The sequence below is a fragment of the Curvibacter lanceolatus ATCC 14669 genome, from assembly GCF_000381265.1.
In the GTDB taxonomy this organism is placed as follows: domain Bacteria; phylum Pseudomonadota; class Gammaproteobacteria; order Burkholderiales; family Burkholderiaceae_C; genus Curvibacter; species Curvibacter lanceolatus.
This window is the reverse complement of sequence record NZ_KB906259.1, coordinates 1-56,810: the sequence shown is the minus strand read 5'-3', so window position 1 is coordinate 56,810 and position 56,810 is coordinate 1. Positions and strand designations below refer to the sequence as shown.

The 56,810-nt window shown below is 67.1% G+C and carries 48 protein-coding genes (1 of these 48 running past the window's edge); 26 read left to right on the top strand and 22 right to left on the bottom strand.

Annotation, left to right across the window (positions count from 1 at the left end; all coding sequences use genetic code 11):
• From F624_RS0113900 to F624_RS0113880, 5 genes are all read right to left on the bottom strand, one after another.
• On the bottom strand, positions 1-672 hold the start of the coding sequence (locus F624_RS0113900; protein ID WP_019574921.1) for an acyl-CoA dehydrogenase family protein. Its footprint begins 1,074 nt before the window's first position; the window shows 672 of its 1,746 coding nt (coding positions 1-672); the start codon lies at positions 670-672; the stop codon falls past the left edge of the window.
• Between the two features lie 73 nt (positions 673-745).
• Entirely contained in the window at positions 746-1,741 is a 996-nt protein-coding gene (locus F624_RS0113895) for a Bug family tripartite tricarboxylate transporter substrate binding protein (RefSeq protein ID WP_019574920.1), read from the bottom strand.
• A 46-nt stretch (positions 1,742-1,787) separates the two neighbouring features.
• Positions 1,788-2,552, bottom strand: a complete 765-nt coding sequence (locus F624_RS0113890; protein ID WP_019574919.1) for an SDR family NAD(P)-dependent oxidoreductase — start codon at positions 2,550-2,552, stop codon at positions 1,788-1,790.
• A 2-nt stretch (positions 2,553-2,554) separates the two neighbouring features.
• Positions 2,555-4,441, bottom strand: a complete 1,887-nt coding sequence (locus F624_RS0113885) for a feruloyl-CoA synthase (RefSeq protein WP_031255004.1) — start codon at positions 4,439-4,441, stop codon at positions 2,555-2,557.
• Positions 4,442-4,479: 38 nt separating this feature from the next.
• The gene (locus F624_RS0113880; protein ID WP_019574917.1) at positions 4,480-5,274 is read right to left on the bottom strand and encodes a crotonase/enoyl-CoA hydratase family protein; all 795 of its coding nucleotides are present in this window, start codon (positions 5,272-5,274) and stop codon (positions 4,480-4,482) included.
• Between the two features lie 115 nt (positions 5,275-5,389).
• Here F624_RS0113880 and F624_RS0113875 point away from each other — a divergent pair, with 115 nt between their 5' ends.
• The gene (locus F624_RS0113875) at positions 5,390-6,265 is read left to right on the top strand and encodes a 4-hydroxyphenyl-beta-ketoacyl-CoA hydrolase (RefSeq protein ID WP_019574916.1); all 876 of its coding nucleotides are present in this window, start codon (positions 5,390-5,392) and stop codon (positions 6,263-6,265) included.
• Between the two features lie 119 nt (positions 6,266-6,384).
• Positions 6,385-6,669 carry a late competence development ComFB family protein gene (locus F624_RS0113870; protein ID WP_019574915.1) on the top strand — a complete coding sequence of 95 codons (285 nt, stop codon included), beginning with the start codon at positions 6,385-6,387 and terminating at the stop codon, positions 6,667-6,669.
• 16 nt (positions 6,670-6,685) lie between these two features.
• Here the strand turns inward: F624_RS0113870 and F624_RS0113865 are convergent, their stop codons facing one another.
• The gene (locus F624_RS0113865; protein ID WP_019574914.1) at positions 6,686-7,693 is read right to left on the bottom strand and encodes a glucokinase; all 1,008 of its coding nucleotides are present in this window, start codon (positions 7,691-7,693) and stop codon (positions 6,686-6,688) included.
• A 265-nt stretch (positions 7,694-7,958) separates the two neighbouring features.
• Between F624_RS0113865 and F624_RS0113860 the strand changes: the two genes are divergently transcribed.
• From F624_RS0113860 to F624_RS0113835, 6 genes are all read left to right on the top strand, one after another.
• Positions 7,959-9,143 carry an ABC transporter substrate-binding protein gene (locus F624_RS0113860; RefSeq protein ID WP_019574913.1) on the top strand — a complete coding sequence of 395 codons (1,185 nt, stop codon included), beginning with the start codon at positions 7,959-7,961 and terminating at the stop codon, positions 9,141-9,143.
• A gap of 97 nt (positions 9,144-9,240) precedes the next feature.
• The gene (locus F624_RS0113855; RefSeq protein ID WP_019574912.1) at positions 9,241-10,113 is read left to right on the top strand and encodes a branched-chain amino acid ABC transporter permease; all 873 of its coding nucleotides are present in this window, start codon (positions 9,241-9,243) and stop codon (positions 10,111-10,113) included.
• Between the two features lie 38 nt (positions 10,114-10,151).
• A complete protein-coding gene (locus tag F624_RS0113850) occupies positions 10,152-11,123 on the top strand; it encodes a branched-chain amino acid ABC transporter permease (protein WP_019574911.1) in 972 nt (323 codons plus the stop codon).
• A complete protein-coding gene (locus tag F624_RS0113845) occupies positions 11,120-11,923 on the top strand; it encodes an ABC transporter ATP-binding protein (protein ID WP_019574910.1) in 804 nt (267 codons plus the stop codon). The genes F624_RS0113850 and F624_RS0113845 overlap by 4 nt, the downstream gene beginning before the upstream one ends.
• Complete coding sequence (locus F624_RS0113840) at positions 11,916-12,623, top strand: ABC transporter ATP-binding protein (protein ID WP_019574909.1); 708 nt, start codon at positions 11,916-11,918, stop codon at positions 12,621-12,623. The genes F624_RS0113845 and F624_RS0113840 overlap by 8 nt, the downstream gene beginning before the upstream one ends.
• A 110-nt stretch (positions 12,624-12,733) precedes the next feature.
• The gene (locus F624_RS0113835) at positions 12,734-13,735 is read left to right on the top strand and encodes a TRAP transporter substrate-binding protein (RefSeq protein WP_019574908.1); all 1,002 of its coding nucleotides are present in this window, start codon (positions 12,734-12,736) and stop codon (positions 13,733-13,735) included.
• A 24-nt stretch (positions 13,736-13,759) separates the two neighbouring features.
• Here F624_RS0113835 and F624_RS0113830 read toward each other — a convergent pair whose 3' ends face one another.
• Positions 13,760-14,758, bottom strand: a complete 999-nt coding sequence (locus tag F624_RS0113830) for a Bug family tripartite tricarboxylate transporter substrate binding protein (protein ID WP_019574907.1) — start codon at positions 14,756-14,758, stop codon at positions 13,760-13,762.
• A 180-nt stretch (positions 14,759-14,938) separates the two neighbouring features.
• Positions 14,939-15,910 (bottom strand): LysR family transcriptional regulator, encoded by a 972-nt coding sequence (locus F624_RS0113825; protein ID WP_019574906.1) that lies wholly within the window; start codon positions 15,908-15,910, stop codon positions 14,939-14,941.
• Between the two features lie 111 nt (positions 15,911-16,021).
• On the opposite strand from F624_RS0113825, the gene aptA reads away from it, so the two are divergent.
• From aptA to F624_RS0113805, 4 genes are all read left to right on the top strand, one after another.
• Positions 16,022-17,395 carry an omega-aminotransferase AptA gene (gene aptA, locus F624_RS0113820; RefSeq protein WP_031255000.1) on the top strand — a complete coding sequence of 458 codons (1,374 nt, stop codon included), beginning with the start codon at positions 16,022-16,024 and terminating at the stop codon, positions 17,393-17,395.
• Positions 17,396-17,609: 214 nt separating this feature from the next.
• Positions 17,610-17,927 carry a type II toxin-antitoxin system HigB family toxin gene (locus F624_RS0113815; RefSeq protein ID WP_019574904.1) on the top strand — a complete coding sequence of 106 codons (318 nt, stop codon included), beginning with the start codon at positions 17,610-17,612 and terminating at the stop codon, positions 17,925-17,927.
• Between the two features lie 2 nt (positions 17,928-17,929).
• On the top strand, positions 17,930-18,307 hold the full coding sequence (locus F624_RS0113810) for a transcriptional regulator (protein WP_019574903.1): 378 nt from the start codon (positions 17,930-17,932) through the stop codon (positions 18,305-18,307).
• 42 nt (positions 18,308-18,349) lie between these two features.
• The gene (locus F624_RS0113805; RefSeq protein WP_051107403.1) at positions 18,350-19,840 is read left to right on the top strand and encodes an amidase; all 1,491 of its coding nucleotides are present in this window, start codon (positions 18,350-18,352) and stop codon (positions 19,838-19,840) included.
• Positions 19,841-19,856: 16 nt separating this feature from the next.
• On the opposite strand, the gene F624_RS0113800 is transcribed toward F624_RS0113805, so the two are convergent.
• The gene (locus F624_RS0113800; RefSeq protein ID WP_019574901.1) at positions 19,857-20,657 is read right to left on the bottom strand and encodes an IclR family transcriptional regulator; all 801 of its coding nucleotides are present in this window, start codon (positions 20,655-20,657) and stop codon (positions 19,857-19,859) included.
• Positions 20,658-20,816: 159 nt separating this feature from the next.
• Here F624_RS0113800 and F624_RS0113795 point away from each other — a divergent pair, with 159 nt between their 5' ends.
• From F624_RS0113795 to F624_RS0113780, 4 genes are all read left to right on the top strand, one after another.
• The gene (locus F624_RS0113795; RefSeq protein ID WP_031254998.1) at positions 20,817-21,773 is read left to right on the top strand and encodes an MBL fold metallo-hydrolase; all 957 of its coding nucleotides are present in this window, start codon (positions 20,817-20,819) and stop codon (positions 21,771-21,773) included.
• Positions 21,774-21,815: 42 nt separating this feature from the next.
• A complete protein-coding gene (locus F624_RS0113790; RefSeq protein WP_019574899.1) occupies positions 21,816-23,486 on the top strand; it encodes an FAD-dependent oxidoreductase in 1,671 nt (556 codons plus the stop codon).
• Between the two features lie 18 nt (positions 23,487-23,504).
• Positions 23,505-23,762: a DUF2783 domain-containing protein gene (locus F624_RS0113785; protein WP_019574898.1), complete on the top strand. Its 258-nt coding sequence runs from the start codon at positions 23,505-23,507 to the stop codon at positions 23,760-23,762.
• Positions 23,763-23,905: 143 nt separating this feature from the next.
• Complete coding sequence (locus tag F624_RS0113780; RefSeq protein WP_019574897.1) at positions 23,906-24,880, top strand: Bug family tripartite tricarboxylate transporter substrate binding protein; 975 nt, start codon at positions 23,906-23,908, stop codon at positions 24,878-24,880.
• Between the two features lie 140 nt (positions 24,881-25,020).
• Here F624_RS0113780 and F624_RS34090 read toward each other — a convergent pair whose 3' ends face one another.
• From F624_RS34090 to F624_RS0113760, 4 genes are read right to left on the bottom strand one after another with little or no spacing between them, the layout of a single operon-like run.
• On the bottom strand, positions 25,021-25,302 hold the full coding sequence (locus F624_RS34090; protein WP_019574896.1) for a type II toxin-antitoxin system TacA family antitoxin: 282 nt from the start codon (positions 25,300-25,302) through the stop codon (positions 25,021-25,023).
• A 33-nt stretch (positions 25,303-25,335) separates the two neighbouring features.
• Positions 25,336-27,954, bottom strand: coding sequence for a bifunctional diguanylate cyclase/phosphodiesterase (locus tag F624_RS33435; protein WP_169426597.1), 2,619 nt, complete (start codon positions 27,952-27,954; stop codon positions 25,336-25,338).
• Positions 27,955-28,004: 50 nt separating this feature from the next.
• Complete coding sequence (locus F624_RS0113765; RefSeq protein ID WP_019574894.1) at positions 28,005-28,754, bottom strand: NUDIX domain-containing protein; 750 nt, start codon at positions 28,752-28,754, stop codon at positions 28,005-28,007.
• Positions 28,751-31,234 carry a beta strand repeat-containing protein gene (locus tag F624_RS0113760; RefSeq protein WP_019574893.1) on the bottom strand — a complete coding sequence of 828 codons (2,484 nt, stop codon included), beginning with the start codon at positions 31,232-31,234 and terminating at the stop codon, positions 28,751-28,753. The genes F624_RS0113765 and F624_RS0113760 overlap by 4 nt, the downstream gene beginning before the upstream one ends.
• A gap of 219 nt (positions 31,235-31,453) precedes the next feature.
• Between F624_RS0113760 and imuA the strand changes: the two genes are divergently transcribed.
• The 3 genes from imuA to F624_RS0113745 are packed head-to-tail and all read left to right on the top strand — an operon-like array spanning position 31,454 to position 36,694.
• Complete coding sequence (imuA, locus tag F624_RS0113755) at positions 31,454-32,236, top strand: translesion DNA synthesis-associated protein ImuA (RefSeq protein WP_019574892.1); 783 nt, start codon at positions 31,454-31,456, stop codon at positions 32,234-32,236.
• Positions 32,217-33,515, top strand: coding sequence for a Y-family DNA polymerase (locus F624_RS0113750; RefSeq protein WP_245573636.1), 1,299 nt, complete (start codon positions 32,217-32,219; stop codon positions 33,513-33,515). The genes imuA and F624_RS0113750 overlap by 20 nt, the downstream gene beginning before the upstream one ends.
• Positions 33,512-36,694 (top strand): error-prone DNA polymerase, encoded by a 3,183-nt coding sequence (locus tag F624_RS0113745; RefSeq protein WP_019574890.1) that lies wholly within the window; start codon positions 33,512-33,514, stop codon positions 36,692-36,694. Before F624_RS0113750 ends, F624_RS0113745 begins: the two co-directional genes overlap by 4 nt.
• On the opposite strand, the gene F624_RS0113740 is transcribed toward F624_RS0113745, so the two are convergent.
• From F624_RS0113740 to dnaG, 3 genes are all read right to left on the bottom strand, one after another.
• On the bottom strand, positions 36,633-38,699 hold the full coding sequence (locus F624_RS0113740; protein ID WP_084679514.1) for a choice-of-anchor A family protein: 2,067 nt from the start codon (positions 38,697-38,699) through the stop codon (positions 36,633-36,635). The genes F624_RS0113745 and F624_RS0113740 overlap by 62 nt on opposite strands.
• Before the next feature lie 220 nt (positions 38,700-38,919).
• Complete coding sequence (gene rpoD / locus F624_RS0113735; protein ID WP_019574889.1) at positions 38,920-41,277, bottom strand: RNA polymerase sigma factor RpoD; 2,358 nt, start codon at positions 41,275-41,277, stop codon at positions 38,920-38,922.
• Positions 41,278-41,620: 343 nt separating this feature from the next.
• Positions 41,621-43,624, bottom strand: coding sequence for a DNA primase (gene dnaG / locus F624_RS0113730; protein ID WP_031254984.1), 2,004 nt, complete (start codon positions 43,622-43,624; stop codon positions 41,621-41,623).
• A 57-nt stretch (positions 43,625-43,681) separates the two neighbouring features.
• Between dnaG and F624_RS0113725 the strand changes: the two genes are divergently transcribed.
• From F624_RS0113725 to F624_RS0113715, 3 genes are all read left to right on the top strand, one after another.
• Complete coding sequence (locus F624_RS0113725) at positions 43,682-44,779, top strand: ABC transporter substrate-binding protein (protein ID WP_084679513.1); 1,098 nt, start codon at positions 43,682-43,684, stop codon at positions 44,777-44,779.
• A complete protein-coding gene (locus tag F624_RS0113720) occupies positions 44,776-46,488 on the top strand; it encodes a GGDEF domain-containing protein (RefSeq protein WP_019574886.1) in 1,713 nt (570 codons plus the stop codon). The genes F624_RS0113725 and F624_RS0113720 overlap by 4 nt, the downstream gene beginning before the upstream one ends.
• A 102-nt stretch (positions 46,489-46,590) precedes the next feature.
• The gene (locus F624_RS0113715; RefSeq protein WP_019574885.1) at positions 46,591-48,249 is read left to right on the top strand and encodes an acyl-CoA synthetase; all 1,659 of its coding nucleotides are present in this window, start codon (positions 46,591-46,593) and stop codon (positions 48,247-48,249) included.
• 16 nt (positions 48,250-48,265) lie between these two features.
• On the opposite strand, the gene F624_RS0113710 is transcribed toward F624_RS0113715, so the two are convergent.
• From F624_RS0113710 to mnmH, 3 genes are all read right to left on the bottom strand, one after another.
• On the bottom strand, positions 48,266-49,891 hold the full coding sequence (locus tag F624_RS0113710) for an alkaline phosphatase D family protein (protein ID WP_019574884.1): 1,626 nt from the start codon (positions 49,889-49,891) through the stop codon (positions 48,266-48,268).
• A complete protein-coding gene (locus F624_RS0113705; protein ID WP_019574883.1) occupies positions 49,881-51,404 on the bottom strand; it encodes a GGDEF domain-containing protein in 1,524 nt (507 codons plus the stop codon). The genes F624_RS0113710 and F624_RS0113705 overlap by 11 nt, the downstream gene beginning before the upstream one ends.
• An 84-nt stretch (positions 51,405-51,488) precedes the next feature.
• Positions 51,489-52,583, bottom strand: coding sequence for a tRNA 2-selenouridine(34) synthase MnmH (mnmH, locus tag F624_RS0113700; RefSeq protein ID WP_019574882.1), 1,095 nt, complete (start codon positions 52,581-52,583; stop codon positions 51,489-51,491).
• A 36-nt stretch (positions 52,584-52,619) separates the two neighbouring features.
• Between mnmH and selD the strand changes: the two genes are divergently transcribed.
• Positions 52,620-53,678, top strand: coding sequence for a selenide, water dikinase SelD (selD, locus tag F624_RS0113695; protein WP_051107402.1), 1,059 nt, complete (start codon positions 52,620-52,622; stop codon positions 53,676-53,678).
• Entirely contained in the window at positions 53,675-53,833 is a 159-nt protein-coding gene (locus F624_RS34880; RefSeq protein ID WP_019574880.1) for a hypothetical protein, read from the top strand. The genes selD and F624_RS34880 overlap by 4 nt, the downstream gene beginning before the upstream one ends.
• A 28-nt stretch (positions 53,834-53,861) precedes the next feature.
• Here F624_RS34880 and F624_RS0113685 read toward each other — a convergent pair whose 3' ends face one another.
• On the bottom strand, positions 53,862-54,425 hold the full coding sequence (locus tag F624_RS0113685; protein WP_019574879.1) for a sugar transferase: 564 nt from the start codon (positions 54,423-54,425) through the stop codon (positions 53,862-53,864).
• Positions 54,426-54,601: 176 nt separating this feature from the next.
• Complete coding sequence (locus tag F624_RS0113680) at positions 54,602-55,252, bottom strand: LysE family translocator (protein WP_031254981.1); 651 nt, start codon at positions 55,250-55,252, stop codon at positions 54,602-54,604.
• Positions 55,253-55,294: 42 nt separating this feature from the next.
• Between F624_RS0113680 and F624_RS34085 the strand changes: the two genes are divergently transcribed.
• On the top strand, positions 55,295-55,585 hold the full coding sequence (locus F624_RS34085; protein WP_342663582.1) for an ATP-binding protein: 291 nt from the start codon (positions 55,295-55,297) through the stop codon (positions 55,583-55,585).
• Between the two features lie 16 nt (positions 55,586-55,601).
• Here the strand turns inward: F624_RS34085 and F624_RS0113675 are convergent, their stop codons facing one another.
• Positions 55,602-55,847 (bottom strand): hypothetical protein, encoded by a 246-nt coding sequence (locus tag F624_RS0113675; protein ID WP_157443465.1) that lies wholly within the window; start codon positions 55,845-55,847, stop codon positions 55,602-55,604.
• A gap of 644 nt (positions 55,848-56,491) precedes the next feature.
• Between F624_RS0113675 and F624_RS0113670 the strand changes: the two genes are divergently transcribed.
• Complete coding sequence (locus F624_RS0113670; protein ID WP_019574876.1) at positions 56,492-56,689, top strand: hypothetical protein; 198 nt, start codon at positions 56,492-56,494, stop codon at positions 56,687-56,689.
• Positions 56,690-56,810 lie beyond the last annotated feature (121 nt).

Below are 56,810 nucleotides of genomic sequence, written 5' to 3'. Positions count from 1 at the left end.
GCCGGGCAGGCGGGCCAGCACCAGGTGCACGATGTTGTCGGTCAGGTCGTGTTCGCCGCCCGAGATGAAGATCTTGCTGCCGTTGATGAGGTGTTCACCGGGCAGGGCACCGCCTTCCACGGGCGTGGACTGGGTGCGCACCAGGCCCAGATCGCTGCCGGCGTGGGGTTCGGTCAGGCACATGGTGGCCAGCCACTCGCCGCTGGCCACCTTGGCCAGGTAGCGTGCCTTGAGTTCGTCCGAGGCGTGGTGCTTGATGCATTCGTAGGCGCCGTGCAGCAGGCCGGGCGCCATGGTCCAGCCGTGGTTGGCGGCGCTCAGCCATTCGTACAGCACGCCCTCCAGCACCCAGGGCAGGCCTTGGCCGCCGTCTTCGGCGGCACCGGCCAGTGCAGGCCAGCCGGCCTGCCAAAAGGCCTGGTAGGCCTCGCGAAAGCCCGGCGGCGTGGTGACGCTCCCGGCCTCCCAGCGGCAGCCGATCTCGTCGCCTTCGCGCGACAGCGGGGCCACCACCTCGCCGACAAACTTGCCGGCTTCGTCCAGCACCTGTTCCATCAAGGCCTGGTCGGCTTCGGTCAGGGCCGACAAGGGGGCCAGTTGCTGCGGCGCCTGCAGCACGTTGAACAGCAAGAAGGCGTTGTCGGCAGGGCGGGGCTGGTAGGAGGAAGACATGGTGCAGAAAAAGAGGGTGGCAGAGACAACAAGGGGCCCGAAGGCCCCGGGTTGGGATCGGTGGATCCGCGGATCAGGATTCGGCGCTGAACCCGATGCGCTTGACCAGGGGGCCCCAGCGCTCGAACTCGTGCTTTTGCGAGCGGCCCATTTCTTCGGCGGTGGAGCCCTGGGCAATCAGGCCGACCAGGGCCAGGCTGTCGATCACGGTCTTGTCCTTGAGCGCGGCGTTGATGGCGGCGTTGGCGGCTGCAATCACCGGGGCCGGGGTCTTGGCCGGGGCGTAGAAGCCGAACCACTCTTCGGTGGTCAGGTCGGCAAAGCCCTGCTCGGCGAAGGTGGCCACATCGGGCAGGAAGGGCGAGCGTTTTTCACCCGAGGTGGCCAGGATGCGCAGCTTGCCGGCCTTGGCGTTGGCGATGAAGTCGCCGCTGGGCGTCAGCATGGCGGCGATCTGACCACCCACCAGGTCGGTCACGCCGGGGATGGAGCCTCGGTAGGGCACGTGGCGCATCTCCACGCCGCTGTTCAGGCCCAGCAGGGCACCCAGGAAGTGGGGCGTGGAGCCGGCGCCCGGCGAGCCATAGCTGGCGTCCTTGGGGTTGGCCTTGGCCCAGGCCAGGAAGTCTTTCAGCGTCTTCACGCTGGCCGGCACCAGCGGGCCCACGGCCAGGCCGTGGTGCATCACGGCGCCGATCGAGACGGGCACGAAGTCCTTCATCTCGTAGTTCATCTTGCTGTAGATGTGCGGGTAGATGGCCAGGGCCGAGAAGGGTGACAGGGCCAGCACCGAGCCGTCGGCGGGCGCGGGCTTGAGCGACTCCAGGGCGATGCGGCCGCCGGCGCCGGGCTTGTTCTCGACCACGGCGGCGTTCTTGCTGAAAGCGCTGCCGGCCACCTTCTCGCCCACGCGGCGGGCCACGCTGTCGCCCGAGCTGCCGGCCGGAAAGCCGTAGAAGATCTTGCACTGTTCGACCAATTGGGCGAAGGCGTTGGGGGCCAGCAGGCCGGTGCTGCCCAGGGCGCCGAGGGCGCTCAGGCCCTGGATGAATTGACGGCGGTTGCTCATGGTGTGTTGTCTCCGTTTTATTTGAATCAGGCTTCAGGGGTGCGCTTCAGCGCGGCGCCATGCGCAGGGCACCGTCCAGGCGGATCACCTCGCCATTGAGGTGGCCGTTGGTGACGATGTGGCAGGCCAGTTGCGCGAACTCTTCGGGCTTGCCCAGGCGCGAGGGGAAGGGGATGGAGGCTGCCAGCGAGGCCTGCACGGGCTCGGGCAACTGCTTCATCAGCGGGGTGGCGAACAGGCCGGGCGCCACGGTGCAGACGCGGATGCCGTGCTGCGCCAGATCGCGCGCCATCGGCAGCGTCATGCCCACCAGGCCGCCCTTGGAGGCGCTGTAGGCCTGCTGGCCCACCTGGCCGTCAAACGCGGCCACCGAGGCGGTGAACATCATCACGCCGCGTTCGCCGTCTTCCAGCGGGCTCAGCTTGGCGCATTGGGCGGCAAACAGGCGGCTGATGTTGTAGGCGCCGATCAGGTTCACCGTCACCACGCGGCTGAAGTCTTCCAGCGGCGCGGCGCTGCCGTCCTTTTGCACCACACGCTTGGCGGTGCCGATGCCGGCGATGTTCATCAGGATGCGGGCCGGGCCATGGGCCTCGGTGGCCCGGTCCAGCGCGGCCTGCACGCTGTCGGTGTTGGTGATGTCGCAGACGCAGGCGATGCCGCCGATGTCGGCCGCCACCTTGGCGGCCAGTTCGGCATTCACGTCGAGCACGGCCACGCGGGCGCCCAGTCGGGCCAGTTCGCGGGCGGTGGCTTCGCCCAGGCCGGATGCGCCGCCGGTGACGAGCGCGGCTTGTCCTTGGATGTCCATGGTCAGTTTCCTTGAGGTTGGAAGATGTGGGGCAGGCTGCCCTCGTGCAGGGCTTGCACCAGGGCGTCGCGGTGCTTGAGCACGGCGCGCTGGTTGATCGAGCCCTTGTCTGTCACTTCGCCGCGGTCGATCGAGGGCGGCTCGGCCAGCAGGGCGGCACGGGCAATGCGGTTGGCGCTGCCGGTGGCGTGGCGGGCCAGCTCGTCGATGATTTGCTGGAACTTCTCCAGCACCGGGGCGCTGCTCAGCACCTCGGCCCAGGGGGCGTTGGCCGGCAGGCCGCTCAGAGCGCGGCAGGCGGGGGTCGGGAAGAGCAGGGCGCCCACCTCCTTGAGGTTGATCCCGGTCAGCACGGCATCCTGCACATAGGGAGCGCCGGCCGCGATGATCTTGGCGCGCAGCGGGCCCACGCTCACAAAGGTGCCGGTGGCCAGCTTGAAGTCTTCGGCGATGCGGCCGTCAAAGCGCAGGCCCAGGTGGATGTCGTCGTCATCGATCCACTGCACGGCGTCGCCGCTGCAGAAGAAGCCTTCGTCGTCGAAGTGGGCGGCCGTCTCTTGCGGTGCGCGCCAGTAGCCCGGCGTGATGTTGGGGCCGCGGTAGCGCACCTCGACCTTGCCGTCGCTGTCCACCAGCTTGAGCTGCAGGCCCGGGGTGGGCACGCCCAGATCGCCCGACTTGACCTGTGGGTTGGTGATGAAGATGGCAAAAGGCCCCGACTCGGTCATGCCCAGGCCCGTGCCCATGACGATGCGCTCGCCGATCTCGGCCTCTTGCACCGCGTGCAGATCGTCCCAGATCGGCTGGGCCAGGGCGGCCCCGGCGTAGAAGAACATGCGCACCCGTGACAGCAGGGTCTTGCGCAGCAGCTCATCGGTCTTCATCGCGTTGGCGATGGCCTCGAAGCCGGTGGGCACGTTGAAGTACACCGTGGGTGCGATCTCGCGCAGGTTGCGCAGGGTCTCACCGATCAGGGTCGGGGTGGGCTTGCCGTCGTCGATGTAAAGCGTGCCGCCGTTGTAGATCGTCAGGCCCACGTTGTGGTTGCCGCCGAAGGTGTGGTTCCAGGGCAGCCAATCGATCAGCACCGGGGGCTGCTCGGGGTCGGCCAGCACGGGCATGGACTGGCGCATCTGCTGCTGGTTGGCGCACCACATGCGGTGGGTGTTGATCACCGCCTTGGGCAGCTTGGTGGAGCCCGAGGTGAACAGGAACTTGGTGATGGTGTCCGGCCCCGTGGCCTGCATGGCCGCGTCCACCGCGTCGGTGGCCTCGGTGGCGATCAGATCGCTCCAGGCGGTGTGGGCCCGGCCCGGCACCTCGCCCGAGACCAGCACCACCTCCACCCGATCCGGCACGGCGGCTGCGATGGCTTTGGCGAAGCGGCTGCCTTCGGTGGCAAACACCAGGCCCGGCGTGAGCGTGTTGATCACATGGCGCAGCTTGTCGTAGTCCTGGCTGACGGTCGAGTACGCCGGGGAGGCTGGCGAGTGCGGGATGCCCGCATACACGCAGCCCAGTGCCAGCAGGGCGTGCTCGAGGCTGTTCTCGCTGAGGATCACCACCGGGTGCTCGGCACTCAGGCCCCGGTTCAGCAGGGCCTGGCCGATGCGCCTTGCCGTCTGCAGTGCCTCGGCATAGCTCACGTGGCGCCAGTCGCCGGTGCGGCCCTGGCTGTCGCGCACGCGCTGGGCCATGAAGGTGCGTTCAGGCTGGGTTTGCGCCCAGTGCAGCAGCCGGTCGGTCATGCGCTCGGCATGGGGCGCCAGCGACTGCTCGGCCTGCAGGTAGCGGGTGCCGGTCTGGCCTTGCTGCAACTGAACCCGGGTGACACCGAATTCCAGGGGGCGGTAGCGGGCCGGGGCCGCTGCTTGGTTTGTCTCGCTCATGTTCTTCTGCTCGCTGGTGGTTGGTGGGGCGGTTGGGCTCAGTCTTTGCGAACCTTGTCGGCGCGGCCTTCGAGGAAGGCGCGCACGCGGTCCTTGGCCTCGGGGGCGCTTTGCGCAATCGCGGCCATCAGCGCCTCGGTGAAGAAGCCCTGGTCGGCCGGCTGCTCGGCAATGCGGGGCAGGGCGTGCATCAGGGCGTAGTTGGTCAGCGGGGCGTTCTGGGCCACGCGCAGGGCCAGTTCCAGGGCCTTGTCGAAGGCCGTGCCTTCGGGCACCAGGTACTGGGCCATGCCGATGCGCTCGCCGTCGGCGGCGTTGTAGACGCGGCCGGTCAGCATCATGTCGGTCATGCGGGCCGCACCGATCAGGCGCGGGATGCGCACCGCACCGCCGCCGCCCACAAAGATGCCGCGCGAGCCTTCGGGCAGGGCGTAGAAGGTGGTCTCGTCGGCCACGCGGATGTGGCAGGCGCTGGCCAGCTCCAGGCCGCCGCCCACCACCGCACCATGCAGGGCCGCGATCACGGGCACGGGGCCATGCTGCACACGCTCCAGGGCGGCATGCCACATGCGCGAGTGGTGCACGCCCTGGCCGGCATCGCGCTCCTTGAGTTCGCTCAGGTCCAGGCCGGCGCAGAAGTGCGGGCCCTGGCCGTCGATGACCGCGGCGCGCACCGTCTCGGGCAGGCCGTCGAAGGCATTGCGGATGGCAATGATCAGCCCGTCATTGAGCGCATTGCGCTTGGCAGGGCGGGTCAGCCGCAACACGGCCACCTGCTGTTCTTCGCCGTGGAATTCGATTTGAAGGTCGGGGTGGGAGGATGTCTGGTTCATGATTGCGTTCCGTTGTTGAATCGATTATGGTTATAAAAAATAACCAATTCAAGCCAACAAAGCCGCTTTGATCTTGGTGAAAACCCTTGTTTCTATCCACCCCAGGAGACCGTCAATGGACTACAAGAACCTGATTGCCATCGATATCCACACCCACGCCGAAGTGAGTTGCTGGAACCCTTTTGACAACTATGGCGAGGAGTACGACCGCGCCGCCGACAAGTACTTCGGCAGCAACCGCCGCCCCACCATCGAAGAGACCGTGGCCTACTACCGCGAGCGCAAGATCGGTCTGGTGATGTTCACGGTGGACAGCGAGTCCAAGCTGGGCCGCAAGCGCATCCCCAACGAAGAGATCGCCGAGGCGGCCAAGGCCAACAGCGACATGATGATGGCCTTCGGCAGCATCGACCCGCACAAGGGCAAGATGGGCGCGCGCGAGGCCGAGAAGCTGATCACCGAACACGGCATCAAAGGCTTCAAGTTCCACCCCACGGTGCAGGGCTACCACCCCTACGACAAGATGGCCTGGCCGATCTACGAGGTGATCAACCACTACAAGCTGCCCGCCATCTTCCACACCGGCCACAGCGGCATCGGCAGCGGCATGCGCTGCGGCGGCGGTCTGCGTCTGGAGTACAGCAACCCCATGCACCTGGACGATGTGGCGATCGACTTCCCCGACATGCAGATCGTCATGGCCCACCCGAGCTTCCCCTGGCAGGATGAAGCCCTGTCGGTGGCCACGCACAAGCCCAACGTCTGGATCGACCTGTCGGGCTGGAGCCCCAAGTACTTTCCGAAGCAGCTGATCCAGTACGCCAACAGCCTGCTCAAAGACCGCATCCTGTTCGGCAGCGACTACCCGCTGATCACGCCCGAGCGCTGGATGAAGGACTTCGAGGTGGCCGGCTTCAAGCCCGAGGTGATGCCCGGCATCCTGAAGGACAACGCGGTGCGCCTGCTCGGCCTGGACCGCCAGGCCGCCTGAGGCCGCGGCCTGGGCCTGCCCTGGGGCAGGCCCTTTCTGTCTTGTGGTGGCCCGGCCTCGCTGTTAATGTCGGAGGCTGGCGTCTCAGCAGGCCCCCAACAGACTAGAAGGAGAACACCATGAGCACCGACTTTGAGCAGATCCACAATTTCTACGAGCGGCTGGTGTTCGAGGAAGTCAGCCACCGCTCCGAGAAATACCCCGAGTTCACCCACGACATGCTGGCCGACGTGGCCTGCGTGGCGCTGAACCGGCTGCCGGCGCGCTACGTGCGCCACGACGTGGACCTGATGTTCTACCTGACTGAAAAAGAGCGCCACGGCATCGAGCAGGCCATGGAAGACGCTCTGAGTTTCGGTTTCCGCTTCGTGGCCGAACGGGCGGCCAAGCGGCAGGCGGGCTGAACGGGTTTTTTGAGCTTCAGCGCAGGTTGTCCAGCGCATTGGCCGCGCCCTGCAGCGCCGGCGACACCGGGCTGGTGATCACCCAGGTGGGCACCTGGCTCATGTAGGCGCTGAAGCGGCCCTTGGCCTCGAAGCGCTGGCGGAAGTCAGAGGCCACAAAGAAATCGAGCAGGCGCGGCACGATGCCGCCGCCGATGTACACGCCGCCGCGGGCCCCCAGGGTCAGGGCCAGGTTGCCGGCCACATCGCCCAGGAAGCGGCAGAACAGGTGCAAGGTGTGCTCGGCGGCCGAGCCGGGTTCGCGCAGGCCGGCTTCGATGATCTGCGGCGCGCCGGCGCTGTCGTCGGCGGGCAGGCCCTGCACCTGGCGCACCGCCTGGTACAGCTCGGGCAGGCCTGTGCCCGACACCACCCGTTCGGCCGACACATGGCCGTGGCGCTGGCGCAGCACCTCGATCACCGCAAATTCGTGGGCGTTCATGGCGCCCACGCTCACGTGGCCCCCTTCGCCCGCCACCGGGGCCCAGGGCCCCTTCGGCCCGGCTGGGACCAGCCCCGACACCCCCAGGCCCGTGCCCGGGCCGATCAAGGCGACGGCAGCACCGGCTGCTGCAGTGCCGCCACCGACGGCGCGCAGGTCTTCAGCAGGCAGGCTGTGCAAGGACAAGGCCAGCGCCGTGAAATCGTTCAGCAACAACAGGCGCTGCAGGCCCAGACCGGCGCGCAGGGCCTCCACCGAGAAGGCCCAGTGGTGGTTGGTCATGCGCACCGCGTCGCCGTTGACCGGGTTGGCGATGCCGAAGGCGGCGCGGGCCGGTTGGGGCAACTGCTGGGTGCTCAGATAGTGCTGCACCGCGGCCAGCAGGCTGGGGTGCTCGGCACAGGGCACCACCTGCACCTGGGTGATGGGGCTGCCGGCCTGATGCTGCCAGCCGAAACGGGCGTTGGTGCCGCCGATGTCGCCCAGCAGGCGGGGAAACTCGGTGGGCAGGGCGGGGGTCTCGGGGGCGCGGGCTTCGTACATGGGGCTTGCGTCTGGGCGGGCTGCGAGGGGGTTGAAGAATATCCTCAGAGAGGGTTGGTAATTTTATTACGTCTTCGCAGGTGCTCGTGTAACTTGTTGGCGGGGTCAGCATGACGGCAGGGCATTACCGGCGATGCCCTTGAGCCTGCCGCCCGTACATTGCGCGTGATAGAGTCCGCGCAAACAACAGAGATCCGGACCCCGGCAGATCAACCCGCGGCCAAAAAGGGCTTCGCCCGGTGCCCGCCGCATTGGAGACAAAGAGATGCAAAAACGTCAATTCTTTCAGCGTGTGGCGCTGTCTGCACTGGCCCTGGCGGCCGCCCAGGCCGGCACGGCCCTGGCGCAGGACGCCGGCAAATTCAAGATCGGGCTGATCCTGCCCATGACCGGGCAATCGGCCTCCACCGGGCGCCAGATCGAGGCGGCGGCACGGCTCTACATGGCGCAGAACGGCGACACCGTGGCCGGCCGCAAGATCGAGCTGATCGTGAAGGACGACACCGGTCTGCCCGACGTGACCAAGCGCATCGCGCAAGAGCTGGTGGTCAATGAGAAGGTCAATGTGCTGGGCGGCTTCGGCCTCACGCCGCTGGCCCTGGCCACCGCGCCCATCGCCACACAGTCCAAGACCCCGATGGTGGTGATGGCGGCTGCCACCTCCAGCATCACCCAGGCCTCGCCCTTCATCGTGCGCTCCAGCTTCACGCTGCCGCAGGTGACGGTGTCCATGGCCGACTGGGCCCCCAAGAACGGCATCAAGAAGGTGGTCACCCTGGTCTCGGACTACGGCCCGGGCATCGATGCCGAGAAGTTCTTCAAGGAACGCTTCACCTTCAATGGTGGTCAGGTGGTGGATGCGCTGCGCGTGCCGCTGCGCAACCCCGACTTCGCCCCCTTCCTGCAGAAGGTGCGCGACGAGAAACCCGATGCGCTGTTTGTCTTCGTGCCCTCGGGGGCCGGCGCCGCGGTGATGAAGCAGTTTCTGGAGCGCGGCATGGACAAGGCCGGCATCCGCCTGATCGCCACCGGCGACGTGACCGATGACGACCAGCTCAACGACATGGGCGATGGCGCCTTGGGCGTGGTCACCTCGCACCATTACTCGGCCGACCACAACTCACCGGTCAACAAGAAGTTTGTCGAAGCCTTCCAGAAGGCCAACCCGGCCATGCGCCCCAACTTCATGGCCGTGGGCGGTTACGACGGCATGCGCGTGATCTACGAGGCCCTCAAGGCCACCCAGGGCAAGGGCGACGGCACGGCACTGCTGGGCGCCATGAAGGGGCAGATCTTCGAGAGCCCGCGTGGCCAGGTCTTCATCGATGCGCAGACGCGCGACATCGTGCAGAACGTGTACCTGCGCAAGGTCGAGAAAAAGAACGGCCAGCTCTACAACGTCGAGTTCGACGTGATCAAGGACGTGAAAGACCCCGGCAAGGCGCGCTGAGCGCCTGCCCATCCGCCCACCTGGGCACCGTGGCCCCGGTCTGCCGGCAGGCGGGGTTTTTGACTGACCACTGAGCACCACCGGGAGGTGAGCCGCCGTGTTGACGATTCTTTTTGACGGCGTGGCCTACGGCATGCTGTTGTTTGTGCTGGCCGTGGGCCTGGCCGTGACCCTGGGGCTGATGAACTTCATCAACCTGGCCCATGGCGCCTTTGCCATGGCGGGCGGCTACATCACCGTGATGGCGATGCAGCGCCTGGGCCTGCCATTTCTGGCCTGCCTGCCGCTGGCCTTTGTGGGCGCCGGGCTGATGGGGGCCTTGCTGGAGCGCACCTTGTACCGGCCCATGTACAGCAAGCCGCACCTGGACCAGGTGCTGTTCTCCATTGGCCTGGCCTTCATGGCGGTGGCCGGGGTGGACTACTTTGCCGGCTCCAGCCAGCAGAACGTGCAACTGCCCGAATGGCTGCGCGGCCGCACCGAGCTGGGCGAGGGCCTGCTGCAGCTGGGCATGGGCCACTACCGCCTGTTCATCATCGCGGTGTGTGCAGCGCTCACGGTGGTGCTGCAGCTGGTGCTCACACGCACCCGCTTCGGCAGCCGGCTGCGCGCCGCGGTGGACGACCCGCGTGTGGCCGCCGGCCTGGGCATCAATGTGAACCAGATCTTTCTGCTCACCTTTGCCGTGGGCTCGGGCCTGGCCGGGCTGGGTGGCGCGCTGGGGGCCGAGGTGCTGGGGCTGGACCCGACCTTCCCGCTCAAGTACATGATTTATTTCCTGATCGTGGTCTCGGTGGGGGGGACCTCGTCGATCACCGGGCCCTTGCTGGCCGCGCTGCTGCTGGGCGTGGCCGATGTGGCGGGCAAGTACTTCATCCCCAAGCTGGGCGCCTTCATCGTCTACACGCTCATGATCATGATTCTTCTGTGGCGCCCGCAGGGGCTGTTCACGCGCCGGGGGGGCCGCTGATGTCCAGCCCCAAGCCTTCTCTGACACCCGCTCTCGACATGTCATCTGCGCTGCTGCGCCGCTCGCGGCCCCGGGCCTGGGAGTTCGTGGTCTGGGCCGCAGCCCTGGCCGCGCCCGCCGTGCTGCCCTCGCACGCGCTGATGATCAACGAGATCGCCATCGTGGCCTTGTTTGCCATGTCGCTGGACCTGATCCTGGGCTACACCGGCATCGTCTCGCTGGGCCATGCGGCCTTCTTCGGCTTTGGCGCCTACTCGGCGGCCCTGTTTGCCAAACTGGTCATGCCCGACCCCACGCTGGGCCTGCTGGTGGCCACGGTACTGTGCACCGCGCTGGGGGCGCTGTGCAGCGTCACCATCCTGCGCGGCACTGATCTGACCCGGCTGATGGTGACCCTGGGCACCGCGCTGATCCTGCTGGAGCTGGCCAACAAGCTCGACTGGCTGACCGGGGGCGCCGACGGCCTGCAGGGCGTGATCATGGGCCCGGTGCTGGGTTACTTCGAGTTCGACCTGACAGGCCAGGTTGCGGCCTGGTACTCGCTGGGCGTGGCCCTGGGGCTGTTCGTGCTGATGCGGCGCCTGGTGCATTCGCCCTTGGGCGCCACCTTGATGGCGATCCGCGACAACCGCCTGCGCGCCATGGCCATCGGCATCCCGGTGGTGCAGCGCCTGGTGCTGATCTACGCCGTGGCCGCCGGGGTGGCCGGCGCGGCCGGGGCTTTGCTGGCGCAGACCACGGGCTTTGCCTCGCTCGATGTGCTGGCCTTCGACCGCTCGGCTGATGTGTTGCTGATGCTGGTGATCGGCGGGGTGGGTTGGCTGTACGGCGGCATCGTCGGGGCCATCGTCTTCAAGCTGCTGCAAGACAGCCTGTCGGCCATCACGCCGCAGTACTGGATGTTCTGGATCGGCCTGTTGCTGGTGTTGCTGGTGCTGGTGGGGCGCGAGCGCCTGCTGCGCCCCTGGACCTGGTTCGGCCGCAGCCATCCGCCAGGGGGCCCGCAATGAGCGCCGCCTACTACGAAGCCATTGCCGAGAGCACCCGGGCCGAAGCGCCGGTGGTGCTGGAGACGCGCTCGCTGGTGATGCGCTTTGGCGGCATCACCGCCACCAACCAGGTGTCGCTGCAGCTGCGCCAGGGGGCCCGCCATGCACTGATCGGCCCCAATGGCGCTGGCAAAACCACCTTGATCAACCAGCTCACCGGCGTGCTGGCCCCGTCCGAGGGCAGTGTGTGGCTGGACGGGCAGGACATCACCACGCTGGCGCCCCACCTGCGGGTGCAGCGCGGCCTGGTGCGCACCTTCCAGATCAACCAGTTGTTCGACAGCATGAGCCCCTTGCAGACGCTGAGCCTGGTGGTGTCGCAGCACCGCGGCCAGGGCGGCCGCTGGTGGCAGGCCCTGGGCCGTGACCGCGCCGTGGTCGAGCGCGCCGAGCAGTTGCTGGAGCAGTTTCACCTGAGCGATGTGGCCCACCAGCCCACGCGGGTGCTTGCCTACGGCAAGCGCCGCCTGCTGGAGATGGCGATCGCCCTGGCCTGTGAGCCCCGCGTGCTGCTGCTGGACGAGCCTGTGGCCGGCGTGCCGGCGGGGGAGCGCGACGAACTGCTGCAGACCGTGGCGGCCTTGCCGGCCGATGTCTCGGTGCTGCTGATCGAGCACGACATGGACCTGGTGTTCAGCTTTGCCCGCCGCATGACGGTGCTGGTCAATGGCACGGTGCTGACCGAGGGCGAGCCCGAAGCGATTGCGAACGATCCCCAGGTCAAGGCCGTGTACCTGGGCCACGGAGACGCCCATGGCTGAGTTGCTGAACGTCGAGAACCTGAGCGCCGGCTATGGCGAGGCGGTGGTGCTGCACGAGGTGTCGCTGCGCCTGGACGAGGGCCAGACCCTGGCCCTGCTGGGGCGCAACGGCACCGGCAAGACCACCTTCATGAACACCCTGGCGGGCGCCACACGCCAGCATGCGGGGCGCATCACCCTGGGCGGCCAGGTCCTGAACCGGCTCAAGCCCCATGAGCGGGCCGCCGCCGGCATCGGCTGGGTGCCGCAAGAGCGCAACATCTTCAAGTCGCTCACGGTGCACGAAAACCTCACGGCCGTGGCACGCCCCGGCCCCTGGACACCCGAGCGCGCCTACCAGATGTTCCCGCGCCTGGCCGAGCGCCAGGGCAACCTGGGCACCCAGCTCTCGGGCGGCGAGCAGCAGATGCTGGCCGTGGCCCGCGCCCTGGTGCTGAACCCGCGGCTGCTGCTGCTCGACGAACCGCTGGAGGGCCTGGCCCCCATCATCGTGGAGGAGTTGTTGCGCGCCATCCGCGCCATCACCCGCGACGAAGGCCTGAGCGCCATCATCGTCGAGCAGCACCCGCAGGCCATTTTGGCGATCTCGGATGTGGCAGTGGTGCTGGACCATGGCACCGTGGTGCACCGCGACAGCGCCCAGGCCCTGAGCGACAGGCCTGATCTGCTCGATCAGTTGTTGGGTGTGGCGCGGCGCTGACAGAGTGGGCGGCCGGAGGCTGCGCATTTCTACACTTTACGGCCGATGAGCGGTGCATTTCCGCGGACGGGTCGTATCATGCCCACAGCGTTTCAACCGAGGGTTTTCCCGTGTCCGATTGCATTGCGCGCCGTCAGGCGCTGGCTTCGCTGTGGGGGGCTGCGCTGTTCGGCAGTGGCTCTGTCCTGGCCCAGCCCCAGGCATTCGCCCTGCGTTTTTCAGGCGCTTATGGCGACGCCGTGTTCCATACCCAGAACCTGCGTCAGTTCGCTCGCCGTGTGGCTGAGCTGGCGGGCTCGCCTGTCGAGCTGGGGGTGAACTCGCAACTCAAACCCATGGCCGAGGTGCTGCCGGCGCTCGAAAAGGGCGAACTGGCCTTTGGCGAGGTGCTGATGTCCTCCTATGGCGCCAAGTACCCGCTGCTGACCCTCGATTCCTTGCCCTTCATCGTGCGTGGCTTCGATGATGCCGCCCACATGTGGGAGGCCTCGCGCAAGGCCGTGGGCGACGAGATGCTGGCGCACGGCGTGCGCGTGCTGTATGCCGTGCCGTGGCCGGGGCAAGGGCTTTACAGCCGCATTGCGGTCAACCAGTTGAGCGATCTGAAGGGCCTGCGCTTTCGCGTCTACAACGACGCCACCAAGCGTCTGGCCGAGCTGTCGGGCGCCACGGCCACCACCATCGCCGCGCAAGACCTCTCCAAGGCCATCGAGACCGGGCAGGTGGACGCCATGGTCACGTCCAGCACCACTGGGGTGGACAGCCAGGCCTGGAAGTACATGAAGTTCTTTGTGGACCTGCGCGCCTGGATCCCGAAGAACATGGTGTGCGTCAGTGAAAAAGTCTGGAATGGCTTCAGCCCGGCCGTGCGTCAGAGCCTGCTGGAGGCCGCCAAACAGGCCGAGACCCAGGGCTGGCAGATGGCCCGCAGCGCCGACGAGGCGGCCAAGAAGCAATTGGCCGAACAGCGTGTGCAGGTGGTGCCCCCCACCGCCGAGCTGCGCCGCACCCTGGACCAGTTGGGCGAACGCTTCGGCCGCGAGTGGGCGCAAAAGGCCGGCATCAACAGCACCCAGGCCCTGCTGGGCTACTACGCCCGGCGCGGCGGGTGAAGCCGACTCGGCTGATTGCGGTGTTCAGTCCAGCTGCACGTTGGCGGTCTGAACCACTTTCGACCACTTGGCGGCTTCGGCCTGGATGAAGCTGCTGAACTGCTGGGGCGTGCCGGGGGCGGCTTCGGCGCCTTGCTCCAGCATCTGCTGGCGCACTTCGACCTGGTTCAGGATCTGGTTGATCTCGGCGTTGAGGCGGGCCACCAGTTCGGGCGGGGTGGCAGCGGGCGCCCACAGGCCGAACCACGAGGTGGCGTCGTAGCCGGGCAGGCCGCTTTCGGCGATGGTGGGCAGCTGCGGCAGGCTGGGAAAGCGGGCCGACCCGGTGACGGCAATGGCCCGCAAGGCGCCTGACTTGATGTGCGGCATGGCCGAGGGCAGGTTGTCGAAGCTGCAGGAGGTCTGGCCGGCGAGCAGGTCGGCAATGGCCGGCGCGCTGCCCTTGTAGGGCACGTGCACCATGTCCACCTGGGCCATCTGCTCGAACAGGGCCCCGGCCAGGTGGATGGAGGTGCCATTGCCGGCCGAGGCATAGGTCACCTTGCCTGGGTTGGCCTTGGCGTAGGCGATCAGCTCTTTCACGGTCTTGTAGGGCTGGCTGGGGTGCACGACCAGCACGTTGGGCACCTTGGCGACCAGGCCCAGGGGCGCGAAGTCGCGTGCCGGGTCGTAGGCCAGCTTTTTGTACAGGAACTGGTTGATCGAGTGGGTGCCGATGGTGCCCATCAGCAAGGTGTAGCCGTCAGCGGGGGCCTTGGCCACCACGGCGGCACCGATGCCGCCGCCGGCGCCGGCCTTGTTGTCCACGATCACGGTGCCCCCCAGGCGGGTGCCCAGGTGGCGGGCCATCAGCCGGCCCAGGATGTCGGTGGTGCCGCCTGCGGCAAAAGGCACGACCACGGTCACCGGCTTGCCGCCTGGGTATTTGCTCTGGGCCAGCGCTGGCAGGGGGCTGCCCACGCCGGCAGCGGTGGCCAGGGCCAGCAACTGCCGGCGGTTCAGGGTCGGGTGGCTTGTCGTCATGCTTGTCTCTCGAAGGGGGAAGGTGCCCCGCTGAGGCTGGCAGACGTCTGCGAGCCTTGGGGCCGGCAGATTGTTGGTCAATAAACTGTGTTTGACAATCGGAGGAAAAGTTGACGGTCTGTCTCAAAAAATTTGACAATCAAACAGATTGACCAGCATCACGCTCAGGGTTGACCCGAGTCAGCTCGCATGCGCCTTCACCAGGCAGTCATGAAACAGCTGCGCGGCCCGCCCAGGCTGGGGCGAGCGGCGCAGCAGGCTGACGAACTGGCATTCATAGTGCAGGGCGTCGGGCTGCACGGCCTGCATCAGGCCCTGACGTTCGAAGGGCTCGGCATAGTGGTCGGGCAGAAAGCCCAGAAAGCGGCCCGACAGGATCAGCGTGGCAATGGCCTCCTGGTCAAAGCCGGTGGCGCGGCGCGACAGGCGGGCCTGGTGGCTCAGCTCCATGTTGGGCGAGTGGTAGCCCAGGCCGGCAAAGTGCCAGCGGCGCAGGCTGTCCCAGTCCAGGCCGCTGTGCTCGGCCCCGAACAGGGGGTGGCGGGCGCCGCAGTACAGCAGCATCTTCTCGTTGAACAGGTCGGCATACATCAGGCTGGGCGAGCTGCGGTGGGCCGGGATCACGCCCACCTGCAGGCTGCCGTCCATGATGCCGCGCTCGATGGTGTTGATCGAGGCCACGCGCAGCACCAGGTTCACATCGGGGGCCTGCTCAGTGAACAGGGCGATGGCCTCGTGGATGCGCGAGGCCGGGTTGCTGGCGGTCTTGTCGAACAGGGCCAGCTCCAGTTGGCCGCCCATGCGGTGGTGGATGTCGTCCACGCTGCTGCGAAAGCCGTCGACGGCGGCCAGCAGGCGCAGGGTTTCGTCATACACCCGCTGGCCTTCCTGCGTGAGGGCAAAGCCGGCCCGGCCCCGCCGACACAGCACCAGGCCCAGGCGGGTTTCCAGGTCTTTCACGTGGCGGCTGACGGTGGAGGTGCCGATGTTCAGCTCCAGTTCAGCCGCCGACATGCCGCCGCATTCGACCACCGTCTTGAACACCTGCAGCAGGCGCAAGTCCATGTCGCTGAGCTGGCCCAGGATGGCGCGGTTCTTGGTGGGGCGCTCGGCCGCGGGGGAGGGTGGGGGAGGGGTGTTTTTTACTTGCATGGATTGCGAAGTAAGTATTGATATTGATCCATTTTCAAGAATAACGGCGGCATGAAGAATGGGCAACTTGTTTCACCCACACTGCCACGTTCGCCGCGTGGCCCGACCGCCATGACCCAGCTCGCCGCCGAACCCTCTGCCACCCCGGCACCGGACACCTCTTTTGCCGGTCGCACCGATGCCGCCTGGCTCGAAGCCCACTGGATGCCCTACACGGCCAACCGCAGCTTCAAGAAAGACCCGCGCATCATCGTCGAGGCCAAGGGTGCCTACTTTACCGACGCCGATGGCCGCAAGATCTTCGACGGCCTGTCGGGCCTGTGGTGCAGCGGCCTGGGCCATGGCCGCCCCGAGATCACCGAAGCCGTGAGCCGCCAGATCGCCAAGCTGGACTACGCGCCGGCCTTCCAGTTCGGTCACCCCGGCTCGTTCGCGCTGGCCAACCGCCTCAAGGAGCTGACCCCGGCCGGCCTCGACTATGTGTTCTTCACCGGTTCGGGCTCCGAGTCGGCCGACACCTCGCTCAAGCTGGCGCGCGCCTACTGGCGTGCCAAGGGGCAGGGCAGCAAGACCCGCCTGATCGGCCGCGAAAAGGGCTACCACGGCGTGAACTACGGCGGCATCTCGGTGGGCGGCATCGGCGCCAACCGCAAGATCTTCGGCCAGGGCGTCGAAGCCGACCACCTGCCGCACACCCAGCCGGCCGCAGGCTCGTTCTACAAGGGCATGCCGCCCACCGGTGCCGAACTGGCCGACCGCCTGCTCGACATGATCACCCTGCACGATGCCTCGAACATCGCGGCCGTCATCGTCGAGCCCTTCTCTGGTTCGGCCGGCGTGGTGATCCCGCCCGTGGGTTACCTGAAGCGTCTGCGTGACATCTGCACGGCCCACAACATCCTGTTGATCTTTGATGAAGTGATCACCGGTTTTGGCCGCACCGGCGCCTTCACCGGGGCCGAGGCCTTCGGCGTCACCCCCGACATCCTGAACTGCGCCAAGCAGATCACCAACGGTGCCCAGCCCCTGGGTGCCGTGCTGGCCACCAAGGAGATCTACGACACCTTCATGGCCGTGGGCGGCCCCGACTACATGCTGGAGTTCCCGCACGGCTACACCTACTCGGCCCACCCGGTGGCCTGCGCGGCCGGCCTGGCCGCCCTCGATGTGCTGCAAAAGGAAGACATGCTGGGCCGCGTGCGCACCCTGGCCCCGTACTTCGAGACCGCGGTGCACAGCCTCCAGGGCAGCAAGCACGTGGCCGACATCCGCAACTACGGCCTGGCCGCCGGCATCACGCTGCAGGCCCTGCCCGGCGAGCCGGCCCGCCGCCCCTACGAGGTGGCCATGGCCTGCTGGAAGAAGGGCTTCTACGTGCGCTACGGTGGCGACACCATCCAGCTGGCACCCCCCTTCATCACCGAAAAGGCCGAGATCGACCGCCTGATCAACGCCCTGGGTGACGCCCTGGCCGAAACCGCCTGATCCAAGGCGCGAGTTCGCGCCAGCGCACGGCAACGAGCCCGGGCCTGCCCTGTCGAAAGACGGGCAGGCCCGGGCTTTTTGGGCTTTGCGAGGGATGCCAGGTTTTGAGCGTGAGATATCTGTGACGGGAGTCGGAAATTTCCTGACGCTGGTTCACGGCGTGCGCTGACTCCACAGTGTTTGTTAGAGTACCGTTTTGGGACTATTCTGTGGCATGCACATCGTCGCTTTGCGCAACCTGGAGTCCTTCTGGCGGCAAACTCATTGCCGCGATGCGGAGGGGCCTTTGAAGGCGTGGCTCGCAGAAGCCCGTGCTGCACATTGGAGCAGTCCTCAGGACGTGAAGCGCCAGTATGCGAACGCCAGCATCATTGCGAACAACCGTGTCGTCTTCAACATCAAAGGGAATGACTACCGTCTGATTGTGGCGATCGCCTACAAAATGCAGTACGTCTACGTGAAGTTCGTCGGAACCCACGCTGAATACGACCGTGTGGACGCTACCGTTGTGGACCAGTTCAAAGGAGTCTGATCTTGGAAATCAAAGCCATCCGCACCGAAGGCGATTACCTCGCGGCGCTGCAGGAAGTGTCTGCCCTGATCGACCTGGATCCTTCGCCCGATGGACCCGAAGGGGAGCGGTTGGAGGTGCTCGGGACGCTCGTGCAAGCCTATGAGGCCAGGCACCATCCCATCGATCTTCCCGACCCCGTCGAGGCCATCAAGTTCCGCATGGAGCAGTCGGGCATGACGGTCAAAGATCTGGTGCCTTACATCGGCTCACTCAACCGTGTCTATGAAGTCTTGTCCTACAAGCGCTCCTTGTCTCTCAACATGATCCGCCGGCTGAGTGAGGGGCTTCACATTCCGGCCGAGGTTCTCATCCGCAAACCAGAGGCTGTTGAGGCCTGATGGCGCTGGTTGCACTGGCTGCGCCCGGCTAAGCTCCCAGCCATGCCCTCCGAAATCACCCCCCCCCCCCCCCCCCCCCCCCCGCCGGTGTTGCCGGCCCCTCTGGCCCTGGATGCCGTGGCGCTGTCGCAGGCCATTCACCGCCGTGAACTGTCGTGTGTCGAGCTGATGCAGGCCACGCTGGGCCACATCGAGCGCCTCAACCCCCAGGTCAATGCCATCGTGGCCGCGCTGGAGCCTGAAGGCCTGCTGGCCCAGGCGCGCGAGCGTGACGAGCAACTGGGTCGGGGGCAGAGCCTGGGCGTGCTGCATGGCTTTCCACAGGCCCCCAAGGACATCGCCCCGGCCGCAGGCCTGATCACCACCCGGGGCTCGCCCCTGTTCAAGGGCCAGCGCACCCGCACCGATGCCCAGGTGTTCGCCCGCATGCGCGATGCGGGCGCCGTCTTCATCGGGCGCACCAATTCGCCCGAGTTCGGCCTGGGCGGCCACACCTACAACAGCGTCTACGGTGCCACCGGCGGGGCGTTTGACCCGACCCGTTCGGCCGGTGGCAGCAGCGGTGGCGCCGCTGCGGCGGTGGCCTTGCACCTGCTGCCGGTGGCCGATGGCTCCGACATGATGGGCTCGCTGCGCACCCCGGCGGCTTTCAACCATGTGTTTGGTTTCCGGCCATCGTTTGGCTGCGTGCCACAGGGGCCGGCCGATGAGGTGTTCTTCCAGCAGTTCGGTGTCAGCGGCCCGATGGCGCGCAACGTGCCCGACCTGGGGCTGTTGCTGTCGGTGCAGGCCGGTTTCGATGCCCGCCAGCCGCTGACGCGCCAGCAAGATGCTTCGGTCTATGCCGGACCGCTGGGGCGTGACTTCAAAGGCACGCGCATCGGCTGGCTGGGCGACCTGGGGGGCCACCTGGCCACCGAGCCCGGGGTGCTGCCCCTGTGCGAGCAGGCGCTGCGGCATTTCGAAGCCGTGGGCTGCACGGTCGAGCCGGTCTTGCCGCAGGCCGACTTCGAGCGCGTCTGGCAGGCCTGGCTGGATTTGCGCAGCTTCACCGTGGCCGGCAATTACGCCCTGCTGTACGACGACCCCCTGCGGCGCGCCCAGCTCAAACCCGAGGCGGTGTGGGAGATCGAGCGTGGCCTGGCCTTGACCGGGCCGCAGTTGTTTCGGGCCAGCGCGGTGCGCAGCGCCTGGTACCAGGCGCTGAGGGCGCTGTTCGAGCGTTTTGATTACCTGGTGCTGCCCTCGGCCCAGGTGTTCCCGTTTGAGCTGGCCCAGCACTGGCCGGCGCAGGTGGGTGGGCGCGCCATGGACACCTACCACCGCTGGATGGAGGTGGTGATTGCCGCCACGATGGGCGGCCTGCCGGCCCTCAGCGTGCCGGCCGGTCTGGGCGGGCCGCAAGGGCGCTCACCGGTGGGCCTGCAGATCATCGGGCCGGCTCAGGCCGACTGGGCCGTGTTGCAGATGGGCCATGCCTACGATCAGGCCGGGGGGTTTTCGAAGGTGCGCAGCCCCTTGCTGGTCGGCTGAAAAAGGGCCTCGGCCCTCAGCCCGTGGCCCCCAGGCGCCGGCTCAGATCCTGGGCGCAGGCCTTGAGGGCCAGGGCCACCGGCCCGTCGAGATCGGTGTCCAGCGTGGCGCTGGGGCCGATGCAGGCCAGCACCAGCACCAGTTGACCAAAGCCATTGAACACCGGGCTGGCCAGCGCGCTGATGCCCGTGATCAGGTGGTTGTTGACAACACCCAGCCGGGTTTGCCGCACGCGCTCCAGCTCGGCGGCAAAGGCGGGGTCGTCCAGGGCGCCGGCGTCGCCGTCGCTGGCCAGGGCCATGGCCACGTCCTCGCGGGGCCGGTAGGCCGCAAACACCTGGCCCGAGGCCGTGTGCCGCACCGAGGCGGTGGTGCCGTGGCGCATGGCCACATACACCGCAGTAGGCCCTTCCTCGACCCGGATGATGGTGGGCCCGCGCGCGCCCCACACCGAGGCCGACACCGTGTGCCCCAGGCGTTGTGCCAGGGCCGGCAACTCGGCATTGGCCAGTTGCACCGGGTCGACCTGCTGCAGGCTGATCAGGCCCAGTTGCAGGGCCAGTGGCCCCAGGCCGTAGTGGCCACTCACGCTGTCCTGCTCGATCAGACCCAGCTTGCCAAAGCTCACCAGGTAGGGGTGGGCCTTGGCCGGGCTCATGTCGGCCTCGCGGGCCAGGTCTTTCAAGGCCATGCGGCGCCCCGTGTGGGCCAGCACCTTGAGCAACTGCCCGCCCACTTCCACGCTCTGGATGCCACGCGGCCCGCGGGTGCCGGCTTCTGCCTCTGGGCCTTGTTCTTCTTCGCTTGTGCTTCTCATGGCCCGATTGTGCGCGTTCCCGGGTGAGGTCTTTGGACTAGGGTTTTCACTTAAACGAATGACTTAGACATGAATGAATTTTTTGCTTAGGATCAACGAATTCCGTTTAGGCAAACAAATTTGCCTATGTTGAATCATCAACCCACCCACGAGACCGCCATGACGACCAAGACTTTTGCCTCTGCCGCCGACCTTGAAGTGAAGAAGGTCAGCTTCGACAAGCTGTCCGAACACGCCTACGCCTACACCGCCGAGGGAGATCCCAACACCGGCATCATCATTGGCGACGACGCCGTGATGGTGATCGACACCCAGGCCACGCCGGTGATGGCGCAAGACGTGATCCGCCGCATCCGCGAAGTGACCGACAAGCCCATCAAGTACGTGCTGCTGAGCCATTACCACGCCGTGCGCGTGCTGGGGGCCAGCGCCTACGGCGCCGAGCACATCATTGCCAGCGAAGACACCCGTGACCTGATCGTCGAGCGCGGTCAGTTCGACAAGGACAGCGAGATCGGCCGCTTTCCGCGCCTGTTCCAGAACGTCGAAAGCGTGCCCGAAGGCCTGACCTGGCCCACCCTGACCTTCAACAAGAAGATGACCCTGTGGCTGGGCAGTGTCGAGGTGCAGATCCTGCAACTGGGCCGGGGCCACACCAAGGGCGACACCGTGGCCTGGCTGCCGCAGGAAAAAATCCTGTTCTCGGGCGACCTGGTCGAGTTCGACGCCACCCCCTATGCCGGCGACGCTTATTTCAAGGACTGGCCGCAGACCCTGGACAACATCGCCGCCCTGAAGCCCGAGAAGCTGGTGCCGGGCCGTGGCGCCGCCCTGCAGACGCCCGAGCAAGTTCAGGCCGGTCTGGCCGGTACCCGTGCCTTCATCAGCGACCTGTACGAGAGCGTCCAGGCCGGTGCTGCCGCAGGCCAGGACCTGCGCAAGGTCTATGAAGCCACCTTTGCCAAGCTGCAGCCCAAGTACGGCCAGTGGGTGATCTTCAACCACTGCATGCCCTTTGACGTGACCCGTGCCTACGACGAAGCGACCCAGTACCCCGATCCGCGCATCTGGACCGCTGAGCGCGATGTGCAGATGTGGAAGTCGCTCGAAGGCTGAGCCCCCAACCCCTAAGAGTCCAGGCGTGAGGAGACAACCCGCATGAAACCCCAAGACATTCCCTTCGAAGCCCTGCGTGGCACCGGCCCTGAAGTGCAGGCCATCGAGTTCCCGTACCGGCGCAGCGCCGACCAGGACGCCGCCACGCCGGCCCGCCACCCGGTGGTGGTGGTGGGCGCCGGCCCGGCCGGCCTGAGCCTGGCCATCGACCTGGCCCAGCGCGGCCAGCCGGTGGTGGTGCTCGACAACGACTACCGCCTGTCCATCGGCTCGCGCGCCATCTGCTTCTCCAAGCGGGCGCTCGAGATCTGGGACCGCCTGGGCGTGGCCCCGCGCATGGTCGACAAGGGCGTGTCCTGGAATGTGGGCAAGGTCTTCTTCCACGACCAGCAGGTCTACCAGTTCAACCTGCTGCCCGAAGACGGGCACCTGCAGCCCGCCTTCATCAACCTGCAGCAGTACTACGCCGAGGCCTACCTGGTCGAGCGCGCCCTGCAACTGCCGCTGATCGACATCCGCTGGCACAACAAGGTGACGGCCGTGGCACCGCGCGCCGAGGGGGCCCTGGTCAGCATCGACACCCCCGAGGGCGCCTACCAGCTCGATGCCGACTGGCTGGTCGCCTGCGACGGCTCGCGCTCGCCGGTGCGTGCCATGCTGGGCCTGGAGAGCAAGGGCCGCATCTTCCAGGACCGCTTCCTGATCGCCGACGTCAAGATGCAGGCCGACTTCCCGACCGAGCGCTGGTTCTGGTTCGACCCGCCGTTCCACCCGCACCAGAGCGTGCTGCTGCACCGCCAGCCCGACAACGTCTGGCGCATCGACTTCCAGCTCGGCTGGGATGCCGACCCCGAAGAAGAAAAGAAGCCCGAGAACATCCTGCCGCGCGTGCGCGCCCTGCTGGGCCATGACGCGCAGTTCGAACTCGAATGGGCCAGCGTCTACACCTTTGCCTGCCTGCGCATGGACCGTTTCGTGCACGGCCGGGTGATCTTTGCCGGCGACAGCGCGCATGGCGTGTCGCCCTTTGGTGCCCGCGGTGCCAACAGCGGCGTGCAAGACACCGAGAACCTGGCCTGGAAGCTCGACTGGCTGCTCAAGGGCCGCGCCAGCGAGGCCTTGCTCGCCACCTACGGCCCCGAGCGCGAATACGCGGCCGACGAGAACATCCTCAACTCCACCCGGGCCACCGACTTCATCACGCCCAAGAGCGAGATCAGCCGCCTGTTCCGCGACGCCACGCTGGACCTGGCCCGCGAGCATGAGTTTGCCCGCCGCCTGGTCAACAGCGGGCGCCTGTCGGTGCCGGCCACCCTGCATGGCTCGGTGCTCAACACCCCCGATGCGGATGCCTTTGCCGCACCGCGCCAGGTGCCCGGCGCCGTGCTGCTCGATGCGCCGGTGCGTCGCCCAGAAGGTCAAGACAGCTGGCTGCTGCGCGAGCTGGGCGCCGACTTCACCCTGCTGTGCTTCGGCCCGGTGCCCGCCTGGGCCGCCGGCCTGCCGCATGTGAAGGCCATCGGCATTGGCCACGATCTGCTCGACCCGCAAGGCCTGGTGGCCCAGCGTCTGGACGGCCAGGCCGGCACGGCCTACCTGATCCGCCCCGACCAGCACGTGAGCGCCCGCTGGCGCGCCCCCACCGAAGCCGCCGTGCGCGCTGCCCTGGCCACGGCCACGGCTGCCGCCACCGCCACCGCTACCGCTGCCTGAGACCCTGGAGACACCGACATGCTCAACACCCAAGCCAACCTCAGCGCCTGCGACGACTTCTACGACGCCCTCATCCAAGCCCACCAGGGCCTCAGCACCGAGCAAAGCCATGCCATGAACGCCCGCCTGGTGCTGCTGCTGGCCAACCACATCGGCGAGCCCGACACCCTGCGCCACGCGCTGCAACTGGCCCGCGGCAGCGCGCCGGCCCAGGCACCGGTGGCGCCCGAGCGCGCCGCCATCACCCCTGTGGCCCCGGTGCACGCCGAGGCCTGAGGCCCGGCCCCGCCTCGCCCAAGCGCGCTCTCAGCAACGCCTCTGTTCTCTGGCCCGCCTTCCGTGGCGGGGCAGGGTGCACGGCGCCCTCACGCACAACAACAAGCCTTTCCAAAAACCACACCCGAACCGGAGACAACACCATGCAACGCAACACTTTTCTGACCGCCCTGGCCACGTCCTGGCTGGGCCTGGCCCTGGGCAGCTCCGCCCTGGCCGCTGCCAACGACAAGCCTCTGGAATGGGTGGTGGGTTACGCCGCCGGCGGGGGCTCGGATGTGGTGGCCCGCGCCATCGCAGAATCCATGGGCACCAGCCTGGGCCGCACCATCGTCATCAACAACAAGCCCGGCGCTGGCACCAACATCGCCGCCGAATATGCGGCCCGCTCCAAGGACTACGGCAACCTGGTGTTCTCGGCCGACTTCGCCACCCTGGCGGCCAACCCCTTTCTGTTCAGCAAGCTCAGCTACAACGCCGAAAAAGACTTCCAGCCGGTGGGCCTGCTGGTGCGCTTTCCGATGTTCCTGGTGGTGTCCAACCAGGTGCCGGTCAGCAACTACAAAGAGTTTGTCGCCTGGGCCAAGACCCAGACCGATGGCGTCAACTGGGCCTCGGCCGGCCCCGGCAGCCCGCACCACCTGGTGGGCGAGTTGTTCCGCGAGCAAAGCGGCCTCAAGCTCACCCATGTGCCCTACCGTGGCGCAGCCCCGGCCATCACCGATGTGGTGGGCGGCCAGGTGCCGGCCATGTGGGTGGACAGCGCCACCGCCTACCCCTTTTTGAATGGCGGCAAGCTCAAGGCCATCGGCGTGGCCAGCCCGCAGCGCGTGTCCACCATGCCCGAGGTGCCCACCCTCAACGAACAAGGCCTGAAAGGCTTTGAGGGCTACGCCTGGCAAGGCCTGGTGGTGCCCACCGGCACCCCTCCGGAGGTGGTGAGCAGCCTCAGCAAGGCCTTGCAGACGGCCCTCAACTCGACCACCGTCAAGGCCCGCCTGCAGGCCCTGGGCGTCGAGCCCCTGCCCGGCACCCCGGCCCAGATGGCCAGCTACGCCAAGACCGAGCGTGAAAAATGGGGCCGCGTGATCAAGCAGGTGGGTGTGAAGCTGGATTGAGGACGGTTGCCAGCGGCAGGAACAGGGTCTGCGCCGAGTTTGGCAGGCTGATGAAGCCGTGATGTCGGTAAAAAGCGGTGGCGGCTTCGTTCTTGGCGTCCACCACCAGGGCGAAAGCGGCAACACCTACCGAGGGGGGCTCATTCAGTGCGCAGGAGCTTGCCGTGGCGGGAGAAGGCTCGCTCCAGGGCCGGATCTGGTCTGGGTGGAAACAGCAAGGCCCGCGCAAAGCATTCCTGATCGGTAGGCGTCAGACGAATAGCTTCCGCTTGCTGGATGGCGTGCTGCGCGGCGTCTTGCAAGGCGAACACCACAAAATCGCTCATGGTGCGCCCCTGAAGTTCGGCGGCACATTTGAGCATGGCGTGCAGATCGGTGCTGATGTGGGCTTCAAGACGGACGCTGGTGCTGGCTGCGAGCATGGCGAGATTCTATCGAGGCTGGATGTCGAGTGATCAGCCCTCTTGCCCCTGCTCCGCCAGCCACTGCCACGCTGGCGCGGGGCGGGCGAACAGGTAGCCCTGCAAGGCGTCGCAGTCGCTCTGGCGCAGAAAGTCGGCCTGCTCGGCCGTCTCCACGCCCTCGGCCACCACGCGCAGGCCCAGGTGCTTGGCCATGGACAGGATCATGCGCACGATGGCGGTGTCGTTGGGGTCTTCGGGGGTGTCTTTCACAAAGCTGCGGTCGATCTTCAACTCGTACAGAGGCAGCCGCTTGAGGTAGGCCAGGCTGGAGTAGCCGGTGCCGAAGTCGTCGATCGAGAAGCGGATGCCGAGTTGCACCAGGGCCTGCATGCGGGCCACGGTTTCCTCGAAGTCGTCGATCAGCAGGCCTTCGGTCACCTCGAAGATCAGGCTGTGCGCCGGGGCGCCGGTGCGTTGCAGCACTTCTTGCACCCGGCCCACGAAGTCGGTCTGCCGGAACTGGCGCGGGCTCACGTTGATGGACAGCGGGATGTGATGGCCGCGCGCCTGCAGCAACACCAGCAGTTCGCAGGCCTGCTGCAGCACCCAGTCGCCCAGCGCGATGATCTGGCCCGACTTTTCGGCGGCGGCAATGAATCGGTCAGGCGGCACCAGGCCGCGCTCGGGGTGTTGCCAGCGCAGCAGCAGTTCGGCGCCATCGATCTGGCCCCGGGCGTCAAACTGCGGTTGCAGGTAGACCACCATCTGCTGCTGGGTCAGGGCTTTCTCCAGGTCGTTTTCAAGCGCCAGGCGTTGCTCGATGTCGGCCTGCATGCTGGTCTCGAAGAACGCGATGCGGTTGCGCCCGGCGCCCTTGGCGCGGTACATGGCGGTGTCGGCCTCGCGCAGCAGGTCGGCCGGGGTCTGCTGGCCGAAGGGGAACAGCGACACGCCGATGCTGGCGCCCAGGCTGTAGCGTTGCTGCTCCAGCTCGAAGGGCTGGGCCAGGCGCTGGCGGATGCGTTCGGCCAGCGCCATGGCTTCGCTGGCACCGGCGGTCAGGGTGTTGCTGAGGATGGGGGCCAGCACCACGAACTCGTCCCCGCCCAGGCGCGCCACCAGGTGGCCTTCGCGCAGCAGGCTCACCAGCACGGCGGCGGCATGGCACAGCACGGCATCGCCCACGGCGTGGCCGCGGGCATCGTTCACGTCCTTGAAGTGGTCCAGGTCGATGAACAGCAGGGCCCCCACCTGGAAACCGCTCTGCGCCTGGCCCAGGGTCTGGCCCAGGCGGTCCATGAACTGGCGCCGGTTGGGCAGGCCCGTCAAGGGGTCGAAGTAGGCCAGCACATGGATGGCCTGCTCGGCCGATTTGCGCTCGGAGATGTCGCGCATGATGTTCGAGACCCCGGTGATGCGGCCGGCTTCGTCTGTCAGCGGCGACAGCGTGAGCTCGACATCCAGACGGGTACCGTCGCGGTGCAGGCGCTGCGTTTCGATGCGCTCGGCACGTTCACCCTGGCGCACCCGCTCCAGGATCCGGCTTTCCTCCTGCTGGCGCTCCTGCGGCACGATGATCTGGCTCGATTGGCCCAGTGCCTCGGCCTCGGTGTAGCCCAGCAGCCGGCTGGCCCCGGGGTTCCAGGACACGATGCGTTCGTCCAGGTCATGGCTGATGATGGCGTCGTCCGAGCTTTCCACGATGGCGGCCAGCCGGGCCCTGGCCTGCTGCACCATCTCCTGCTGTTGCAACAGCTCGTGTCGGCGGCGCTGTGCGCTGCGCTGCACCAGCAGCAGACCGGCCAGCAGCAGGCTGATCAGGAAGTAGGGCACCTGCATGTTGCTCCACCACACGGCCCGCATCTCCTGCATGGGCAGGGTCACGAACAGCGTGGCCGGGTAGTGGCTCATGCGGCGGTAGACGTTGAGGTTCTCCTGCCCGCCGATTTCATTGCGGCCCTGCAGCGTGCCCTGGGACGGGAAGTGGCGTGCCTGCAGTTCCCGCATCAGGGCACCTCGGCGCTGCTGGCCGTAGATCTGTTGCATGCTCGCGCTGGCCGGGTTGGGGTAGCGGCTGCGCAGGTAGCCGTCGTCGCCCAGTATGCCGATCGAGGCCCGCTTCACGATGGGCGCGTTCTGCCAGAAGGTCTGCAGCAGTTCGGCGGGCAGATAGGCCGTCACCATGGCCTGCAGCCGGCCTTGCCGGTCGCGCAGCGCATGGCGCAGCGGAATCATCCAACGCTGCGTCAGGGTGCCCAGGGCGGGGCGCCCGAACACGAAGTTCTGGCCGCGGATCATGGCCTCGCGCGCCTCCATGAAGGTGTCCCGTGCCGCCACAGAGGGCATGACCGTGCCGGCATCGGCCTGGGTCGAGAGCAGCATCTGCCCGTCCTGACGGATCAGGCTCACGTCCAGCAATTCGGGGTGCCTGCGACTGTAGCGGCGCACACGCTCCAGATCGTAGTGGCCATCGGGTGTGGGGGACTCTTGCAGTTCCTCGGCCAGCCCGCTCAGGCTCACGTGCAGCAACTGAAAGTAGTGATCGGCGGATTTTTCGCCCAATTCCGTCACCGTGCTCAGCTCAGCGACCAGGCTCTTGCTGACCTGTTGCCAGGTGGTCCAGGTGTAAAGGCCGGTGAAGCCCAGCACCAGCAGAATCATCAGTGCCATGCTGCGCCAGGGCGCTGGGCTGAAAGCAGGGCTGAAGATCCGTTCAAGCATCAGGCGCAAGACGAGGGTGGGCAGGTTGGGGGGGGCGGGGGCGCACTCAAGGTGTGCTGCTGATTGGAGACGATACGTAAGTCACAGGTTTTAACAAGAGGTGAACCCAGGCTTTTTCCATCGGTTCTGTGCTGGATCAGTTCCTCCAGACCCGTCAGGGCCGCGTGCAGCAGGAGCATGATGGTTTTTCCATCCTGGATTCGGCCGTCGTAGACCATGTCCAGGGCCTGCTGCAGGGGCATCTCCAGCACTTCGATGTCTTCGCCCTCCTCGGCCAGGCCGCCCTGGGCGGCGGCGCTGCCCGGTGTGTATTCGGCGCAGAACAGATGCAGCCGCTGGCTCACCGAGCCGGGGCTCATGTAGGCCTGGAACACCGGCTGCAGGTGCGCCACGCGCAGCCCCATTTCTTCTTCGAGTTCGCGGCGTGCACACGACTCGGGGCTGTCAGCCGGGTCGATCAGGCCGGCGCAGGTTTCGATCAGCTGACCGTCCCCCCCGTCCTTCAGCCAGACCGGCAGGCGGAACTGGCGCGTCAGCAGCACCGTGCCCTGGGCCCGGTTGTACAGCAGCACCGCGGCCCCGTCGCCCAGGTGGTAGACCTCGCGGGCGGTGCTCAGGGTGCGGCCGTCGCGGGTCTGCAGCTCAAAGCGCGTCTTGCTCAGACGCGTCCAGTCGTGTGCCAGTTCCTGGGTGTCGAGCAGGCGCACGTGGGGCGGCGTGCGCTCGGTGCTGTTGTCTGGCGCGCTCATTGGCAACTGAACTTCACAGCACTGCCACGGGTGGTCTGGCTGCCGTTGTCGGTGCCTGTCGGACTGATGGCGCAGCTGCCCGAGGCCGGCTGGGCCGTGATGCCGTAGTTGTAGCGGGCCCCCACCGGCAGGTAGTAGGTCAGGGTGCCGTTCGAGGCGGTGAAGGTCTGGGTCATGGTGTCACTCTGGTCGGGTGAACTGCCCGTGGGGTAGCTGAAGGTCATGCTCAGACCCAGCGAGGCGCCGCTGGCCAGTCCGCTGATGGTCAGTGTATGGGCGTACTGGGTGAAGCAGCTCAGCACCAGCGACACGCCGCCCGGCGGCAAGGTGCCATCCGCCGCGTTGCAGGCGTAGGCGCGCAGGGCCGGGAACTGCGAATAGACCCGGTAGCGCGTGCCCACCGGAATCAGCGTGGCAAAGCTGAAGCCGGGCTTGGCCACGGTCAGGGCCGCCGTGTCGCCTGTGCTGCTGACCACCAGGGTCAGCGGGCCCAGCAGGCCATTGGCCGTGCCGCTCAGGGCAAACGAGCCGGCACCGCAATTGAGCTGCACATTGCTCACGTTCACCCCGGCCATGCTGCCCTTGCCGTTGCCCACGCTGCAGTACTGGTTGGTGGGCTGGGTGGGCACGGTCACGTCGTAGGGCGTGCCATAGGCCAGTGCCTGCGGAAAGACGAAGGTGGTGCTGGTGCCCGTGCCGGGAGCGGGGATCGACAGGCTCTGGCCGTTGCTGGCCACCACCAGGCCGCTGCCCGTGAGGCCGGTGACGCTGCCACCCAGGGTGGTGGCGCTGCTGCTGCAGCTGATCTGCACATTGCTCACGGCGCTGCCGGCGATGCTGCCGCTGCCGTTGCTCACGCTGCAGGTCTGGCCCGAGGGCTGGGTCTGCACCTGCACGTTGTAGGCGGTGCCCGCTGCCACCGGCGTGTCAAAGGTGAACTGGGTGGCGTTGGCCGCCACGGTCAGGCTCTGGCCCAGGGCACTCAAGACCAGGCCGCTGCCCGTGAGGCCGCTGATGCTGCCGCCCAGGCTGTAGCTGGCGGTGCTGCAACTGACGGCCACCGAGTTGATGGCGCTGCTCCCCATGGTGCCACTGCCATTGGCCACCGAGCAGGTGGCGCCCACGGGCTGGGCCCGCACCGCCACGTTGTAGTTGACGCCCACCGCCACACCGGCCGGAAAGCTCCAGCTGACCGCGTTGGCTGGCACGTTGACGCTCTGCGCCGTGATGCCCAGCACCAGTCCGTTGGTGCTCAGACCGCTCACCGAGCCGCCCAGCGGGTAGGTGTTGAGCACGCACTGCACCTGCACCGAGGTGATGGGCGCGATGCTGGTGACGGTGCCGCCCCCGTTGTTGACGGCGCAGGTGGCGCCCGTGGGCTGGGTCTGCACGGTCACCCAGTAGCTGGCGCCCAGCGTCAGGTTGCTGGGGAAGGTGAAGCTGCTGGCATTGGCCGGCACGCTCACGGTCTGGCTGCCGTTGGCCAGCACCAGGCCGCTGGCGCTGCCCAGGCCGCTCACGCTGCCGCCCAGGCTGGCCACGCTGGTGCTGCACACCACGGCCACATTGGTCAGGGCGGCCGTGCCCATGGTGCCGCTGCCGTTGTTCACGCTGCAAGTCAGGCCGCTGGGTTGGCTGGCCACGCTCACGCTGTAGCTGGCCCCCGGGGCGATCAGGCGGCTGAAGGCGAAGCTGGTGGCACCGGCGCTCACGAACAGGGTGTCACTGCCGTTCTTCAGGCTCAAGCCGACCGCCGAGCCCAGGCCGCTGATGCTGCCGCCGAGGCTGTAGCGGGTGCCGATCACCGTGGGGGTGGTGGCGGTGTTGCTGATGGCCAGGCCGTTGAGCAGCAGGTCGTAGCCGGTGTTGGTGTTGGTCAGCAAGGTGGTGACCGGATCGAAAGTGCTGGTGCTCAAGCCGGCCGCTGTGATCTGGCTGCTGAAGTTGCTGTTCAGGTTGGCTTTGGCCTGGGCCAGGGCGGTGCTGTTGGCCGCCAACAGGGTCGGGGTGAGGCGCGACGAGCCCGACAGGCCGGCGGCGCTCACCACGTCCGAGGCCAGCTTGTCGCTCAGGCCGGTCAGGTTCAGCACGATGAAGCTGCGTGCCACCGGGGCCGCGGTGCCAGGAGCGTACCAACGCGAACCATCCGGTTTGGTCACCACCCCGACCATCGGAGGCACAAAGCCGTCGATGCGGGCGTGGTAGATGCCGTTGCTGTTGGTGGTGGCGCTCACGCTGTGGCCGGCGCTGTCGGTGATGGTGACCGGCGCATTGGCCAGCACGGCGCCATCGGAAGCGGCCCCGTTGATGCCGGCGGCGCTGGCCACGCCCCCGTCAAAGCTGCTGGATTGGGTAACGCCATAGCTGTCCACCATGGGCGTGCTGGTGCTGCTGCCGCCGCCACCCCCTCCGCAAGCCACCAGGGCCAGGGAACTCCACAAGAGGCCCAGGAGGCTGATGGCGCGTGTCGTCTTGTTCATGCTTCTGTCTTGATCGGTTGATGGGACGGCGGTCTGAGGTCTATCACCCACTGTTTGTAACATGCCGAAACACCGCTGCAAGGCCCGCAGGTGTGGCGTGGGTCACAGGCTGCCGCGATACCCGGGCCTAGAGACCCCTGGGCGGGCTGTGCTGTTGTCTTGGGATGTTTTGAAATACTGTATAAATAAACAGTTTTCACATCAGGCCCACGATTCACCATGTCTGCCCTTCTCCTGGATGCCATTCCCAGCCTTTGGCGCGCCAGCGACCTGGGGCGCAGCGCTGCACCGGTGTGCCCCAGCGGCTTTGCTGCGCTGGATGCCGAGCTGCCCGGTGGGGGCTGGCCCTGCGGCCAGCTCAGCGAGGTGTTGCAGCCCGAGGCGGGCTGGCGCGAATGGCGCTTGCTGGCCCCCAGTCTGGCGCGGCTGTCGCAGCAAGGGGCGGTGGTGCTGGTGGGGCCGCCGCTGATACCTCATTTACCGGCGCTGGCCTGGCAGGGGCTGGCGTTGGGCTCGCTGATCTGGGTGCAGGCGAGCAGCCCGGCCGAGCGCCTGTGGGCCGCCGAGCAGGCCTTGCGTTGCCAGGCGCTGGCGGCCTTGCTGGTCTGGTTGCCGCAGAGCCTGTCGCAGGGCTTGTCGCAAGGCCTGCGACGCCTGCAGCTGGCGGCCCAGGCCGGGCGGCAGGCCAGCCCGCCTTGCCTGTGGGCCCTGCGCCCCTGGGCGGCGCAGCAGCAGGCCTCGCCTGCGCCGCTGCGCCTGGGCCTGCGTGCCGGGGCTGCGGATGCCCTGGAGGTGCAGCTGCTCAAACGCCGTGGCCGGCTGCTGGAGCGGTCCTTGCTGTTGGCTGCGGCCCGGCCTTCGCCCTTGCGTGCCGGGCCGGCGGCGGCGCCGCCACACACACCGCCACCCACACCGTCACAGACCGTGGTGGCCCCGTCTCCCAACCCTTTCAAGCCGGATCGCCATGTGGTGGATCGCGCTCTTGCCCGACCCCTTGGCTGAGCCTGGGCCGGCGCTGGCGTGGTGGGCCCTGGGCTACACGCCACGCGTGGCCAGGCTGCAGGACGCCGTGGTGCTGGAGGTGCAGGCCAGCCTGCGCCTGTTCGGCGGGGCGCCAGCCTTGCTGCGCCGCCTCATGGGCGAGGCGGGGGCCCTGGGCGTGCAGCGCATCGGCGTGGCCCCCACGGCCTTGGCGGCCCTGGCCTTGGCGCGTTCCTTGCCCTCTGGCGAGCGGCGACTGCGCCGCTGCCATGCAGCCCGGCTGTCGGCCACGCTGGATGCCTTGCCGCTGCAGGCGCTGCCCGAGGTGGCCCGGCATGCCGAGCTGCTGCAGCGCCTGGGCTGCCAGACCCTGGGCCAGGTGCGGGCCTTGCCCCGGGGCGGGCTGGCGCGCCGCTTTGGTGCTGAACTGTCGAACGCCCTGGACCGCGCTCATGGCCAGCGTCCCGAGGTGTTTGACTGGCAGGTGTTGCCCGAGCAGTTCGAACAGCACCTGGCCTGCCCCAGCCTGGTGGAGCACGCGGCCGGCCTGATGTGGGGGGCACACCGCCTGCTGCAGGCCCTGGCCGTGTGGCTGGCCGCCCGCCACAGCGGTGTGACCGGGGTGCGCCTGGCCTGGCAGCACGACCCGCGCCGGGGTTGCGCGCCCGGGGCCGAGCTGGTGGTGCACACCGCCCAGCCCACGCGTGAAGTGGCCCACCTGGAGCGCCTGCTGGCCGAACACCTGGCCCGTGTCACGTTGGCTGCGCCGGTGCAGGCCCTGAGCCTGCAGGCGCTGGGCGTGCAGCGCTGGGGCCCCGACAGTGCCAGCCTGTTGCCGCAAGACCTGGCCGGGGGCGAGCCCCTGCCGATCTGCCTGGAGCGCCTCAGCGCACGCCTGGGCCCCGGGCGGGTGCTGGCCGGCCGCTTGCAGGCTGACCACCGGCCTCAGCACATGCAGCATTGGCAGCCCGCCATCGAGGTGCCGCCCACCCCGGCCTCGGTGCGCCCGGCCACGGCCACCGCCTGGCAACCCCCCTGGCTGCTGCCCGAGCCCGAGCCGCTGCGCCTGGTGGGCGAGCGGCCGCAGTACCGCGGCCCGCTGACCCTGCTGGCCGGGCCTGAAAGGCTGGAGGCGGGTTGGTGGGACGGCCACGGCTCGGCCGACCCCGACCTGACCCTGCGCGACTACTTCATTGCCCGCAGCGCCCAGGCCGGCTTGCTGTGGGTGTTCCGGGTGCGCCCCTTGAACGCCCAGCGGGGCAGCCCGACACGCTGGTTTCTGCACGGGGTGTTCGGATGAGCCTGAGCATACCCAGGCCAGTCCTGCCGGCCTATGCCGAGCTGCAATGCCTGTCGAACTTCAGTTTTCTGCGTGGCGCCGCCTGGCCGCAAGACCTGGTGGCCCGCGCCCAGGCCCTGGGCTATGAGGCCCTGGCCTTGACCGACGAGTGCTCGGTGGCCGGCGTGGTGCGCGCCCATGGCGAGGCCAAGCGCCTGGGCTTCAAGCTGATCATCGGCGCGCAGTTTCGTCTGCCGCCCGATCCGGTGCCGGGCAGCGACCCGTCGCTGGGCGACCCCGGCGGGCAACTGGTGCTGCTGGCCACCAACCGGCGGGGTTATGGCCAGCTGTGCCAGCTGATCACCCAGGTGCGGGCCGGTCAGCCCAAGGGCGCGTACCAACTGGGCTGGGCCGATCTGCAGGCCAGCCCGGCCCGGCTGGCCGATTGCCTGGCCTTGTGGAGCCCCGAGCGAGACCACCCCCCCGAGGCCGCGGCCCTGGCCCAGGTGGCCCAGGGGTTGGCCGCCAGCTTTCCCGGTCGGGCCTGGCTGGCCGTGCGCCGCTGGCTGCGCATGGACGATGCCCGCTGGCTGGAGGCCCTGCAGGCCGCCGGCCAGGCCTGTGGCCTGCCCTTGGTGGCGGTAGGCGATGTGCACCTGCACCGGCGATCGGACAAGCCGCTGCACGACGTGCTCAGCGCGATCCGCCTGCGCCTCCCGGTGGCCGATTGCGGCCTGAGCCTGCAGGCCAATGCCGAGGCGCACCTGCGCTCGCGCCTGCGCCTGGCCACGCTGTTCCCGCCCGAGCTGTTGGCCGAGAGCGTGCGTGTGGCCGCGCGTTGCCGCTTCAGCCTCGATGAGCTGCGCTACGAATACCCGCCGGCCCTGGTGCCCCCCGGCCTGAGCCCGGCCCAGCACCTGCGCCACGAGGTCGAGGCCGGGGTGCGGCGCCGCTACCCGGAGGGCGCGCCCGAGGCGGTGCGCGCCCAACTCGAGCACGAGCTGGCCTTGATCAGCGAGCTGGGCTACGAGAAGTACTTTCTCACCGTGCACGACGTGGTGTGGTTTGCCCGCCAACGCCACATCCTGTGCCAGGGCCGGGGCTCGGCGGCCAATTCGGCGGTGTGCTTCTGTCTGGGCATCACCGAGATCGACCCGGGTCGCCACAGCCTGTTGTTCGAGCGTTTCATCAGCCGCGCCCGCAAGGAGCCGCCCGACATCGATGTCGACTTCGAGCACCAGCGCCGCGAGGAGGTGATCCAGTACCTGTACGGCAAGTACGGCCGGGGCCATGCCGCGCTGGTGGCGGTGGTGATCTGCTACCGCCCGCGCAGCGCCATCCGCGATGTGGGCTTTGCGCTGGGGGTGCCGGCCCCGGTGGTCGATGTGCTGGCGCGCCATCTGCAGTGGTGGGATGCACCGGCCGACCTGGGGCTGCGCCTGCAGAGCCTGGGTCTGGCCCTGGACGCCGCTTTGCTGCAGCGCTGGCTGGCCTTGACGCAGCAGGTGCTGGGTTTTCCACGTCACCTGTCGCAGCACCCGGGCGGCTTTGTGCTGAGCGGCGAGCGCCTGGATGCCACCGTGCCCGTGGTGCATGCCCGCATGGCCGGGCGCACCTGCATCGAGTGGGACAAGGACGACATCGACGAGGTGGGCCTGCTCAAGGTCGATGTGCTGGCCCTGGGCATGCTCAGCGCGCTGCAGCGCAGCTTCCAGTTCATGGGGTTGTGGCGTGGCCGGCCCTTTGGCCTGGCCGACGTACCGCGCGAAGACGGGCCCACCTACGACATGCTGTGCCGGGCCGACACGGTGGGCGTGTTCCAGGTCGAGTCGCGGGCCCAGCAGAGCATGCTGCCCCGGCTGAGGCCGCGTGAGTTCTATGACCTGGTGGTGCAGGTGGCCATCGTGCGGCCCGGGCCCATCCAGGGCGGCATGGTGCACCCCTACCTGCGGCGGCGCCAGGGCCTGGAGGCCAATGACTGCCCGGCCGGGCTGGAGGTGGCCCTGGAGCGCACCCTGGGCGTGCCCATCTTCCAGGAACAGGTGATGCAGATCGCCATGGTGGCGGCCGGCTTCAGTGCCGAGGAGGCCGACCAACTGCGCCGCAGCATGGCGGCCTGGAAGCGCAAGGGCGGCATCGGCCACCTGCGCGAGCGCCTGTTCGAGGGCATGGCTGCGCACGGCTACACGCTGGAGTTTGCCGAGTCGATCTTCAAGCAGATGGAGGGCTTTGGCGAGTACGGCTTTCCGGAAAGCCATGCCGCCAGCTTTGCCTTGCTGGCCTATGCCAGCGCCTGGCTCAAATGCCACGAGCCGGCTTGTTTTCTGGCGGCCTTGCTGAACTCGCAGCCCATGGGCTTTTACGGCCCATCGCAGCTGGTGCAGGACGCGCGCCGCCATGGGGTGGAGGTGCGCCCGGTGGATGTGCTGCACAGCGATTGGCTCAGCACCCTGGAGCCGCCGGGCTGGGCCGGCGCGCACCAGCCCGCGGTGCGCCTGGGCTTGCAGCAGGTCAAGGGCCTGGGCGAGGCTCAGGCCCGGCGGCTGGTGCAATTGCGCCGCAGCGGCCAGCCGCTGAGCGTGGAGCGCCTGGCCCGCGAGGCCGGGCTGGATGCAGTCGATCTGGCCGCGCTGGCGGCGGCCAATGCCCTGGCGGGCCTGGCCGGGCACCGCCGCCAGCAGGTGTGGCAGAGCGCCGCGCTGCACCGCGCGCCCCGCCTGCTGCAGCACGCGCCGGTGCATGAGGCCCCGTTGGCCCTGCCCACGGCCAGCGAGGCCGAAGCCCTGGGTTGGGATTACCAGGCCACCGGCCTGAGCCTGGGTCGGCACCCGCTGGCCTTGCTGCGCGCCGAGCTGGCGCGGCGCCACATCTTCAGTGCCGAGCAATTGCAGGCGGTGCCAGGGCGCCGCCGTGTGCAGGCCTGCGGCCTGGTCACGGTGCGCCAGCGCCCGGGCACAGCCAAGGGCACGGTGTTCGTCACGCTCGAAGACGAGACCGGCGTGGTCAATGTGATTGTGTGGGCCCCCGTGGTGGCCGAGCAGCGCGAGGCTTTGCTGGGCTCGCGCCTGATGGCGGTGGACGGGCTGTGGCAGCGCGAGGGCGAGGTCTGCCACCTGGTGGCGCGCCGCCTGCACAACCTCAATGCGCTGCTGGACCAGACCCTGGGCGCGCTGAGCCCGCGCAGCCGCGATTTTCATTGATCGGGCTGGATCGGTGGCTGGCGGCCGGGCGACGCTCTCGCCGTTGGATGGCTGGGCCCATCCAGGTACCCAGGCTCAGCAAGCCCAGACCACCTGCCAGCCCCAGCAAACCCCAGGGCGTCAGCAGCGGGATGCTGTTCAAGGTCGAAGGCCTGTTCTCCGCGGGCGGTGCTGGTGGCGGTGGAGGTGGCGGTTCCGGGGGCTGCTCGGGCTCATCCCCTGGCGATGCCCCCAGGATGCTGATGTCCAGCGGGATGGGATCGGGTGCGTCGCCAGCCACCAGCGTGCTGCCCGGGCTCCACCCGCCGGTGTCGGGCAGACTCAAGGTGTACCCCTCTTGCAGCACAGCCCCCGTGATCCGCTGCGCCAGGACTTCGCAGCGCTCCCCGTCTTGCAGCAGCGCACTTGGACCGATTTGAGGGGCCTGCAGGCGCAACGTTTGTTCGCCGGAGTGACTGCAACGCAAGCTCAACTCGATTTGGGGATGGATCTGGATGGCCCGGGTGTTGCCCAGGTAACGCGGCAGCACCCGCAGTGTGGCGTTGATCACCGGTCGGATCGGCAGCAGCAATTCGACCGGGTTGGTGTCGGGGGTGATCACTCTGGGGTTGTCACCCACCCACTGCCCGGCTTGGGGCGGCAGCAATTGCCAGCCTCGCGGCAGTTGGGCTGGGCGCTCCAGGCTGGCCACGAGCAGGCAGGACTCGTCGGTCTGCAAGCCCTCGATCCAGCCGGCCGTGGGCGGCGTGATGCGCACCGACTGTGTGCCCGAGCGCTCGCACTGGCTCTCGATCTGAAGCTGGGGGGCTTGCGTGATTCGAGTCGCATCGCCGTCGTAGCGCACCAGGATGTTCAGGGCGGCTTGCATCGGGCCGGGCGGCGGATTGTCGGGCGGGGCTTCTGGTGGGGGCTCGGGGGGCGGCTCGGGTGGCGGGTTGCCCGAGCCTGGGTCGGTTGTTGGCTTGCCGTCAGCCGGCGGGTCGGGCAACTCGCCCAGGAAGTCGTAGTTGTGAAACTCGCTGCCCTGGCTGTCCTGGGTCAGATCGCCCGCCACCAGCACCCGTCCGTTCAGCCCGGGCAAGGCGTTGTACAGCGCCCCTTGGGCCACCAGCACACTGCCTTGCCATTGGGCCCCGCCACCGAGCTTCACCTGGCTGGCCTGGGGAAAATTCCACAGCATGCGACGGGTGAGTTCGGTGTTGAACTGAAAGCCGCCGTGGCCGGCGGGGTCGGTCATGTCGTAGTACTGCAGGTTGACGGTGGCGCTGCCCAGGTGGTTGATCAGCACGGTGGCGCCCGGCGGGATGTCTTTCAGGCGCAGGCCGCCGCTGGGCAGGTCGGCACTGAGGCTGAACACCTGCAGGGCGGACTGTCCGTCGCCCTGGAGCACCATCGGGTGCTGCCCACGAACGGTGCCGGTGGGCGGCAGGGTGGCCCAGTAGGCACTGCGCTGGGCCAGGCTGTTGAAGTCGACCGGGGGCGAAGGCGGGCGGGTCTGATACAGCACCCCACCGCGGGCCTGCACCTGACCTGCGCCCACCCGAGACCCACCAATGATGGCCGTGGAGCGCAGATTGGGCTGACCCACTGCCAAGACAGCATTGGGGTCCACGGGCTGGATCTGCCCGACCACCACCAGGTGTGGGGGGCTGCTGGCCTGATCCGCGTCTGGCGGCACCACGCAAGCGCCGGCCCCCACTTGCACCAGGTTGTAGTAGCCCCGGGTGCGCAGCACCAGGTCGCCCCCCACGAACACCCGGCCCTCGGCCTCACTGCCCTGCAGCACATGGAAGTGGCCGCCGACCACGAGCGAGTAGGCCTCGTCACGACCTTCCGCCCCCAGCTTGCGGCAGGCCGCAGGCGGCCTGTAGCGGCTGGGGCAGTCGGGGCCCAGGCAAGGGCCGGTTTCGGCACCCAGGCCGCTGCCGGCGTAGGTGGGGGCGGAGAGCAGGGCGCTCAGGCTGAGCAAGACCCGGAAGCCTGGGTGGGAAAGGGCAGCAGTCATGGTGGTGCAGCGATCAGTTGCACCATCTTCCGTCGCTGAGGCGAACAGCTTTTGTAGCAAATGAGCGGGCTATTTGCCGTGACGTAAGGCTTGTGAGCAGGTGCTTTGAACCGGACCGACCTGCTCTGCTGCGCCCAGCAAAAAGCCCCTGGCCGCAAGGCGCAGGGGCTGGGTGGATCAGGGAGCGCCGCAGGGGCGCCGGTCGATCAGGGGGCGTGGATCACAGCGAGTCGATGAAGCTGCGCAGCTTGTCGCTGCGGCTCGGGTGCTTGAGCTTGCGCAGGGCCTTGGCTTCGATCTGGCGGATGCGTTCGCGGGTCACGTCGAACTGCTTGCCCACTTCTTCCAGGGTGTGGTCGGTCGACATTTCGATGCCGAAGCGCATGCGCAGCACCTTGGCTTCGCGCGGGGTCAGGCCATCGAGGATGTCCTTCACCACATCGCGCAGGCCGGCCTGCATGGCGGCATCGATGGGCGCGGTGTTGGAGCCGTCCTCGATGAAGTCGCCCAGGTGGCTGTCGTCATCGTCGCCGATCGGTGTTTCCATGGAGATCGGCTCTTTGGCGATCTTCATGATCTTGCGGATCTTGTCCTCGGGGATCTCCATCTTGGCGGCCAGGATGGAGGCATCGGGCTCAAAACCAAACTCTTGCAAGTGCTGGCGGCTGATGCGGTTCATCTTGTTGATGGTCTCGATCATGTGCACCGGGATGCGGATGGTGCGGGCCTGGTCCGCGATCGAGCGCGTGATGGCCTGACGGATCCACCAGGTGGCGTAGGTCGAGAACTTGTAGCCGCGGCGGTATTCGAACTTGTCGACCGCCTTCATCAGACCGATGTTGCCTTCCTGGATCAGATCCAGGAACTGCAGACCGCGGTTGGTGTACTTCTTTGCAATCGAGATCACCAGACGCAGGTTGGCCTCGATCATTTCCTTCTTGGCATCGCGCGAGGCGGCTTCGCCTTCGTTCATGCGCTTGTTGATGTCCTTCAGCTCGGTCAGCGGCACCACCACGCGCGATTGCAGGTCCATCAGCTTTTGCTGCAGTTCCTGGATCGGAGGGATGTTGCGGGCCATCACCACCGACCAGGGCTTGCCAGCGGCAGCTTGCTTCTCGACCCATTTCAGGTTCAGCAGGTTGGGTGGGAAGTCCTTGATGAAGGTTTCCTGCGGCATGCCGCACTTGTCGACGATGATGCGGCGCAGCTCGCGTTCTTTCTTGCGCACGTCATCGACCTGGGCTCGCACCAGATCGCACAGCTTCTCGATGGTCTTGGCGGTGAAGCGGATCGTCATGAGCTCGGCAGACAGTTGCTGCTGGGTCTTCATGTAGACGGCGCCGCCGTAGCCTTCCTTGTCATAGATCTTGTGCATCTTCTCGAACAGCTCGCGCAGCTTGTCGAAACGCGACAGGGCTTCACGCTTGAGTTCTTCGAGTTTCTTGGTCAGGGCCTTGGAGCCGCCCTTGCCGTCGTCGTCGTCGGCTTCGTCGAATTCGTCGAAGTCTTCTTCGGCCACGTAGTCGTCGGCTTCGTTGGCGTTGGAGAAGCCGTCAACGATGGTCGAGATGACGATCTTGCCTTCGCGGATCTCCTCGCCCATGCTGAGGATTTCGGCAATGGTGGCGGGCGAAGCCGAGATGGCTTCCATCATGGCCATCAGGCCGCCTTCGATGCGCTTGGCGATTTCGATTTCGCCTTCGCGGGTCAGCAGCTCGACCGTGCCCATTTCGCGCATGTACATGCGCACCGGGTCGGTCGTGCGGCCGAATTCGGAGTCCACGGTGGACAGCGCAGCTTCGGCTTCTTCTTCGGCTTCCTCGACCGTGGCAGCGGTCGGGGTCACGTTGTTCTGGAACAGGGTTTCGGCGTCGGGCGTCTGCTCGTACACCGCCACACCCATGTCGTTCAACATGGTGACCACGACTTCCATGGTCTCGGCATCGACCAGCTTGTCGGGCAAGTGGTCGGAGATTTCAACCTGGGTCAGGTAGCCGCGGGTCTTGCCCAGGGTGATCAGGGTCTTCAGGCGCGAGCGGCGCTTGGCCATGTCTTCTTCGGACAGGACGGTTTCGTCCAGGCCGAATTCCTTCATCAGCGCGCGTTCCTTGGCCTTGCTGATCTTCATGCGCAGCGGCTTGACCTTTTCGGTCGTGGCCGCGGCGGGGGTGGCTTCGACCTCACCTTCGAGGTCGGCTTCGATGTCGGACAGGTCCAGGTCGTCGTCGCTGGATTCCTTGACCGCATCGGCCTTGGGCTTGCGGCCACGCTTGGCGCCGGTTTTGGGGGCGGCGTCCTTGTCGGCGGCAGCCTTGGGCGGGCGGCCCGGCTTTTTCTTGACCGGAGCGTCTTCGCCAGCGGCCGCGGTGGCCTTGGAGGTCTTCTTCAGTTCGTCGGAGGTGGCTTCAGCCTTGGGTTTCGATGCGGGCACTGTGGTGGCTTTCTTGGCAGACGGGGTCGCCGCCTTGGCACTGGCAGCCGTCTTGGCTGCCGAGGACTTGGCGGTGGCTTTCGGAGCAACCTGGGCCGGGGCGGTGGACTCGGACTTGACGGGCTTCGCGGACTTTTGAGCGGGCATGGACAACCTCAGGATCAAACAGGAACACAAAGAAACGAGCAAGCGCCACATATCCCGGCGCGGGTGGCACGGCAAAGGGTGGTTTGGCGCAATTTCTTGCAGCTTGTTGCAGCCCTTTGCAGTTGAGAAGCAGGCAGCCGGGCAGGGCCTGGCCACGCAGTTCTCAGGGGCAAGATGTCTGGGCGAACATTTGGTGTGCAGTCCTTGCGGATGGTGGGCGCGTGCCCCGTCTAGGGGTGTGGTGCGGGCCCGGGCCGGAGGTGCTGCTGTCGCTCTTGCCGATGCAAACCTTACATTATACCGATGTGGCCGCTTTTCAAGGGCCGGGTACCAGAAGAAGGTTTTATTGGATCGCCACGCGCTGCAGATTCAGCTCCAGTTCGGTGCGGCGCTTGAACAGGGCGCGGTAGCGCTCCAGGGCGGCCGGGTCGTGCCGCACCGCCTCGATGGCTTGTTTTTCCTGCAGCTTGAGCTGTTCGACCAGCATGCGGTTGAGCACGCCGCGCAGTTCGGCCCGCAATTCCTTGATTTCGCCCTCGGTCTGGGCGTGCGAGCCGGTCATGAGCTTCACCGCCAGGGCCTCGAAGGCCTGCCCGCGCAGGCTCTCGCGCAGCACCGCCCAGGGCACGGCCCCGTGTTCGTGGAATTGGCTTTCCAGCCAGACGAACAGGGCGCCGTGCGGTGCCGGCAGCTGGCACAGCATGTCGTGGTCATCGTGGCTGAGGCTTTCCAGGGCGCTCATGTGCGACAGCAGCAGGCGGGCCGCATGGTCGGGGCGCGTCACGGGCGGGGTGCGCGGGCCGTCGTCGTTCTCTTCGGGCTTGGCGTTCCATTTGCCGCCTTTCCAGCCGTCGCGCGAGCCTTTGAAGCCGTCCTTGCCGCCCTTGAAGCTGCCCTTTTCGAAGCGCTTGCCCGGGCCGGCCGAGGGGTGGCCAGAGCCAGCGCCGCTGGCGTCGGGCCAGGCGCCCTGGCCGCCATCGCCATGCCAGTGGGGGGCGTCATCCGAGGCGGCATGGCGCTGGCCTTGGCGGGGCGGGGCGCCGGCATCGGGGTTGCCCTGCCAGAGGGCCGCCAGGTCGGCGGTGGGCAACTGGGTCAGTTCGGCCAACTCGCCCAGCAGCTGGCGCTTGAGCACGCCCTCGGGCAAGGCGCTCCACAGCGGGCGGGCATTGGCCGCCATGTGGGCGCGGCCTTCGGCCGTGCCCAGGTCGCATTGCTCGCGGGCGGCCTCGATCAGGAAGCGGCTCAGCGGCAGGGCGTCGCCCACGTGACGTGAAAAGGCGTCGGGGCCGTATTCGCGGATGAAGCTGTCGGGGTCGTGTTCGGCCGGCAGGAACAGGAACTTCACGCTGCGTGTGTCGGTGGCGTAGGGGATGGCGCCATCCAGCGCCTTGCGGGCGGCGCGCCGGCCGGCGGCATCGCCGTCGAAGCTGAACACCACCGAGTCGGTGAAGCGGAACAGCTTGTGCACATGGTCGGTGGTACAGGCCGTGCCCAGCGTGGCCACGGCGTTCGGAAAGCCCAGCTGGGCCAGGGCCACCACGTCCATGTAGCCTTCGGTGACCAGGGCATAGCCCTGCTCGCGCAGTGCCGTGCGGGCCTCGTACAGGCCATACAGCTCGCGTCCCTTGCTGAACACCGGGGTTTCGGGTGAGTTCAGGTACTTGGGCTTTTCGTCGCCCAGCACGCGCCCGCCAAAGCCGATGCATTCCCCCTTCACGTTGCGGATGGGGAACATGATGCGGTCGCGGAAGCGGTCGTAGCGCCGGCCGTCTTCGTCGCTCACGATCACCAGGCCACATTCGGCCAGCAAAGGGCTGTCGTATTCGGCAAACACGCTGGCCAGGCTGCGCCAGCCCTCCGGGGCATAGCCCAGGCCGAAGCGCTTGGCCACCTCACCCGACAGGCCCCGGCCTTTGAGGTAGTTGACCGCGCGGGGCGACACCTTGAGCTGTTTGCGGTAGGCGTCGCCGGCTTTTTCAAGCACTTCGCTCAGGCTGAGCTGCTTTTGCCGTTGCTCGGCGGCGCGGGCCTTGTCGTGCGGGGAGACGTCGTCATCGGGCACCTGCAGGCCGTATTGCTGGGCCAGGTCTTCCACGGCCTCGCGAAAGCCCATGCCCGCGTGCTCCATCAGAAAGCCGATGGCATTGCCGTTCTTGCCGCAGCCGAAGCAATGGAAGAACTGCTTGGACGGGCTGACCGAGAAGGAGGGCGATTTCTCGCCATGGAAGGGGCACAGGCCCATGAAGTTGGCCCCGGCCTTCTTCAAGGGCACGTAGCGGCCCACGATGTCCACCACATCGGTGCGGGCAAGAAGTTCCTGGATGAAAGACTGTGGAATCGTCACCCGCCTATTGTCCCCTTAAACTGTCAGCTGGACGGAACACCTAATATGACAAGCGGCATGCGACCCTCGGCTGGACGGCGCGCCTTCTGGCGGGCGGGACTGGCGCAGACTGTCGTCTGGGCCAGCACGGGCGCTTGCGCCCTGGGCACGGATGGGGGTGGGGTTGCTGACGCCAGTCGCGTCTTGCGGGTGCTGGCCTGGCCCGGCTATGCCGATGCTGACATCGTCAAAGCATTTGAGCGTCGTTTCGAGGTTCGTGTCGAGCTCACCATCGTGGGCTCCGATGAAGTGCTGCGCGAGCGACTGGCCCGGCGCGATCCTGACACCGGCGGGCCTCCGTTTGACGTGGTGGCGGCCAACACGGTTGAATTGCAGCGACTGCGCGGCTTGAATCAGTTGTCGCCTCTGCCGTTGGCCTGGATTCCCCAGGCGGCCGCCCAACTGCCCCGGTTTCTGAAGCGGGACGCGATTCCGGGCTTGACACAGGGCTCTCAGCTGTTCGGCATGCCTTTCACGTACGCCGAGATGGGCCTGATCTTCGACCGTCGCCAGATGACCCGGCCGCCTGACTCTATCCAGGCTTTGTGGGATGAGCGCTGGCGTGGCAAGGTGCTGGCTTTTGATACCAGCGCGCACAGTTTCTCCATTGCTGCCCAGTCGTCCGGTTTGTCTCCGTTTCGCATCCCTCCCAGCCAGTTTGGCCCTTTGGCCCGGCATTTGGTGGCTTTGCGCCGCAATGTGCGTGCCTTTTACACCCAGCCAGACGAGTCGGCCGACCTGTTCCGGCGCCACCAAGTCGCCCTGATGTTTGCCAACTACGGTCGCCAGCAGCTCAAGCTGTTGCGTGATCAGGGGCTGGATGTGGGCTACGCTTTGCCGCGCGAAGGCGCCCTGGCCTGGCTGGACTGCTGGGCCATCACCCGCCAAGCCCGCAGCCTGACCTTGGCTGCGCGCTGGATCGACACCATGCTGTCGCCCGAGGTCAGCCGGACCTTCAGCTTTCGCCAGGGCCTGGCCAATACCCTGGAGGAGCCCGCCGAAGTGAACTCCGGCGCCTCTCTGCTGTGGTTGGAACCGGTCGAGGATGAGGCGCGCCGCGCTGCGCTGTGGCAGCGCATCCGGGATGGCGAGCGGCCTGAGAGGTTGATGGTATGAAGCCCGGTGGCATTGCCCTGCGGCTGAGCCTGTTGCTGGTGGCCTTCAGTGCATTTGCCGCCGGTCTGGCCAGCCATTACACCTTTGTGAGCAGCCGCGCCATGATGACCGAGCGCGCTGAGCGCTACCTGCTGAGCACCACCGAGGTGCTGGCCCGCCACCTGCATTCCAGCCTGCAAAGTGTCTCGCGAGATGCCCTGGGGCTGGCCGCTCATGCCGCAGCACGGGCCTTGCTGGAAGATGGGCGGATGGCTCCTGGGCACTCACAGCAGGCCGATCGTGAAGCCATGGCGCAAGCCTTCGAGGCCCTGCTGGCTGCCCATCCGGGTTATCTGCAACTGCGGCTGATCACCGCACGGGAACATGGTCTGGAGCGGGTGCGGGTCCTGCGTGAGGGTGAGTTTCTGCAGCGCGTCCCTGAGCGTGACATGCGGGAGAAGGGGCATTTCCCCTATGTTTTCGAGGCCCTGGCCCAGCCGGCCGGGCAGGTTTACCTGTCGGAGTTTGCTGTCAACCACGACGAGGCTCCGGGGGCCAACGACATGCCCTCATTCACCGTATCGGCACCCGTGGTATCTCAGGGGCGCACCTTGGGTGTGGTGGCGTTGCAGGTGGCGGCGCGGCCTTTTCTGCAGGATGTGATGTCCAATCTGCCGGGCGGCTTTCAGCTCTACATGAGCAACCGCTGGGGGGATTGGCTGATGCACCCGGACGCCAGCCAGACCTTCGGCTTTGATCGTGGGCAGCGCATATTCATCCAGGACACCTTTCCTGAGGCGCAGGGCTTGATCAGTGGGCGGGTTCAGTCGCTGGTCACTCGGGCCAGCGATGCCTATGGAGAGCCCCTGGCGGCTGCTTTTGTGCGTTTGCCGGTCGGTGCCGAGGTGGAGCAGCGCTTCCTGGTGCTCGGCCTGGCCCAGACGCTCAGCGTGATCGAAGGTGATGCGCCGGTTCTGGGCCGCAGCATTGTCCAGGTGTTGCTGCTGGTGTGTCTGGCGGCCCTGTTGATGGCGGTGCTGGTGTCGCGTGTGGTCACGGAGCCCCTGAAGGCGATGGTTGCGGCCACCCGCAGCATGGGCAAGGGGCAGCGGGTGATGGGTTTGCCTGTTGAGCGCCAAGATGAGATCGGTGAGCTGGCGCGCGGCTTCCAGCACATGGAGGAGCAGGTCTGGCTGCAGATGGCGCAGCTGCGCAGTCGCCACAATGCCATGGATCATCTGGCCCACCACGATCCGCTGACCAGCCTGCCCAACCGCCGCATGGTGGAAGCTCGACTGGCCGAGGCGCTGGACCGGGCCGACCGTTCGGGCCTGGTCTGCGCGGTACTTTTCGTGGACCTGGACCATTTCAAGAACATCAATGACGGCTTGGGCCATGAGGTGGGTGACGCCGTGCTGCGTGCCGTCGCCCAGCGCTTGAGCGACGACCTGCGCGCCGGCGACCTGGTGGGGCGCATGGGCGGCGATGAATTTGTGGTGGTGTGCGAAGGACTGCACGGCGAAGCGGATGCCGATCCGATCGCAGCCAAGCTGCAGGCGCAGTTTCAGCAGCCCGTGCTGCACCAGGGCTTACCGATCCAGGTGCGTGCCAGTGTGGGCATCAGCCTGTACCCGCGTGACGGGCATGATGTGCGCAGCCTGCTGGCCGACGCCGATGCGGCCATGTACCGAGCGAAGCAAAGCGGGCGCCTCAGTCGGCCGGCTGCCTGAGTGTTTCAGCATGTTCCGGGTTGAAACGCCCGCGTAAGGCTGCCGTCACACAATGAAAGTCGTGCAGTCCGCTCTGCTTTCTTTCGCACTTCAGGAGACCTCATGACAGCCCTCTATGACCAGGATCTGCCCCGCACCGAAGCCAACTACGCCAGCCTCACGCCCCTGAGCTTCATCGAGCGCACGGCCCAGGTCTACCCGGATCGCCTGGCCATCGTGCACGGGCGTGGTGAGCAGGTGCTGCGCCGCACCTGGGCCCAGACCTATGCACGCTGCCGCCAACTGGCCAGCGCCCTGAGCCGCGCCGGCATCGGCAAGAACGACACGGTGGCCGTGATGCTGCCCAACACCCCGCCCATGGTCGAGGCCCACTTTGGCGTGCCCATGGCTGGGGCGGTGCTCAACTCGCTCAACACCCGGCTTGACCCCGAGACCATCGCCTTCATGCTCGACCATGGCGAGGCCAAGGCCCTGATCGTCGACCCCGAGTTTGCCCCGGTGGCGCAAAAGGCCCTGGCCCTGCGCCAGGCCCAGACCCCGCTGCTGCTGATCGATGTGGAAGATGCGGTGTATGGCGCCGCGCCGCTGCGGCTGGGGCAAACCACCTATGACGAGTTCCTGGCCAGCGGCGACCCCGAGTTCGCCTGGCAGCTGCCTGCCGACGAGTGGGACGCGATTGCCCTGAACTACACCAGCGGCACCACCGGCAACCCCAAGGGCGTGGTCTACCACCACCGCGGTGCGGCGGTGAACGCCATCTCCAATGTGCTGGAGTGGGACATGCCCAAGTTCTCGGTCTACCTCTGGACCCTGCCCATGTTCCATTGCAACGGCTGGTGTTTTCCGTGGACGGTGGCTGCACGGGCCGGTGTCAACGTGTGCCTGCGCCGGGTCGATCCCGAGGCGATCTTTGCCATGATGCGCGAGCACGGCGTCACCCATTACTGCGGGGCGCCCATCGTGCACGGCCTGCTGGTCAACGCGCCGGCCGCGCTGAAGGCCGGTGTGCCTGCCGGCATCCGGGCCATGGTGGCGGGCGCGGCGCCACCGGCTTCGATGATCGAAGGCATGGAGCAGATGGGTTTTGACCTGACCCATGTCTATGGCCTGACCGAGGTGTATGGCCCGGCCACCGTGTGCGCCAAGCATGAAGCCTGGGATGCGCTGGACATCGGCGAGCGCGCCCGCCTGAATGCCCGCCAGGGCGTGCGCTACCACCTGGAGCGTGATGTGCGCGTGCTCGACCCCGAGACCCTGCAGCCCGTGCCCCAGGACGGCGAAACCATGGGCGAGATCATGTTCCGCGGCAACATCGCCATGAAGGGCTACCTGAAGAACCCCAAGGCCACGCAGGAGGCCTTTGCCGGCGGCTGGTTCCACAGCGGGGACCTGGCGGTGCAATACCCCGATGGCTACATCAAGATCAAGGACCGCAGCAAGGACATCATCATCTCGGGCGGTGAGAACATCTCTTCGATCGAGGTCGAAGATGTGCTGTACCGCCACCCTGATGTGCTGGCCGCTGCGGTGGTGGCCAAGCCCGATGCGCGCTGGGGCGAAACCCCTTGTGCCTTTGTCGAGCTGAAGGTGGGTGCCGAAACCACGCCCGAAGACATCGTGGCGCACTGCAAGAAGCACCTGGCCGGCTTCAAGGTGCCCCGCGCGGTGGTGTTCGGTGAACTGCCCAAGACCAGCACCGGCAAGATCCAGAAGTTCGAGTTGCGCAAGCAGGCGGGCTCGGCCGGCGCGATCGACGTTTGAGTCTGTTGCGCAGGGGCTAGACCGTGTCGGGCTGAGGCCCGGCGCGGCCGTCCTCCACCACAAAGCGGGCCAGGGGCCGCACGGGGCTGTCGGCCCGGCCTGGGTCGTCCACCGCCATCAGCGTGGTCTGCCAGCGCTGCGGGCTCAGTTCCACCCAGGCGTAGCCGCGTTGGTCGGGCCGGGCCAGCAGGATGTGCGGGTTGTCACGCTGCAAGGCCGCGGCGCGCTCCAGCGTGGCGCCCGAGTGCGAGCTGATCGAGGTGCCGCAGAACTCGCTGGCCAGCACGGCGGAGTCGGGCCGGTCGGGGTCGGCCTGCACGCGGCACACATAGTTCTGGTGCACATCGCCACCGATCAGCACGGTGTTGCGCGGGGGCGTGGCCTGCAGATCGGCCAGCAGACGCCTGCGGGCCGCGGGGTAGCCGTCCCAGGGGTCGGTGGGCGTGGGTTCATCGGCCCGTGCGGCGGCGCTGGCGCCGCCATAGTGGCGCGGCGAGAACAAGGTCTGCTGGGCGATCACGCTCCAGCGCGGCCCTTGCGGGCTGGCATCCTGCGCCAGGCCCTGGGCCAGCCATTGCTCTTGGGCGGGGCCCAGCAGGCTGCGTGCCGGGTCAGTCAGCTCGGCACAGCGGCCGGCGCGCACGGTGCCGGCGCCGCTGCTGCCGGCTTCACGGCAGGCTTGCACGGCACGGTACTGGCGGTCGTCCAGCAGGTGAAAGCGCGCCAGGCGCCCAAAGTCGCTGCGTTGGTAGATGCGCAAGGCATCCGGTCGGGCCAGGCCTTGCAGGCCATGCAGCAGCACCGAGGCGCGCAAGGGCTGGTTTTCATAGAAGGCCTGGTAGGCGGCGCTGCGCTGGCGCAGGAAGTCGGCGCCGCTGCTCTCGCGCCCCCGCTCGCCGGCGTAGTCGTTCTCGACCTCGTGGTCGTCCCAGGTCAGCAGCCAGGGGTAGGCCGCGTGGGCCGCCTGCAGGGCCGGGTCGCTTTTGTGCAGGGCATAGCGGTCGCGGTAGTCGGCCAGCGTCTGGGCCCGGCGCAGGGTGTGCACCCTGTGGATCGGGGTCTTGGCCTGGGGCGTGGGGCCGCCCGGGGGCGAAGCGTATTCGTAGATGTAGTCGCCCAGAAACAGCACCAGGTCGGGGTTGCGGGTCGCCACGTCACGCCAGGCCGCATAGAAGCCGTGCTCCCAGCGCTGGCAGGAGGCAAAGGCCAGCCTCAGCCGCGGCGCCAGGGCCTCGGGGGCGGGCAAGGTGCGCGTGCGGCCCACCGGGCTGACGGCATCGCCCACCATGAAGCGGTAGTGGACCCAGCGCTCGGCCTGCAGGCCACTGACCTCGACATGCACGCTGTGACCCAGTTCGGCCTGGGCAGTCACCTGGCCGCGTTGCAGCACCCGGGCAAATTGCGCGTCCTCGGCCAACTCCCAGGACACCGTGGCGTTGGCCGGGCCGAGGCCGTCGGTGCACAGCCGGGTCCAGAGCACCACGCTGTTGTGGCTGGGCGAGCCGCTGGCCACACCCAGACCAAACGGGTCGGCCGCCAGCCCGGCAGGGTTGCTGCGCTGGGCCCAGGCCCGCCAGGGCTGAGCTGCCGTGCCCAGCAGCAGGGCTTGCAGCCACTCACGCCGGAGCAGCTCAGGCGGCAACCACACGGTTCTTCCCGGAGCGCTTGGCCAGGTACATGGCCTGGTCGGCACGCTTGATGGCTTCGGTGGTTTCCTCTTCGGCCCCCACCTGGGCCACGCCCGCGCTGAAGGTGATCAGCACCTTTTCGTTGTCTTTCAGGAAGAACTGCTTGGTCAGCTCGCGCTGCAGGCGCTTCATGACCTCGACCCCCTTGGCCTGATCGGTGTCGGGCAGCACCACCAGGAATTCTTCCCCGCCATAGCGGGCCAGGCTGTCTTGCGGGCGCATGGTGGTGCGGGCCACCTGGGCCAGGTGCACCAGCGCGGCATCGCCCGTGTCGTGGCCCAGGCTGTCGTTGAGGCGCTTAAAGTTGTCCAGATCCAGCAGCGACACGCACATGGCCGTGCCCTGGCGGCGCGCGCGGGCGATTTCGCGCTGCAGGGCCTCGTCCAGGCCCTTGCGGTTGAGCGCGCCGGTCAGCGGGTCGTGGCGCGCCTGCGAGCTGGCGCGGTCGAGCTCTTCTTGCAGCTTGCGCAGGGCCTCGTCGGCCAACTGGGTGCGTTCACGCATCTCGCGCAGTTCGTCGCGCATGTGCAAGGTGTCGATGGACATGGCCCGTGTGGCCTGGATGGCTTCTTGCAGCACGGGGGCGATGTCGACCAGGGTCTGGGCCGATTCCAGCTGGCGCGAGCAGTTTTCGATCGTGCCCTGGTAAGCGCTGCTGTGTTCGGTCATGCGGCCCAGGCGCTCAATGAAGGCAGCAAGCATCTGCTTCATCTGCTCCTGAGCTTCCTGGGTGCGGGCCTTGGCCTCGCTTTGCTTGAAGATCACGTCTTTCAGGCGGGCCTGCACGTCATCGAGGCGCCTGAGCGTGAGCGGCGGGGTGGTGGCGCTGACCAGCGCATCGATCTGGCCCTTGACCCAGCGGTCTTCCACCGTCAGCTCGCCGATGTTCACGAACAGCAGGTGCAGCAGCTCCAGCAGCGAGCTTTTGATGGCCATCTGGTCTTCGGCGGCGAAGGACACCTTGAAGCTCAGGTTGCCCAGCATCAGTTTGAGGGTGGCCACATCGGCTGCCGGCTGGCGGGCGAAGTTCAGCAGTTGCTCGGCCTGCTCCTTCAGGCGCGGGTCGTCCTGGCCCAGCATGGGCAGGGTGTTTTCGATCAGGCGCGCGATCTGTTCGCGCAGCTCGGCCATCAATTCGTCTGTGACGGCGGGTTTGTCAGGCAGGTGGGCTGGCGTGCTCACCAGAGGCTGGGTGGCCAGGCCCACCAGGGCCGCCTGCAGACCCACCCAGTTGCGGTTCTGGATGGCCTGGTCCAACTGGCCCAGCAGGCGTTGTTGGGCCGGCGTCTGGCCCGGCATCACCCGGGCGATGCTGCGCAACTGCTCTTCGGGAAAGTTCGGCACATGCCGGGTGCCAGCCACCTCGTGGTAGAGCGCCTGGTAGTTCTCGGGCGAGGGCAGCAGCTTGCGCACGGAAAGCAGCTTGAGCGTTTCCTTGGCAATCTCGTAGGGCGATCGTTCAGCCATGGATGAGGGTCAGGAGGAGGAGTGCACGCCGGGCACTGACAAAGGCGTCAAAGGGCAAAGCATAACCCTGTCAGTACTGAAAAATCATGACGAAGATGAATAAGAAGCGTTGCCTGACGGCGTGGGCAATTCACGTCTGGCCAGTCCATCGGCGGCCAGCTCGGCCAGTGCGGTCGGGGTGAGCGAGTCGACGCTGAGCAACTCGCGCTGGGGCCAATGCCGAAAGTGCAGGGCCTGCGAACGGGCGTACTGCGGGTCGTAATGCAGCGTCACCAGGCTTTCGAACAGGGGCGCCAGTTGGCCTTGGCGGGCCCAGGCCTGCCACTGGTTCAGCACTTCATGGCCGTGCAAGGTGCGCAGAGGCTCCAACTGCTGCGCCAGTTGTTCGGGGGCATCGCCCAGATAGGCGTAGTCTCGCAGCAGAAAATCCAGGCGCTCAGCCAGAGGGGCTTGAAGCTCCAGGCAGGGCGCGCTGCGCATGCGGTCCACCAGGGCCTGGGGCAGGGCCATGCGTCCGATCTTGCGGCTCTCGGCCTCGACCCAGACGGGCCGGCTCAGGTCAAAGCGTCTGATCGCCGTGTACAGGGCCGTCTCGAAGGCTTTCTGCGAGGGCTGCGCCTGGCCCGGCACGGCCCCCAGCAAAGAGCCCTTGTGGCAGGCCAGGCCCTCCAGGTCAAGCACCTGGGCACCCTGCTCGGCCAGGGCGTGCAGCAGTCGCGTCTTGGCACTGCCGGTGGGGCCGCACAGCACCTGCAGCCGCAATCGGGGCGCCAGCTCGGCCAGGCTGGCCACCACCTGCTGGCGAAAACGCTTGTAGCCCCCGGCCAGTTGCTGGGCATCCCAGCCGACCAGGCGCCACCAGGCCACCATCGAGCCGCTGCGCAGGCCGCCACGCCAGCAGTACACCAACGGCTTCCAGTCGGCCGGCTGGTCGGCAAAGCGCTCCTTCAGGTGCCGTGCCAGATTGGCGGCCACCATGGCCCCACCCACGCGCCGGGCCTCAAAGGCGCTTTGCTGCTTGTAGATCGTGCCCACGATGCGACGCTCCTCGTCATCGAGCACCGGGCAATTGATGGCCCCCGGGATGTGGTCCAGTGCAAACTCGGAGGGCGAGCGGGCATCGATCACGACGTCAAATTGGTCAATTTCGCTGACCTGCACGGGGGCGCGGCGGCTCATGAGCGTCCCTGTCGCCAAAAAACGTGAAAATAAGACATGACTACTTCGACTCCTGCATTGACCCAGTTTTCCCACGGAGGCGGTTGCGGCTGCAAGATCGCCCCCGGCTTGCTGAGCGAGATTTTGTCACGCGCACCGCGTGGCCTGATGCCGCCCGAGCTGATGGTGGGGCTGGAGACCAGCGATGACGCTGCGGTGTACCGCCTCAACGAGCACCAGGCCCTGGTGGCCACCACCGATTTCTTCACCCCCATCGTCGACAACCCGCGCGATTTCGGGCGCATCGCGGCCACCAATGCGTTGTCTGACATCTACGCCATGGGCGGCACCCCCATTCTGGCCCTGGCCCTGGTGGGCATGCCGATCGCCAAGCTCTCCCCCGAAACCATCGGCGAGGTGCTGGCGGGGGGGGCCGAGATCTGTCGTGAGGCCGGCATCCCGGTGGCCGGGGGGCATTCGATTGACCTGCTGGAGCCCATTTATGGCCTGGTGGCCCTGGGTCTGGTGCACCCGGATCGCGTGCGGCGCAATGCCGACGCGCAGGCCGGTGATGTGCTGGTGCTGGGCAAGCCGCTGGGGGTGGGCATCTTGTCGGCCGCGCTCAAGAAGGGCCTGCTCGACGAGGCCGGTTATGCCGAGATGCTGGCCCACACCACGCGGCTGAACCGCGTGGGCAGCACCCTGGGCGGCCTGGCTGGTGTGCATGCCATGACCGACGTGACGGGTTTTGGCCTGGCCGGTCACTTGCTGGAGGTGTGCCGCGGCTCGGCCCTGCAGGCCGAAGTGCGTCTGGCCGACTTGCCCCTGATCGGGGCGGCCCAGCGCTTTGCCCGCGAAGGGGTGGTCACGGGTGCTTCGGCGCGCAACTGGGCCTCATATGGCGGTGATATCAGCTGGCCTGAAAGCGCTGAGGCCTGGCAGCAGGCCCTCGTGTCTGACCCGCAGACCAGTGGCGGCTTGCTGGTGAGCTGCTCCCCTGAGGCGGCAGACGCGGTACTTGGCGCCTTCCACGAGGCCGGTTTTGCCGAAGCTGCGGTGGTGGGCCGCATGCAGGCTTTGCCGGCAGACGCGCGTGCCGGGGTGCGTTTCGCGTGAGTGATCAGGTGTCCGAGGCGCTGGAGCCGCTGTCCGGCTCGATGGTGCTGGACGGCTTGCCGATGCAGCTCCAGTTCTGGTTGCTGCGCCTGTCGGCCTATGCCTTGCTGAACCTGGCCGACGATGCCGCCTTGCTGGCCCTGATGTTCTGTTGATGGGGCCGCAGGACCGGGCCGGCTCGTTTCAATGCCGAATGCCCTCGCCGCGCAGGACCAGCAGGGCGGTGCGGCACAGGATTCGCAAGTCCAGCACCAGGCAATGGGTGCGCAGGTACTCGGCGTCGTAGGCAGCCTTCTCCGCGTCGTCCAGATCGTCGCGCCCATGCACCTGGGCCCAGCCGGTGAGGCCCGGGGCCAGCGCATGGACCCCTGAGGTTTCACGCATGGCGTGCAGGGTCTGCTGGTTGCACAAGGCAGGGCGTGGGCCCACCAGGCTCATGTCACCGCGCACGATGCACCACAGCTGGGGCAGTTCGTCCAGGCTGGTGCGGCGCAGCCAACGGCCCAGCGGTGTCACATGGCTTTCAGGATCAGGCAGCAGGTGGGTCGCCACCGTGGGTGTGCCCACCCGCATGCTGCGGAACTTGGGCATCAGAAAGGGCTTGCCCTGGCGCCCGACCCGGAGTGACCAGTAAAGCGCCGGTCCGGGTGAATTGAGTCGCACCGCCAGCCCGATCAGCAACATGGGGACCCCCAACAGGATCAAGGCCAGGCTGGCCAGGGTGAAATCGAACAGTCGTTTACTCATCAGTGCAAGAAGTGCGTGGGCATGGGCGCCAAGCTTCAGAAGTGTGCCTGAGTCTTTACTTGCTTGACACAATGACGGGCACAAGTATCCCTGAACAGGGGTAATAAACCTTCATTCGGGCTGTTGTGTCGCGCGACTGGCGAGAATCGGAGTGCCTGATCGGCTCGGCGGCAGCCTTATTTGTTGGAGGCCAGCAGCAAACCGGCAGCCCCCATGAAGAACCCTCCTGTGGCCTTGTTCAGTCGCACAACCGCTCGCTGGCTGGTGATGAGCCGGCGCAATTGCAGACCGCCCGCGGCATAGACCAGACTGGCTACAAATTCTGCGGCCAGATAGGTGGGGCCCAGGACCGCGAACTGAGGAGCAGCCGGCTGGCTGGCATCAATGAATTGGGGAAAGATCGCGGCAAACAGAATGATGGCCTTGGGGTTGGTGATGCCCAGCAGGAATTCCTGTCGCATCAAGGCCCGCCAGGTGCGCGGCTTGGCCACGGCGGCGGATGGGGGTTGTCCGTCGGGTGCATCTTGTTGCGCCTGGGCCAGCCCACTGAATTCGCGGCTGCGCCAGGCTCGCCAGCCCAGGTAGAAGAGGTAGGCGGCTCCGACCCATTTGACGGTGCTGAAAGCGGCCTCCGAGGCCAGCAGCATGGCGCCCAGACCCACAGCCGATACCGTCAGGAATACCGAGAAAGCCAGCACCCGCCCGCAGGTGCCTACCAACGCCGGCACCACGCCTTGGCGGATGCCATTGTTCAGGGCACAGAAATTGTTCGGGCCGGGGGTCAAGGCGATGGCCACGGCCACCGGAAAAAAGAAAATAGCGTTCATGAAGCCATACTCCAGTGCCAAAGTATCACTGCAGCAGCATTCATGCCTGCACAGGCCCTGTCATGGCAGGGGCTTTGGCTTCCTCCTGTTTCTAACACGGCTTGCATGAACCCCGCCCGTTCCATTCAGATTCCAGTGATCGATTCCACGCGTTGCACAGGCTGTGGTTGGTGCGTGCCGACGTGTCATCTGCATCTTCTGAGTTTGCAGGCCCAGGGGTGGCGCAAGTTCTCCACCTTGCATGATGCTGACAGGTGCGTGGGTTGCCGCAAATGTGAGGTTCACTGCCCATTCGGGGCCATCACGATGGCCCCAGCAATGACGGGGGCCTGAGCCCGGGGAGGGGCTTTCAAAGCCCCACCGAACCCTGCCGCACGAGTTGCTTGGCCTGTTCCCGCCCAGCCAGCATGGCGTGCGGCATCGATTCGAAGATCACGTCGGATTCGTGCCGGATCGCGGTGGCGATGCCTTGCTCGTCGTCCAGATCGCTCAGGCGTTGGAAGACAGAGTGAACCTTCCACTGCCCGGGCAGCACCTCGCTGGCGTACACCTCGATGAGGTAGCCACCGTCTTCAAATGAAAAGTCTGCTGTCACGTTGTTGTTCTCCCCGAGCATCAGGCGAGTCTGACAAATAGGAGCCAGGCGCGCATCGCCCAATTTTGGTAAGCGGCGTCACGGATGTCTGGTCAATGGCTCGCGAACCGAACCTGTCGCTTTGGATAGGGGGCACCAGAAATTCTTCGGTTTGTCACGGTTGAGGCGTACTATGTTGCAACGCAGCAATCGTATGCGGCGGCGTGTCTGTTCGACACAGCTGATGTCGGTAAGGAGGTCTTTCATGAGCACAGTTTCATCCAACCCAGCGCTCAGGCATGAAAGCAGGCTGCGTTGCAGCCGCTGTCATGAGCCACTGTTCCGCGTGGCGCGCGACTTGTGGATGCGGCTTCTTCCGGGGAGCCGGCACATGGAATGCCATGGCTGCGAGAAGCGCTATCTCGTATTTCTCGGACTGCGCTTGGGCCCTCTCTGATCAGCCGAGCGGCCTCTCTGGGGCCGTCCCGGACCTGCCTCCACACGCCTGGCCGTTCGTCCTGCCGTTTTGTATCCATCAGCCGAGTTGAGGTCCACTTCAGGGTTTTGCGAGGCGGCGGCACCAGCCTTGACGTGACGCCTGGAGCAAGCTTCGTTATGCTGGGGTGTCCTCCTCAAAGCCTGCCCCGACAGGCCCCGTTCACGCCATGAAACAACCCGACGCCATGCTCAGAATCCTAGAGACAGAAGCCAGCGGGGGCGCGGCTGACCCGGATGTGGCCATTGCCAACATCGCGTCGTTGCTGGAACGGCTGGACCCGAAGGCAAACGGATACGAGAAGGACGTAGCCGATCTGCTGGCGATAGGCGCCTGCATCTGGGCCTTGAGCAAGCGCGTGGGCTGAGCGCTCGTTGCCCCCTCGTGGCGCCGCCTTGACCCCTTGACCCCTTGACCCCTTGACCCCTTGACCCCTTGACCCCTTGACCCCTTGACCCCTTGACCCCTTGACCCCTTGACCCCTTGAC

Excerpts from the sequence above, each read along its gene's own strand:
- F624_RS0113895 (WP_019574920.1), bottom strand. The coding sequence starts at position 1,741 with ATGAGCAACCGCCGTCAATTCATCCAGGGCCTGAGCGCCCTCGGCGCC.
- F624_RS0113890 (WP_019574919.1), bottom strand. The coding sequence starts at position 2,552 with ATGGACATCCAAGGACAAGCCGCGCTCGTCACCGGCGGCGCATCCGGC.
- F624_RS0113885 (WP_031255004.1), bottom strand. The coding sequence starts at position 4,441 with ATGAGCGAGACAAACCAAGCAGCGGCCCCGGCCCGCTACCGCCCCCTG.
- F624_RS0113880 (WP_019574917.1), bottom strand. The coding sequence starts at position 5,274 with ATGAACCAGACATCCTCCCACCCCGACCTTCAAATCGAATTCCACGGC.
- F624_RS0113875 (WP_019574916.1), top strand. The coding sequence starts at position 5,390 with ATGGACTACAAGAACCTGATTGCCATCGATATCCACACCCACGCCGAA.
- F624_RS0113870 (WP_019574915.1), top strand. The coding sequence starts at position 6,385 with ATGAGCACCGACTTTGAGCAGATCCACAATTTCTACGAGCGGCTGGTG.
- F624_RS0113865 (WP_019574914.1), bottom strand. The coding sequence starts at position 7,693 with ATGTACGAAGCCCGCGCCCCCGAGACCCCCGCCCTGCCCACCGAGTTT.
- F624_RS0113860 (WP_019574913.1), top strand. The coding sequence starts at position 7,959 with ATGCAAAAACGTCAATTCTTTCAGCGTGTGGCGCTGTCTGCACTGGCC.
- F624_RS0113850 (WP_019574911.1), top strand. The coding sequence starts at position 10,152 with ATGTCATCTGCGCTGCTGCGCCGCTCGCGGCCCCGGGCCTGGGAGTTC.
- F624_RS0113845 (WP_019574910.1), top strand. The coding sequence starts at position 11,120 with ATGAGCGCCGCCTACTACGAAGCCATTGCCGAGAGCACCCGGGCCGAA.
- F624_RS0113840 (WP_019574909.1), top strand. The coding sequence starts at position 11,916 with ATGGCTGAGTTGCTGAACGTCGAGAACCTGAGCGCCGGCTATGGCGAG.
- F624_RS0113830 (WP_019574907.1), bottom strand. The coding sequence starts at position 14,758 with ATGACGACAAGCCACCCGACCCTGAACCGCCGGCAGTTGCTGGCCCTG.
- F624_RS0113825 (WP_019574906.1), bottom strand. The coding sequence starts at position 15,910 with ATGCAAGTAAAAAACACCCCTCCCCCACCCTCCCCCGCGGCCGAGCGC.
- aptA (WP_031255000.1), top strand. The coding sequence starts at position 16,022 with ATGACCCAGCTCGCCGCCGAACCCTCTGCCACCCCGGCACCGGACACC.
- F624_RS0113815 (WP_019574904.1), top strand. The coding sequence starts at position 17,610 with ATGCACATCGTCGCTTTGCGCAACCTGGAGTCCTTCTGGCGGCAAACT.
- F624_RS0113805 (WP_051107403.1), top strand. The coding sequence starts at position 18,350 with ATGCCCTCCGAAATCACCCCCCCCCCCCCCCCCCCCCCCCCGCCGGTG.
- F624_RS0113800 (WP_019574901.1), bottom strand. The coding sequence starts at position 20,657 with ATGAGAAGCACAAGCGAAGAAGAACAAGGCCCAGAGGCAGAAGCCGGC.
- F624_RS0113795 (WP_031254998.1), top strand. The coding sequence starts at position 20,817 with ATGACGACCAAGACTTTTGCCTCTGCCGCCGACCTTGAAGTGAAGAAG.
- F624_RS0113790 (WP_019574899.1), top strand. The coding sequence starts at position 21,816 with ATGAAACCCCAAGACATTCCCTTCGAAGCCCTGCGTGGCACCGGCCCT.
- F624_RS0113785 (WP_019574898.1), top strand. The coding sequence starts at position 23,505 with ATGCTCAACACCCAAGCCAACCTCAGCGCCTGCGACGACTTCTACGAC.
- F624_RS0113780 (WP_019574897.1), top strand. The coding sequence starts at position 23,906 with ATGCAACGCAACACTTTTCTGACCGCCCTGGCCACGTCCTGGCTGGGC.
- F624_RS34090 (WP_019574896.1), bottom strand. The coding sequence starts at position 25,302 with ATGCTCGCAGCCAGCACCAGCGTCCGTCTTGAAGCCCACATCAGCACC.
- F624_RS33435 (WP_169426597.1), bottom strand. The coding sequence starts at position 27,954 with ATGGCACTGATGATTCTGCTGGTGCTGGGCTTCACCGGCCTTTACACC.
- F624_RS0113765 (WP_019574894.1), bottom strand. The coding sequence starts at position 28,754 with ATGAGCGCGCCAGACAACAGCACCGAGCGCACGCCGCCCCACGTGCGC.
- F624_RS0113760 (WP_019574893.1), bottom strand. The coding sequence starts at position 31,234 with ATGAACAAGACGACACGCGCCATCAGCCTCCTGGGCCTCTTGTGGAGT.
- imuA (WP_019574892.1), top strand. The coding sequence starts at position 31,454 with ATGTCTGCCCTTCTCCTGGATGCCATTCCCAGCCTTTGGCGCGCCAGC.
- F624_RS0113745 (WP_019574890.1), top strand. The coding sequence starts at position 33,512 with ATGAGCCTGAGCATACCCAGGCCAGTCCTGCCGGCCTATGCCGAGCTG.
- F624_RS0113740 (WP_084679514.1), bottom strand. The coding sequence starts at position 38,699 with ATGACTGCTGCCCTTTCCCACCCAGGCTTCCGGGTCTTGCTCAGCCTG.
- rpoD (WP_019574889.1), bottom strand. The coding sequence starts at position 41,277 with ATGCCCGCTCAAAAGTCCGCGAAGCCCGTCAAGTCCGAGTCCACCGCC.
- F624_RS0113725 (WP_084679513.1), top strand. The coding sequence starts at position 43,682 with ATGCGACCCTCGGCTGGACGGCGCGCCTTCTGGCGGGCGGGACTGGCG.
- F624_RS0113720 (WP_019574886.1), top strand. The coding sequence starts at position 44,776 with ATGAAGCCCGGTGGCATTGCCCTGCGGCTGAGCCTGTTGCTGGTGGCC.
- F624_RS0113715 (WP_019574885.1), top strand. The coding sequence starts at position 46,591 with ATGACAGCCCTCTATGACCAGGATCTGCCCCGCACCGAAGCCAACTAC.
- F624_RS0113705 (WP_019574883.1), bottom strand. The coding sequence starts at position 51,404 with ATGGCTGAACGATCGCCCTACGAGATTGCCAAGGAAACGCTCAAGCTG.
- mnmH (WP_019574882.1), bottom strand. The coding sequence starts at position 52,583 with ATGAGCCGCCGCGCCCCCGTGCAGGTCAGCGAAATTGACCAATTTGAC.
- selD (WP_051107402.1), top strand. The coding sequence starts at position 52,620 with ATGACTACTTCGACTCCTGCATTGACCCAGTTTTCCCACGGAGGCGGT.
- F624_RS0113685 (WP_019574879.1), bottom strand. The coding sequence starts at position 54,425 with ATGAGTAAACGACTGTTCGATTTCACCCTGGCCAGCCTGGCCTTGATC.
- F624_RS0113680 (WP_031254981.1), bottom strand. The coding sequence starts at position 55,252 with ATGAACGCTATTTTCTTTTTTCCGGTGGCCGTGGCCATCGCCTTGACC.
- F624_RS34085 (WP_342663582.1), top strand. The coding sequence starts at position 55,295 with ATGCCTGCACAGGCCCTGTCATGGCAGGGGCTTTGGCTTCCTCCTGTT.
- F624_RS0113670 (WP_019574876.1), top strand. The coding sequence starts at position 56,492 with ATGAAACAACCCGACGCCATGCTCAGAATCCTAGAGACAGAAGCCAGC.